This window comes from Streptomyces sp. NRRL S-920 (genome assembly GCF_000717945.1).
Taxonomy (GTDB): domain Bacteria; phylum Actinomycetota; class Actinomycetes; order Streptomycetales; family Streptomycetaceae; genus Streptomyces; species Streptomyces alboniger.
The window spans coordinates 1-57,671 of record NZ_JODF01000023.1 but is presented as its reverse complement, the minus strand read 5'-3'; the positions used below and the strand labels follow the sequence as shown (position 1 = coordinate 57,671).

37 protein-coding genes and 1 pseudogene (1 of these 38 running past the window's edge) are annotated in these 57,671 nt (G+C 72.2%); 24 read left to right on the top strand and 14 right to left on the bottom strand.

Features of this window, described 5'->3' with window-relative positions; all coding sequences use genetic code 11:
* The 8 genes from IG54_RS0118610 to IG54_RS42045 form a co-directional block, all read right to left on the bottom strand.
* Positions 1 to 570, bottom strand: partial view of a thioesterase II family protein gene (locus IG54_RS0118610; protein WP_030785061.1) — the 5' portion only. It extends 120 nt beyond the left edge of the window; the window shows 570 of its 690 coding nt (coding positions 1–570); the start codon lies at positions 568 to 570; the stop codon falls past the left edge of the window.
* On the bottom strand, positions 567 to 1,865 hold the full coding sequence (locus tag IG54_RS0118605) for a condensation domain-containing protein (RefSeq protein ID WP_030785058.1): 1,299 nt from the start codon (positions 1,863 to 1,865) through the stop codon (positions 567 to 569). Before IG54_RS0118605 ends, IG54_RS0118610 begins: the two co-directional genes overlap by 4 nt.
* On the bottom strand, positions 1,858 to 3,153 hold the full coding sequence (locus IG54_RS0118600) for an MFS transporter (protein WP_051819645.1): 1,296 nt from the start codon (positions 3,151 to 3,153) through the stop codon (positions 1,858 to 1,860). The genes IG54_RS0118605 and IG54_RS0118600 overlap by 8 nt, the downstream gene beginning before the upstream one ends.
* Positions 3,150 to 4,961 carry a condensation domain-containing protein gene (locus IG54_RS0118595; protein ID WP_030785053.1) on the bottom strand — a complete coding sequence of 604 codons (1,812 nt, stop codon included), beginning with the start codon at positions 4,959 to 4,961 and terminating at the stop codon, positions 3,150 to 3,152. Before IG54_RS0118595 ends, IG54_RS0118600 begins: the two co-directional genes overlap by 4 nt.
* On the bottom strand, positions 4,958 to 6,079 hold the full coding sequence (locus IG54_RS0118590) for a MupA/Atu3671 family FMN-dependent luciferase-like monooxygenase (RefSeq protein WP_051819642.1): 1,122 nt from the start codon (positions 6,077 to 6,079) through the stop codon (positions 4,958 to 4,960). The genes IG54_RS0118595 and IG54_RS0118590 overlap by 4 nt, the downstream gene beginning before the upstream one ends.
* A complete protein-coding gene (locus tag IG54_RS0118585) occupies positions 6,076 to 9,117 on the bottom strand; it encodes a type I polyketide synthase (protein WP_051819640.1) in 3,042 nt (1,013 codons plus the stop codon). Before IG54_RS0118585 ends, IG54_RS0118590 begins: the two co-directional genes overlap by 4 nt.
* 87 nt (positions 9,118 to 9,204) lie before the next feature.
* Entirely contained in the window at positions 9,205 to 12,279 is a 3,075-nt protein-coding gene (locus IG54_RS39270) for a non-ribosomal peptide synthetase (protein WP_051819638.1), read from the bottom strand.
* A 3-nt stretch (positions 12,280 to 12,282) separates the two neighbouring features.
* Entirely contained in the window at positions 12,283 to 12,660 is a 378-nt protein-coding gene (locus tag IG54_RS42045) for a hypothetical protein (RefSeq protein WP_158708884.1), read from the bottom strand.
* A 224-nt stretch (positions 12,661 to 12,884) separates the two neighbouring features.
* On the opposite strand from IG54_RS42045, the gene IG54_RS0118570 reads away from it, so the two are divergent.
* From IG54_RS0118570 to IG54_RS0118555, 4 genes are read left to right on the top strand one after another with little or no spacing between them, the layout of a single operon-like run.
* Positions 12,885 to 16,067, top strand: coding sequence for a non-ribosomal peptide synthetase (locus IG54_RS0118570; RefSeq protein WP_030785038.1), 3,183 nt, complete (start codon positions 12,885 to 12,887; stop codon positions 16,065 to 16,067).
* A gap of 20 nt (positions 16,068 to 16,087) precedes the next feature.
* Positions 16,088 to 23,128, top strand: coding sequence for an amino acid adenylation domain-containing protein (locus IG54_RS0118565; RefSeq protein ID WP_051819637.1), 7,041 nt, complete (start codon positions 16,088 to 16,090; stop codon positions 23,126 to 23,128).
* A gap of 42 nt (positions 23,129 to 23,170) precedes the next feature.
* Complete coding sequence (locus IG54_RS0118560; RefSeq protein WP_030785032.1) at positions 23,171 to 23,380, top strand: MbtH family protein; 210 nt, start codon at positions 23,171 to 23,173, stop codon at positions 23,378 to 23,380.
* Positions 23,370 to 24,602: a cytochrome P450 gene (locus IG54_RS0118555; protein ID WP_037897389.1), complete on the top strand. Its 1,233-nt coding sequence runs from the start codon at positions 23,370 to 23,372 to the stop codon at positions 24,600 to 24,602. Before IG54_RS0118560 ends, IG54_RS0118555 begins: the two co-directional genes overlap by 11 nt.
* A gap of 53 nt (positions 24,603 to 24,655) precedes the next feature.
* On the opposite strand, the gene IG54_RS38045 is transcribed toward IG54_RS0118555, so the two are convergent.
* Entirely contained in the window at positions 24,656 to 27,088 is a 2,433-nt protein-coding gene (locus tag IG54_RS38045) for a non-ribosomal peptide synthetase (protein ID WP_051819635.1), read from the bottom strand.
* 250 nt (positions 27,089 to 27,338) lie between these two features.
* On the opposite strand from IG54_RS38045, the gene IG54_RS0118545 reads away from it, so the two are divergent.
* The 4 genes from IG54_RS0118545 to IG54_RS0118530 all read left to right on the top strand — a co-directional run bounded on the left by IG54_RS0118545 (position 27,339) and on the right by IG54_RS0118530 (position 33,448).
* Positions 27,339 to 28,538 carry a MalY/PatB family protein gene (locus tag IG54_RS0118545; RefSeq protein ID WP_030785024.1) on the top strand — a complete coding sequence of 400 codons (1,200 nt, stop codon included), beginning with the start codon at positions 27,339 to 27,341 and terminating at the stop codon, positions 28,536 to 28,538.
* A gap of 223 nt (positions 28,539 to 28,761) precedes the next feature.
* Entirely contained in the window at positions 28,762 to 30,666 is a 1,905-nt protein-coding gene (locus IG54_RS0118540) for a B12-binding domain-containing radical SAM protein (RefSeq protein WP_199809558.1), read from the top strand.
* A gap of 84 nt (positions 30,667 to 30,750) precedes the next feature.
* Positions 30,751 to 32,136 carry a serine/threonine-protein kinase gene (locus tag IG54_RS38040; RefSeq protein WP_234336240.1) on the top strand — a complete coding sequence of 462 codons (1,386 nt, stop codon included), beginning with the start codon at positions 30,751 to 30,753 and terminating at the stop codon, positions 32,134 to 32,136.
* 121 nt (positions 32,137 to 32,257) lie between these two features.
* Complete coding sequence (locus IG54_RS0118530; RefSeq protein WP_030785017.1) at positions 32,258 to 33,448, top strand: cytochrome P450 family protein; 1,191 nt, start codon at positions 32,258 to 32,260, stop codon at positions 33,446 to 33,448.
* Positions 33,449 to 33,486: 38 nt separating this feature from the next.
* Here IG54_RS0118530 and IG54_RS0118525 read toward each other — a convergent pair whose 3' ends face one another.
* Positions 33,487 to 34,224, bottom strand: a complete 738-nt coding sequence (locus tag IG54_RS0118525) for a TetR/AcrR family transcriptional regulator (RefSeq protein WP_078594246.1) — start codon at positions 34,222 to 34,224, stop codon at positions 33,487 to 33,489.
* 87 nt (positions 34,225 to 34,311) lie between these two features.
* Here IG54_RS0118525 and IG54_RS0118520 point away from each other — a divergent pair, with 87 nt between their 5' ends.
* Complete coding sequence (locus IG54_RS0118520) at positions 34,312 to 35,988, top strand: MFS transporter (RefSeq protein ID WP_051819633.1); 1,677 nt, start codon at positions 34,312 to 34,314, stop codon at positions 35,986 to 35,988.
* Between the two features lie 96 nt (positions 35,989 to 36,084).
* Here the strand turns inward: IG54_RS0118520 and IG54_RS0118515 are convergent, their stop codons facing one another.
* From IG54_RS0118515 to IG54_RS0118505, 3 genes are all read right to left on the bottom strand, one after another.
* Positions 36,085 to 36,315: an acyl carrier protein gene (locus tag IG54_RS0118515; protein WP_030785007.1), complete on the bottom strand. Its 231-nt coding sequence runs from the start codon at positions 36,313 to 36,315 to the stop codon at positions 36,085 to 36,087.
* A 66-nt stretch (positions 36,316 to 36,381) separates the two neighbouring features.
* Complete coding sequence (locus tag IG54_RS0118510; protein ID WP_030785004.1) at positions 36,382 to 37,416, bottom strand: beta-ketoacyl-ACP synthase III; 1,035 nt, start codon at positions 37,414 to 37,416, stop codon at positions 36,382 to 36,384.
* 11 nt (positions 37,417 to 37,427) lie between these two features.
* Complete coding sequence (locus IG54_RS0118505; protein WP_030785002.1) at positions 37,428 to 38,747, bottom strand: beta-ketoacyl synthase N-terminal-like domain-containing protein; 1,320 nt, start codon at positions 38,745 to 38,747, stop codon at positions 37,428 to 37,430.
* Between the two features lie 211 nt (positions 38,748 to 38,958).
* On the opposite strand from IG54_RS0118505, the gene IG54_RS0118500 reads away from it, so the two are divergent.
* The 14 genes from IG54_RS0118500 (at position 38,959) to IG54_RS0118435 (ending at position 55,886) form a co-directional block, all read left to right on the top strand.
* Positions 38,959 to 40,293 carry a beta-ketoacyl-[acyl-carrier-protein] synthase family protein gene (locus IG54_RS0118500; protein ID WP_030784999.1) on the top strand — a complete coding sequence of 445 codons (1,335 nt, stop codon included), beginning with the start codon at positions 38,959 to 38,961 and terminating at the stop codon, positions 40,291 to 40,293.
* 41 nt (positions 40,294 to 40,334) lie between these two features.
* Positions 40,335 to 42,149, top strand: coding sequence for a CoA-transferase (locus IG54_RS0118495; protein ID WP_051819654.1), 1,815 nt, complete (start codon positions 40,335 to 40,337; stop codon positions 42,147 to 42,149).
* 37 nt (positions 42,150 to 42,186) lie between these two features.
* Positions 42,187 to 43,146, top strand: a complete 960-nt coding sequence (locus IG54_RS0118490) for a ketoacyl-ACP synthase III (protein WP_030784993.1) — start codon at positions 42,187 to 42,189, stop codon at positions 43,144 to 43,146.
* A gap of 68 nt (positions 43,147 to 43,214) precedes the next feature.
* Complete coding sequence (locus IG54_RS0118485) at positions 43,215 to 44,249, top strand: 3-oxoacyl-ACP synthase III family protein (RefSeq protein ID WP_030784990.1); 1,035 nt, start codon at positions 43,215 to 43,217, stop codon at positions 44,247 to 44,249.
* 53 nt (positions 44,250 to 44,302) lie between these two features.
* Positions 44,303 to 45,097: an SDR family NAD(P)-dependent oxidoreductase gene (locus IG54_RS0118480; RefSeq protein WP_037897386.1), complete on the top strand. Its 795-nt coding sequence runs from the start codon at positions 44,303 to 44,305 to the stop codon at positions 45,095 to 45,097.
* A gap of 121 nt (positions 45,098 to 45,218) precedes the next feature.
* A complete protein-coding gene (locus tag IG54_RS0118475) occupies positions 45,219 to 46,193 on the top strand; it encodes a ketoacyl-ACP synthase III (RefSeq protein ID WP_030784984.1) in 975 nt (324 codons plus the stop codon).
* 16 nt (positions 46,194 to 46,209) lie between these two features.
* Entirely contained in the window at positions 46,210 to 47,505 is a 1,296-nt protein-coding gene (locus IG54_RS0118470) for a beta-ketoacyl synthase N-terminal-like domain-containing protein (RefSeq protein WP_030784981.1), read from the top strand.
* Positions 47,498 to 49,069 (top strand): SDR family NAD(P)-dependent oxidoreductase, encoded by a 1,572-nt coding sequence (locus IG54_RS0118465; RefSeq protein WP_051819631.1) that lies wholly within the window; start codon positions 47,498 to 47,500, stop codon positions 49,067 to 49,069. The genes IG54_RS0118470 and IG54_RS0118465 overlap by 8 nt, the downstream gene beginning before the upstream one ends.
* The gene (locus IG54_RS0118460; RefSeq protein ID WP_051819630.1) at positions 49,066 to 49,893 is read left to right on the top strand and encodes an SDR family oxidoreductase; all 828 of its coding nucleotides are present in this window, start codon (positions 49,066 to 49,068) and stop codon (positions 49,891 to 49,893) included. The genes IG54_RS0118465 and IG54_RS0118460 overlap by 4 nt, the downstream gene beginning before the upstream one ends.
* 44 nt (positions 49,894 to 49,937) lie before the next feature.
* Positions 49,938 to 51,617, top strand: coding sequence for an AMP-binding protein (locus tag IG54_RS0118455; RefSeq protein WP_234336237.1), 1,680 nt, complete (start codon positions 49,938 to 49,940; stop codon positions 51,615 to 51,617).
* Positions 51,601 to 52,584: an amidohydrolase family protein gene (locus IG54_RS0118450; RefSeq protein WP_051819625.1), complete on the top strand. Its 984-nt coding sequence runs from the start codon at positions 51,601 to 51,603 to the stop codon at positions 52,582 to 52,584. Before IG54_RS0118455 ends, IG54_RS0118450 begins: the two co-directional genes overlap by 17 nt.
* Before the next feature lie 60 nt (positions 52,585 to 52,644).
* A complete protein-coding gene (locus tag IG54_RS0118445; RefSeq protein WP_030784969.1) occupies positions 52,645 to 53,991 on the top strand; it encodes an aspartate aminotransferase family protein in 1,347 nt (448 codons plus the stop codon).
* Between the two features lie 61 nt (positions 53,992 to 54,052).
* Positions 54,053 to 54,862 carry a class I SAM-dependent DNA methyltransferase gene (locus IG54_RS0118440; protein WP_063756233.1) on the top strand — a complete coding sequence of 270 codons (810 nt, stop codon included), beginning with the start codon at positions 54,053 to 54,055 and terminating at the stop codon, positions 54,860 to 54,862.
* A gap of 217 nt (positions 54,863 to 55,079) precedes the next feature.
* Positions 55,080 to 55,886: a crotonase/enoyl-CoA hydratase family protein gene (locus IG54_RS0118435; protein ID WP_051819623.1), complete on the top strand. Its 807-nt coding sequence runs from the start codon at positions 55,080 to 55,082 to the stop codon at positions 55,884 to 55,886.
* 24 nt (positions 55,887 to 55,910) lie between these two features.
* Here IG54_RS0118435 and IG54_RS38035 read toward each other — a convergent pair whose 3' ends face one another.
* On the bottom strand, positions 55,911 to 56,558 hold the full coding sequence (locus IG54_RS38035) for a response regulator transcription factor (protein WP_051819621.1): 648 nt from the start codon (positions 56,556 to 56,558) through the stop codon (positions 55,911 to 55,913).
* Positions 56,559 to 57,269: 711 nt separating this feature from the next.
* Between IG54_RS38035 and IG54_RS0118425 the strand changes: the two are divergent.
* Positions 57,270 to 57,671, top strand: a pseudogene (locus tag IG54_RS0118425) (alpha/beta hydrolase); the annotation flags it as partial.

Below are 57,671 nucleotides of genomic sequence, written 5' to 3'. Positions count from 1 at the left end.
CTCGTCCTCGGGCACCAGGTGGTCCTGGTCGCCGCGGATCGCGGTGATCGGGACGGGCAGCGGATCGCGGGCGGGCGGCGTGTAGTCGGCCAGCAGGTTCACATCCGCCCTCATGATCGGCAGCAGGATGTCCCGCAGCCGGGGGTCGGCGTACTCCGGCATGTCCCTGCCCGCGATGGCCCTGACCCGCGCGACGACCTCCTCGTCGTCGCCGTCGAGCCGTTCGGCCTGCCGGTAGGAGGGGCTGGCGGAGCCGCTGACCACCAGGTGCCGGGGCAGCGGGCCACCGGTGTCGACCAGGTGCCGGACGGCCTCGTAGGCGAGCAGCGCGCCGAAGCTGTGCCCGAAGACGATGTACGGCTGTCCGTCCGCAGCGGCGTCCCGGATGCGCCGTGCGGTTCCGTCGGCGGCCTCGGAGAAGTCCCGGTAGAACGGCTTGCCGAACTCCCGCTCCCGGCCGGGGACCTGGATGGGTACGGCGCGCAGCGCAGCGGACTCCTGTAGCTGCCAGGGCCGGTAGATGCCCGCGCCCGCCCCCGCGTAGGGCAGGCACATCACTGAGGTGGTCATACGGCGTTCTCCCGGCCGGGCGATCGGGTTGCGGCGTCGGCGCACAGCAGGCCGAGCTGGTCGTCGAAGGCACGCAGCAGGGCGGCCGACCGGCCCTGCCAGGGGCTGCTGAGCGGGGCCTGGGCGACGCAGTGCAGGGTGCCGGCGGGCAGCTCGGTCACCTGGAGCTGGATCTCCGCGTGCCCGCCTACGGGCGGGACGGGGAGGGCGCGGATCCGCACCTGGCCCGCGGTGTGTTCCGCCCGCTCCCAGTTCTCGAAGGCGAACAGTGCCTGGTAGACGGGCATCCGCCGGCCGGGTGTCGTCCGGGCGGCGCGGATGATCTCGTCGCACGGCAGCGCGGAACCGATGACGCTCTCGCGCAGGGCCCCCCAGACCCGTTCGACGACCTGGGGCCCGGACAGTTCGGGCATGCGCACGGGCAGTGTGTTCGTCAGATAGCCGATCTCGTCGCTCTGGCCGGGCGTACGTGCGGCCACCGGCGTACCGACGCAGAAGTCGGCGCCGCCGGTGAGTTCGGCCAGGGCCCGGCCGAGGGCCGCCAGCAGCACCGCGTACGGCGAGCAACCGCTGAGGCGGGCCCGGGTACGCACCGCCTGCCGGGTGCTGGTCGGCAATGTGCGGCCGTCCTCCGCCAGCTCGGCCTGGGCCAGCTCCCGCTGGCTGGGGCCGGGGCCGTCGGCCGATCCCGGGAGGGGCAGGTCGACCGCCCCGTCGAGCATCGTCCGCCAGTGGGTGGCGAGTTCGGCGCGCTGGGCGGGGGCCAGGGTGGCGGGCTCCGCCCGTTCGCGGACGGGCAGCACGGGGTCCTCGCCCGTGGCGGCCAGGTCGTAGGCGCGCGCCAGGTCGGCGGCGAAGATCTCCTGGGACATCCCGTCGAAGGCGATGTGATGCACCGCCAGGTAGACCGTGGCTCCCGTGTCGTCGGGTGCCACGGCGGCCCGGAACAACCGTCCCGTACCGAGGTCCAGGGAGTCGTCCGCCAGCAGGGCGGCGGTCGCGGCGTGGCTGTCGGTTCCCGCGGGGAGGTGCAGCGGGGGCGGGACGTCCCGGGGAGGGAGCACCTTGCGCACCAATTCCCCCCGCTCGACGACGAAGGCGGTGCGCAGCGCCTCGTGGCGGGCGGCGACCGCGCTCAGCGCCGCCCCGAGCGCACCGTATGCGACCGGGCCGTCGGCGCGGATCTGGGCGAGTGCCCTGTTGGCGCGGGTGGCCGGTGCGATCTGCTCGCCGACCCAGAACTGCCGTTCCAGCGCGGATGCCCGCTGTACCCGGACCGGTGCGTCGTCACTCACGGACTGCCTCCTTGTCGGCGGCCGGGGACTCCTCGGCCGGGGCCTGCGGGGTGTCCATGTCGCGCAGCGCGCGGCTGCGCAGCGAGACGAGCACCAGGACGATGTACGAGGCGCCGAAGCAGAGGAGAGTTCCGCGCAGCCCGATGCCGTGGATCGACCAGCCGGCCACGAGGATGCCGATCGGAGCGGCGCTCATCCCGACGGCGGAGGTGAGGGCGAAGACGCGGCCGAAGAGCGCCGCTGGGACCTTCTCCATCATCACCGTGGACAGCGCCGGGTTGAGCGGGCCGGCCGCGAGGCCGAGCAAGAAGGAGATCACGATGCTCAGCACCGCGCCCGGCATGCCCGTGAGGGTCAGGCGCAGGGCGCCGATGACGAGGAAGCAGCCCAGCAGGGTCCAGCGGTGGCTGGTGAGCCAGCGGGCGCTGAGGGGGCTGTAGCCGAACGTGCCGGCGACGGCGCCGCAGCCGGAGGCGGCCACCAGCCAGCCCAGGTACTGGCCGCTGCCGAGCACCTGGTCCGAGTAGACCGGCAGGATGACCGGGGTGAAGGCGTCGTCGAGGAAGTTCGTGACGAAGACGAACGCCGTCATGGCGCCGACCACGGGTATCCCGCGGACCACCTTCGCGCCCTCCGCGAGCTGCCGGAAGAATCCCTCCCGCTGCTGAGCGGCGGAGGCGGGACCGGCGCTGTGGGGCACGCCGACCGCGACCAGGAGAGCAGAGACAAGGAAGGACGCGGAGTCGACGTACATGCCGGTCACCGGTCCGGACACGGCGATCAGCAGACCGGCCAGCGGGGCGCCGACCAGCAGGCCGAGCCGGGGAGCGCCCTGCATCCAGGAGTTGGCGGTCGCCAGCCGGATCCCGCCCCGCTCGGCGAGCGGCTTGATCAGGCTCTGGCGTGCGGCGCCCGTCGGCGTGGAGCCCAGGCTGCGGCCGAAGAGCAGTCCCATCAGGACGGGCAGCGGCAGTCCCACCGTGTCGTCGAGCAGCGGGACGAGTCCGATGGAGACGCCCGCGACGACATCGCTCAGCACGCTCATTCGTTTGCCGCCGACGCGGTCGATCCAGACCCCGCCGACGGCTCCCGCGAAGATCAGCGGAAGGGTGTTGGCGAAGCCGGCCAGTCCGGTGGACACGGAGCTGCCGGTGGTGTGGAGGACGTACAGCGGGATGGTGATGACCGTGATGGCGTTGCCGAACGACGAGAGGTAGTGCGCCAGCAGCAGTACGAACAGCGGCCGACGCTGTGGCACCGCTCGTGCGGGTTCCGCGGCAGTGGTCATGGGGTGTCCTCCTGGCGGGTGGGGGGCGGGACGTCACGGACCGGGGCGCCGCTCGCGTCGGCGAAGAGGCGCTCCAGGTAGGCCTCCGAGACCCCGACCAGACCAGGTACCGCGGTGTCCGGTGGGGTGCCCTGCCGCAGCGGGTTGCCGCGCGTCAGGAGCTGTGCGGTCAGTTCGGCGAGGGTGGTGCCGGGCGCGATGTCCCGGGGGCCGGCGTCGAAGCCCGCCGCGCGCAGCAGCCGGGCCAGCCGGGCGCAGAGCAGCGGGGTGCCTCCGCTCGCGGCGAAGGCGTCGTCCGGTCCGGCGCTGTCCCGGTCCAGTGCCTCGCGCCAGGCGGCGGCGACGGTGTCACGGGCCCGGGCGGCGGGGCTCTCGAGCGGGGTGTCCGGGGCGGTGGCGAACAGTTCGACCAGTTGCAGCAGCCGCCGGGCCAGCCGGTCGACGGTCTCCGCCTCGAACAGGGCGGTGCGGTACTCGAAGCGGCCGTAGACCAGGTCGCCGAGGTGCCACCAGGCGACGGTGACGTCCATCGAGGAGATGCCCTCGGGCACGGCGTTGGCGTAGACGGTGGCGCCGGGCACCTCGTAGGAGACCGTCTCGGCCAGGTCCAGGTGGACCAGCATGGTGCGCAGCAGCGGGTAGCCGTGTGCGGTCCGCTCGGGGGCGGCGGCTCGGACGATCTCGCCGAACGGCGTCTCGTGGTGGGCCGCGACGGCCGCGCCCGCCGCCTGGGTGGCGGCCAGGAAGTCGTTCGGGGTGGGGTTCTTCGGCAGCCGGATCCGCAGCGGCACATTGGTGAGCAGGAAGCCGACCAGATCCTGCACCGCGGCCTGGCCGCGGGTCACGCTGGGCACCCCGATCAGGATGTCCCGCTCGCCGCTCTCCTCGTACAGCAGGGCGGCGTACGCGGCCGCCATGGCGTTGGCGACGGTGCTGCGGGCGGCCTTGGCGCGGCTGATGAACGCGGCGGCGGTGCCCTTGTCCAGTACGAAGTTGTGCTGGCGGCCGAGCCGGTCCTCGGTCTCGACCGGGTGGTCGTACGGCAGCAGGGGCACGTCCGGAGCGTCCGCGAGGTAGTCGCGCCAGAACGCGCGGTGGCGTTCGCCGTACTCGGTCTCGAAGTAGGCGCGCTGCCAGTGCGCGTAGTCGCCGAACTGCACGGGAAGGTCCGGCAGTTCGGGCTCCCGGCCCTCCAGGTGGGCCTGGTAGGCCTCCAGCAGCTCGCGGTTGAGCCGCACGTACGACCACTGGTCGGTGAAGGAGTGCGGCATGGTCTGGACGACCTGGTGGTCGCCGCCGCCGAGGTCGGCCACGCCGATGCGCAGCACCGGGTCCCGGGAGAGGTCGAAGGGGCGCCGTACCTGTTGCCGTACGAACTCCCTGCGGCGCAGCTCCTTCTCCTCGGCCGGGCCTCGCGACAGGTCGGCGAAGGTGAGGTCCGCGCCGCGGTCCGGGTGCAGGCGCAGCCGTGGCTGCGCGCCGTCCACCTCGACGCTGCTGCGCAGCAGTTCGTGGCGGCGCACCACGGTGGCCACGGCCTCGTCGAACGCGTCGCGGTGGAACTCCCCGACGAAGCGCAGTCCGAAGCCGAGGGTGTAGGTGACGGTGCCGGGGTAGAGCTGGTCGAGGATCCACAGGCGTTCCTGGTCCATGCCCAGGGGTGCGGTGTCGCGCGGTCCGGTCCGCGGCACGAGGGGCGGCGGCCCCTGGCGCTTGCGGGACAACCGTGCTGCCAGAGCGGCCCGTTGCTGCGGGCTGAGGCCCGCGAGCCGGGCCGTGAGGGCGGCTTTGTCGGCGGCTGCGGTCATCGGTCACTCTCCGCGGGGACACAGGCGAACAGGGCGGGCAGCGCGGCCAGCACGTCGGCGGTGGGCAGGCCGAAGTCGACGAGGAAGCCGACCTCGTCGGCGCCCGCCTCCCGCAGCTGCCCGAGGACGGCGGCCGCCTTGGCGGCCGGTCCCAGCAGGGAGGGACCGGCGAGGTAGTTGAGGTAGGCGCTCTCCAGGAGCAGCGTCTCGTCCTCGCCGGGCGCGGTGGTCTGGCTCCGGTACGCCCTGAGATAGCCGTGCATGGCGGGGCGCAGGAAGTCCTCCAGGTCGGTGCGTTCGCTGACGTAGGCGTGCACCATGACCACCACGTCGCCCTCCCCCGGGTGGCCGGCGCGGCGCCACTCCTCGCGGTAGTGGGCGATGTTCTCCCGCAGCTGCGGCATCGTCTGGCCGAGCAGCGCGGTCATCACGCCGATCCCGGCGCGGGCGGCCGAGGCGAAGGTGGCGGAATTGCCCGCCGAGGTGAGCCAGACGGGCATGTCGCGTCGTACGGGCGTGGGGCCGGTGCGGACGGCGGCGGTGCCGCCCGCGGTGGTGGGGTGGCTCACCTTCTCGCCCCGCCAGTGGGAACGCACCTGGTCGATGATCTCCATCGTGGTCTCGCGCCGCTGTGCGTAGTCGGTGCGGGCGAGGACGAAGTCGTCGGGATGCCAGCCGCTGGCGAAGGAGATGCCGGCCCGGCCGCCGCTGAGGTTGTCCACGACGGACCAGTCCTCGGCGATGCGCGCCGGGTGGTGCAGGGGGGCGGCGACGCTGCCGGCGCGGATCTGCACCTGTTCGGTCTGCACGGCGACGGCCGCGGCGAGGACGGCCGGGTTGGGCGAGTGCCCGCCGAAGTCCACGAAGTGGCGCTCGGGCAGCCAGACGGCGTGCAGTCCGGCGGCGTCGGCCTGGCGTGCCGCGTCGAGGACGAAGCGGTAGTACTCCGGTGCGGGGACGGCGTCGGCGCTCGCGAAGAAGTAGAGGCTCTGCCGCTCGGGGGGTCCTGCGGCCGCGGCCCCGGCGGGCTCGCGGGCCGTGCGGGGCTGGAGCCTGCGCCCGAGGAGCTTGCGCTGTTCGGGGGTGAGGGCGGCCAGGCGGCGGGACAGGTCGGTCACGGCACTTCCTCGATCTCGTTCAGCAGCCGTAGGAGTTCCTCGTCGTCGCGTTCGCCGGCGAGTTCCTCGGCGCGGTGGATGAACGCGGCCAGGTCGGAGTGCTCGTACAGGTCCCCGAGCACCAGGGCGAGGAGCAGCGTGTCGTTGATGACGCTGATGAGCTGGGCGGCCTGAAGCGAGCTGCCGCCGAGGGTGAAGAAGTTGTCCTCGGGGGCGAGGGGCGCGCCGCCGAAGGCGTCCTGCCAGATCTCGGTGATCACGGTGGCGATCTCGCTCGCCTCGGGGGCCGGCTGCGCGGCGGGGACGGCCGGCGTGTCGTCGGGGGCGGGAGGGCCGGTCTCCTGGGAGCCGGGCGGGGTGCCGCCCGCGTGGTCGGACGGGGTGTCGGGCGCGTCGATCCAGTGGCGGGTGTCCGCGAAGGGGTACCGCGGCAGGGGGGCGGGCCGGTCCGGCCGGGGCGGCGCGAGGTCGACGGCGCAGCCGGCAGCCCACAGCTGGGCCAGGGCGGTGTGGCGGGCGAGTGTCACGTCCTGGCCGGAGCCGCCGAGCAGGTCGATGATCCGGGGCGGCCGTGCCGTGCCCAGGTCACGGGCGGCGCGGCGGACCGGGTTGGTCAGCGAGCGGCTGCCGCCCACCCCGACGACGGCGTCGCAGGGCCCGGTGAGCAGGGTGCGGACCCCGTCGGCGAGCCGTACCGTCGCGCGGAGCTGGGCCGCCCAGTAGCCGGGGTCGGTGGCCTGGTCGGGCGTCAGTTCCGCACCGGAGACGTTGGAGATCACCTTGGTGCGCGGTGCGGACAGCGGCAGCGCGCGCAGGAACTCCTCGAAACGGGCGGCGGCCTGTTCCATCGAGCGCGTGTGGAAGGCGTGGGAGGTGGCGAGCCGGGTGGTGGCGAGCCCGCGCTCGGCGCATCGCCGTTCGATTTCGGCGACCGTGTCGGGATCGCCGCCGAGGACGACGGCGTCGGGGCCGTTGACACCGCACAGGTCGGCGGGGAGCCCGGCGGTGATCGCTCGTGCGGCCGCCTCGTCGAGCGGCACGGCGAGCATCGCTCCGGACGGGGCCTCGCCCATCAGCGCCCCGCGCCGGACCACGGCCGCCGCGGCGTCCTCGATGTCGAACACCCCGGCGTACGCGGCGGCGGTCAGCTCGCCGATGCTGTGTCCGAGGAGGGTGTCGGGTCGTATGCCCCGGCGCTCCAGCCACCACAGGTGGGCCAGGCCGAGGGTGAACAGCAGCGGCTGTACGACCGCGGTGTCCAGCAGCCGGGGGTCGTCGCCGTCCCAGGTGTGGAAGTCCCGCAGGTCGGGTCCGCCCGCGCGCAGCACGGCGTCCTGCAAGCGGCCCAGGTCGGCCGCGAACGCCGGATCCCGGTCGGTGGGTGCGTCGGCCGCCGACAGCCGCACGCCCTGCCCGGGGAGCAGGACGGCGACGGCGGGCTCGGGCCGGGCGGGCGGCACGTCCGCGCCCTCGGCCACCTCCCGCAGGCCGTTGCGCAGTGCCGCGTGTGCCTGTTCACGCTCCCGGGGCAGGGCGATCGCCGCCCGGTGTGCCAGGTGGCGCCGCCCGTGCCAGAGGGTGCCGAGGACGTCGCCGAGGCCGGTGTCCGCTCCGGGGCCGTCCAGCCAAGTGGCGAGGTCCCGGGCGCGGTCGCGCAGGGCCTGGGGCGTGGCGGCCGTCAACACTGCCACCCGCGGCTCGTCGGAGGCTTGTGGCCCAACGGCCGCGCCGAAGTCCTCGGCGGCGGGGTCCTCGGCGACGGGTCCGTCGGTATCGGGGGCGAGGATCACGTGCGCGTTGGTGCCGCCGAGCCCGAAGGAGCTGACCGCGGCGCGGCGCGGCACCGTCGCGCTCCACGGCCGGGCCTGGCGGGGGATGAAGAACCTGGCCGCGCCCAACTCGGCGTCGGGGCCGTCGCCCGGCTGGGCGGGGACCGGCGGCACGGTGTCCTGCTGGAGGGCCAGCACCGTCTTGATCAGCCCCACCACTCCGGCGGCGGTGTCCGTGTGGCCGACGTTCGGCTTGACCGCGCCGATCGCACAGCCCGGCGTCGCGGCGCCGTACACCTCGGCGAGTGCGGCCAGTTCGACCTGGTCGCCCAGGACGGTGCCGGTGCCGTGCGCCTCCACGTAGCCGATGTCCTCGGCGGCGAGTCCGGCGACCTCCAGGGCCTCGCGGATCACCTCGGCCTGCCCGCGCGGGCTCGGCGCGGACATGGCCATCCGGTCGGCGCCGTCGTTGTTGACGGCACTGCCCACGATGTGCGCCCGCGCCATCCGGCCCCGCTGCGGCAGATCGGCGGATCGCCGCAGCACCACCACGCCGGCCCCGCCGGACGGCACGGTTCCGCCGCTGCCCCGGGTGAAGGCGCGGCAGCGGCCGTCCGGTGCGTAGATGCCGCCCTCGGACCACCGGTACTCGGGCCGCTCGACGGGGAAGACGGTCACGCCACCCGCGACGGCGATGTCGCACTCGTACGTCAGCAGGCTGCGCACGGCCTGGTGGACGGCGACCAGGGAGGTGGAGCACGCCGTCTGCACCGTCATGCTGGGGCCGGTCAGGCCGAGCCGGTACGACAGGGCCGTGGCGAGGTAGTCGCGGGAGTTGCCGAACAGGATCTGCTCGGTGCCCTGGGTGCGCACCACGCGGTCGTCGCGCCGTACGTGGTGGTGCAGGTAGTCGTCGGGGCCGCAGCCGACGAAGACACCGACCCGGCCGTCGTCCCGCTCGGTGTCGAGCCCGGCGTCCTCCAGGGCCTCCCACACCAGTTCGGTGAGCACGCGGTGCTGGGGGTCGGTGGTCGCCGCCTGGGCGTGTGTCATGCCGAACAGTTCGGCGTCGAAGCGCTCGTAGCGGTCGATCTGGCCCGCGACCAGCGGCCCGTCGACCGGGTCCGCGCGGTCCTCGCGGGCGGCGGGCAGGCTGACCCGGCCCGCGACGATGTTCGCCCAGAAGGTGCCGGGGTCCGACGCCCCGGGGACCCGCAGCGCCAGTCCGACGACGGCCACGGCGTTGTCCGGACGGTCCGACTCAGTCATGCCGATGCTCCTTCAGGTGCGGTCGACCAGGGCAGGGACGAATCACCGGTCGGGAACGGTCTGTTCCCCCGGGCCGGACTCGTCGGGTCATGACCGCGCCGTGCCCTGGTCGAGCGCGGCGGCCAGCCGCCTGGGGGTGGAGTTGCGGAAGACGTCCCGCAGGCGGACGTCGGGGAAGTCGGCCTCGCGCAGGGCGCTGATGAGCAGGACCGCCTGCACCGATGTGCCGCCGAGGTCGAAGAAGTTGTCGTCGGCGCCGACGGGCACACCGAGGACCTCCTGCCAGGTCGCGGCCATGGCCGCCCAGGGGCCGTCGGCTTCCGCCGGGCGCGCGTCCCGGCCGGCGGGGGGCGCGGGCGGCGCGGGTTCGGGCAGCCGGGCGGTGTCCAGCTTGCCGTTCGGGGTCAGGGGCAGTTCGGGCACCGGGGTGAGGGTGGCGGGCATCGCATGGCCGGGCAGCCGGTCGGCGAGCTGGTGGCGGATGTCGTCGAGCGCGTCCGGATGGTCGGTGACGACATACGCGTCCACGCGTGCGGTGTCCGGTCCACCGGGGGTGCGCACCACGCAGGCGGCGGCCCGCACGCGCGGGTCCTCCAGCAGGGAGTGCCGGATCTCGCCGGGCTCGATGCGGTGTCCGCGGATCTTGACCTGCTCGTCGAGCCGGCCCAGGTACTCCAGCCGGCCGTCGGGCAGGAAGCGGCCCAGGTCGCCGCTGCGGTAGAGGCGCCGACCGGGCAGGACCGGCAGGCCGTCCAGGAACCGCTCGGCGTTCAGCTCCGGCCGGTCCAGGTAGCCCTGGGTGACGCCGGCCCCGCCGACGTAGATCTCGCCGGGCACGCCCGGGGGGACCGGGCGGCCGCGACCGTCCAGGAGGTGGATGTCCCAGCCGGGGAGGGGCCGTCCGATGGAGCGGCTGCCGCGCCGCGCCTCGGCGCGGTCGACGGTGTGCCAGGTGCAGAAGACGGTGGTCTCCGTGATCCCGTACATGTTGACGGCGCGGCAGACGTCCTCGGGGTAGCGGTCCATCCAGGGCAGCAGGATGCCGCGGTCCAGGGCCTCGCCGCCGAAGATGAGCAGCCGTACCGCGAGGCCGCCGTCCTGGAAGGCGCGGGTGTTCACGAGTTGGGCGAACGCGGACGGCGTCTGGTTGAGGACGGTCACGCGCTCGGCGCGCAGCAGGGCGTGGAACGCCTCGGCGTCGCGTGAGACGTCGTAGGGGACGACGACGAGCCGACCGCCGCTCAGCAGGCAGCCCCAGATCTCCCAGACGGAGAAGTCGAAGGCCAGGGAGTGGAAGTACGACCAGACGTCGTGAGGTCCGGGTGCGTACTCCTGCTGTGTGGCGACGAGCAGCGCGACCACGTTGCGGTGGCTGACGAGGACGCCCTTGGGTCGGCCGGTGGACCCCGAGGTGTGGATCACGTAGGCCGTGGCGTCGGGGAGCACGGAGGGCAGCGGCCGGTCCGGGTCCTCGGGCTCGGCGTCCACCGGGACCACGCGCAGCCCCTGCGTCGCGGACAGCAGTCCTTCCTTGGTGATGACGGTGCGCAGGCCGGTGTCCTCGACGACGAAGGCGAGCCGCTGCGGCGGATAGTCCGGGTCGAGGGGCACATAGGCCGCTCCGGCACGCAGTACGGCGAGGACGGCCGCGACTTGGCCGGTGCCGCGGTCCAGGCAGACGCCGACCCGGTCGCCGGGCCGTACCCCGGCCTCGCCGAGCACGACGGCCAGGGCCCTGGAACGCGCGTCGAGTTCGCGGTAGGTGAGGCGGTCCTCGCCGCAGACGACGGCGATGCTGTCGGCGACGGTGGCGGCCTGTTGTTCGAACAGCTCGGTGAGGGTGCGGGCGGGTACGTCGAGCCGTGCGCCGCGCCCGGTGTCGAGCCCGGCGAGGATCTCCGGGCCGGGCAGAGTGTCCACATCGCCCAGCAGCCGTTCCGGCGTCCGCGTGAACTCGCCGAGTACGTGGAGGAGTTGCCGGAAGAAGAGGGCGGCGGCCGAGTCGTCGACCAGGGCGCGCTGGTGCCGCAGCAGCATCCGGATCCCGCCCTGCCGGTCGGGCTGCTGGTAGAGGCCGACCGTGAGCGGGAAGTGGGCCGTGCCCAGTCCCTGGTCCTGCTGCGGTACGGCGGTCAGCTCGCCGTCGGACAGGTGCGGCAGGGCGTCGATGGCGGACAGCACCACCTGTGGCGTGGCGCCCGAGGAGGGCCAGACGGCGGACAGAGGCACATCTGCCTCTCGGTACGCCCGTACTCCGCGCCGGTGCGTGGCGCGCAGGAAGTCCGACACGGTGGTCGCGTCGTCGAGGCCGACGGGTACGGGTGTGGTGGTGTTGAAGTACCCGACCGTGGTGGCGTGGGCGGCCGGGCGGCGGGAGACGGTGGTGCCGACGACCGGCCGGGAGCAGCCGGAGTTGCGGCCGATGACGAACCCCGCGGCGGCCAGTACCACCGAGTGGGCCGTGACGCCGAGGTCGGCGCTCAGCCGCCGGATGCCCTCGTGCAGCGCGGCGGGGATGAGGGCCTCCGCGACTCCGCCGGTCGGCTCGTCCTCGGGCGGGCGGCTGTCCGGCGTGGCCCAGTCGAGGGAGGGCGCGCTGTCCGCGGCGGCGAGTTCGGCACGGATCGCGGCCGCGTCGGCGGTCAGGGCGCTCTGCCGGTCGCGGGCGGTCACGGCCCAGTCGGCGAAGGCGGGACCGGACGTGGTGGGCTCGTCGGTCAGCAACTGCCGGGCGATGAGTGCCAGGGAGTACCCGTCGACGACCAAGTGGTGCGCTATGAGCAGGAGATCGGCGGTGTCCGGCCGGTACTGGAGCAGGACGGCCCGCAGCAGCGGGCCCTCGGCCAGGTCCAGCGGGATCCGCAGTTCGTCGTGCACCCGTTGGCGGGCCGCCGTGCCGTCCGGGTCGATGTCGAGCGGGACGCACAGCAGTCGCGGACGGTCGGGTGCCTCCTCCAGTAACCAGGAGGTTTTGTCCTGGACGACCCTGGAGGCGAGCACGGGGTGGGCGGCGGAGAGCCGCTCAAGCCGTCGGGTCAGGCGATCGGGGTCGATGGGGCCGGTCAGGCGGTAGACCGCGTTCACGAGATAGGTGGCGGGGTCGTCGGTGGCCTGGTCGGCGGTGTAGAGGTCGATCTGATTGGGTGCCAGTTCCCAGCCCATGGGTCAGCTCCCCGGGGTCTCGGTGGTGAGCAGACGGGCGATCGCCTTCGCCCCGTCCGCCTCGAGCACGTCGAGGTACTCGATCTCACGCCCCGTCAGTTCGTACAGACGGGTGGTCAGCAGGACCGCGCGGAATGAATCGCCGCCGTTCTCCAGAAATCCGGTGCCGGTATCGGCGTCAGGGCCCAAAATCTCGGTCCAAAGACTCTCCGCCAGGCCCGCGGCCGCACTGGCGGAGGCACCAGGTGGATGCAAATTCGATTCCACTGAATAGTCCCCCGAATTCCATTGGTCCGAATTCTTCGCCACAGCGTGCGGTGACGGAAAGTTTTCCCGGGCCGACCAGGCGCCCGTCACCGGGTCGCCGTCCCAACTGCCCATGATCTCAAGGACCTACAGGTTGAATGCTGGGGTCACGCTACAGAGCCACCCATCAATGATCAACGTGACGCGCGTCACACTCTCAATGTCCCATTACGCACGCAAATTCGCCGGTGCGCCCCGGGAACGGCCCCCTCGATCTTCTTCCTTGACACTGGAAAACGGATCTTCCTAGGGTGACTCCATTAATTCGTCACACGGATTAGAGGCGGGGGGCTCTCAAAATGTCTGACGGCATCGAATTACTGAATGCGAGCGGTCCGGCCAGTGCCGAACAGACGCGTTTCTTCCTGCTCGACCAACAGGGCGGCCGGGCGACCCTTCTGCACCACATCCGCGTCGACGGACCGGTCGACCCCGACCGCTTGACGGCGGCCGTCCGGTCGGTCGTCGCCGCGCAGCCGGCGCTGCGGACGTCCCTGCACCCCACTGCCGACGGCCTGTTGCGGCGCCTGCACACCGCCGCGGAGGTCGACATCGCGACCGAACGGTCCTCGGACGGCACGGCGCTCAGGGCGCGCATCGCCGAGACCGGCGCCCCGTTCACCCACGGGCAGGGACCGCTGTGCCGCATCCGTGTCGTCGTCACCGGGGATGGCGCCCACTGCCTGGTGGGGGTCCATCACGCGGTGTTCGACGAGGAGTCGGCCGCCGTCCTGCTGCGGCTGCTCGCCGACGCCTACGCCGGTACACCGCCGCGGACGGCCGACGACCGCAGACCGGCACCGGCCGCCGACCGCGTGGCGGCGCTGGAGGCCTTCTGGTCCCGGGAACTCGACAACTGCCCCGCGCACACCGCGCTGCCCCGGATCGCGTCCGCCGAACCGCCCGGCCATGCCACGGTGAGCCTGCCCGTCCCCGCGGAGCTGAACGCGGCCCTGCATGGGCGCGCCCGAGCGACGGGGGCGACCGTGTTCGCCCAACTCCTGGCCGCCGTAGGGGTGGTGGCCGGATGGTACAGCGGCAGCGACGACGTCGTGCTCGCCACCGTCGCCACCACCCGCACCAAGGCCGACCAGGACGTCATCGGCTGTCTCCAGAACACCCTGCCGGTCCGCCTCCGGCTGGCCGGGGCCGACACCGCGTCCGTGTCCGACCTCGCCGCCGACGCCCTCTTCGACGCCCTGGACCACGCCGAGCTGCCGGTGGAGGACATCCTGCGGGTGAGCCGGGCCGAGCGCACCCCGGGCCGCAAGCCGCTGACCGGCATCATCTGCACCCAGGCGTCCGCGCCCGCCCAGGTCGCCGCGAACGGCCTGGTCTGGCGGCTCACCCCGCCCTCCGTGACGGCGGGCGAGTACCCGCTCGCGGTGACCCTGCACCGGGCCCCCGACGGCGGCGCCGGTCTGAGCGTCGAGTACGACCGCTCCCACCTGCCCACGAGCGCCGTCGAATCGTTCGCCGAGCACCTGCTGCGCGCCCTCGGTGCCCTCACCACCGAACCGGCCGTCCCGCTCACCCGGCTGCGGCTGACCGGCGAGGCCCACCCGGGGGCCAACACCGGTGCTGGGGCGAGCGACTCCGCAGCCGTGACGGGGGCCGGCGCGCAACCGCACCCGAAGACGCCCCTGGCCGTACCCGACCACGTCGCCGAGCACGCCCGGCGCTCCCCCGGGGCGACCGCGTTGGTGTACGGCGGCGCACAGGTCGGCTACGCCGAACTGGACCGCCGGGTCGGGAAACTGGCCGCCGCCCTGATCGAGGCGGGGGTACGTCCCGGCGACCGGGTGGCCGTGCGGCTGGCGCGCACCCCCGATCTGCTGGTGGCACTGCTCGCGGTCTGGCGGGCGGGCGCCGCCTATGTGCCGCTCGACCCCGACTACCCCGCCGGCCGACTCCGGCTGATGCTCGAGGACGCCCAGCCGTCCGCGCTCATCGGCACCCCGGTGCCCGGCGCCGACCTCGGGGCGGCGGGGACGGTGGTCCTCGCACCGGACGCGGCGGCCCCCGTGCCCGAGCGATGGCCGCGGATCCGTCCCGAGGACCCCGCCTACGTCATCTACACCTCAGGGTCGACCGGCAGGCCCAAGGGCGTGATCGTCCGCCACGAGAACCTGTCCGCGCTCTTCGCCGCCTTCGACCGGGAGTTGTCCGGCCCGCCCGCGGTCACCGTCGCGGCCACCAGCGTCTCCTTCGACATCAGCGCGCTGGAGCTGTACTGGCCGCTCACCGCGGGCCGCGCCGTCCTGCTGACCGGGCACCGCGAGGTCACCGGGCAGGACATACCCACGGGTGCCCTCTACCAGTGCACCCCCACGGTGGCGCGGATCCTCGCCGACGACCCGAGCGGGCGCCGCCTGCTGGGCCGGCTCGGCACCCTGCTGGTAGGCGGTGAACAACTCCCGCGCGACCTGGCCGACCGGCTGGACTCACTGGTCCCGGGCGAGGTGCTCAACTGCTACGGCCCGACCGAGACGACGGTGTGGTCGACCGTCTGGCGGGTACGGCCGCACGTACCCGTGCACATCGGCCACCCGCTGGGGGGCGAGCAGTGCCTGGTGGTCGATCCCCACGACCGGCCGCTGCCGCCCGGCCTGCCGGGCCGCCTGCTGATCCTCGGGGCGGGGGTCGGCTCCGGCTACTGGCGGCGGCCCGACCTCACCGCCGAACGGTTCCGGGAGTACGACGGCCGCCCCGGGTACGACACCGGCGATCTCGCGGTCCTCGACCCCGAGCACGGCCTGCGGTTCCTCGGCCGTGCCGACGGACAGGTGAAGATCCTCGGGCAGCGGATCGAACTCGCCGAGATCGAGAGCGTACTGCGGGCCCATCCAGCCGTCCGCGACGCCCTCGTCACCGTCGCCTCCGACGGCGCCACGGTCACCGCGTGTCTCGTTCCCGCGAGCGGCGGCCCGGACCCGGGCGTGCCCGTACCGGTGCCACCCGAGCAGGCGGAGGAGATACGGCGGCACGCGGCCGCCTCCCTGGTGCCGGCGATGGTGCCCGCCGTGTGGCTGCTCGTCGGGGAACTGCCCCAGCTGCCCAACGGCAAGCTGGACCGGGCCGCCGCGGGCGGCTGGGTGGCGCGGGTGATGTCGTCCCGGCCCGGCCCGCCGGACGCGGAGCCCGCCGGGCGGGCCCTCGACGCCGTCCGCCTGGCCTGGGAACGCGTCCTCGGTGCTCCGGTCGCCGACCTGGACACCACCTTCTTCGACCTCGGCGGCACCTCCGCCGGACTCCTGCGGGTGCTCGTTCTGCTGGCGGACCGGTATCCGGAGCTGACCGCCGCCGAACTCTTCCGTCGCACCACCGTCCGCGGCCTGGCCCGGTGGCTCGACGCCCCGCCGAGAGGCGCGGACACCCCAGGCACCCGCCCCGCCCAGGCGCCCGCCCGGGGAGCCTCCCGGGCCAAGGCGCTCGGCCAATGGCGCCGACGGACCGAACGATCCCAGCAGCGACACCCGTGACGACGAAGGGTCGATGATCAGTGAGCACCCATCAGGCGGGCCATGCGCAGGCACCGACGGCCGCCCTGCCGCGCACCGCCGTCGCGGCCACACCGCACCAGCAGCAGCTCTACGTCGCCCATGAGCTGACACCGGATCACACAGCTCACGAGCTGCGGTTGGCCGTCACCTTCGAGGGCACCACCGACACCACGCGGCTGCGGTCCGCCGTGGCCGCGTGCGTCCGGCGCCACGACGCGCTGCGTACCCGCTTCACCTTCGAGGGCACCACGCTGGTGCAGTCGGTGCACAGCGAGCCGCCGTCGTCGTGGGACCAGCCGGACGCCGCCTTCGACCCGGAGCAAGGACCGCTGCTGCGGGCCGCCGTGGAACCGAACGGCCGCACCGGTCTCAGGCTGACGCTGTCCCTGCACCGTATGGTCGCCGACGAACGCTCTCTCGACCTCCTCCTCGACGACCTCCTGGCCGCGTGGCAGGCCCAGGAAGGACCGGAGGCCACCCACCTGCCCGCCTCGCCCGCACCGCAGTTCACCGAGTACGCCGCGACCGCCGCCAGCGGCTCCCCCGCCGCGGCCCCGGACGCCGATGACCTCGCACCACCGCGGCTTCCCGGTGTCCTTCCCGGCCGGGCCGCCACCCATCGGCTGCGCCTTCCGGCGGAGGCCCTCACGGGTCTGCGCGACCTGTGCGCGGCGGCCGGCGCCGACCTGGACGACGGGCTGACCGCCCTCCTGGCCCTGCTGGTCGCCCGGTACGCGGACACCGACGACATCCTTCTCGCCACGGCCCGCGACGAGCGCGGGACCGCGTACGCCTCCGCCGTCGGCCCGTTCACCACTGACCTGACCAGCCACGCGGACCTGACCGGGGACCCGGACTTCCGCACCGTACTCGGACGGCTCCGGCACCTGGCCCCTCGCGGCGCCGGGGCCGACTGGCCGGACGAACAGCCGCCGCTCCCCGTCGCCTTCGCGTCGCGCGCTCGGCACACCGGCGTGCGGGAGCTGCCGGACGGGGTCGTCGTCACCCGCCAGGACACTCCCCCGCCGCACCCCCACGCGCTGCGGCTGACCGTCACGCCGGACGGGCAGGCACGCTTCGACGCCGCCTGGCCCGACTGGCTGACCGAGCAGTTCGCCCGGCACTACGCCCAGCTCCTCACCGAGGTCGTACGGAGCCCGGGCGCCCCGGTGCACACCCTCGCGGTGCCCGCCGCCGGGCAAACGGCCCCCGCCGCGCCGGAGGTGGACGAGGAGACCGTCCTCGACCGGTTCGCCCGTCATGCCGCCGACCGGCCCGACGCCGTCGCGGTCCGCCACGGCCGGGAACAGCTGACCTACGCCGAGTTGGACCGGCGCTCCAACCGGCTCGCCCGGCACCTGCGGCAACTCGGCGTGGGCCCCGAGGTCCTGGTCGGCCTGAGCGCCGAACGGTCCCCGGAGCTGGTCGTGGCGATCCTGGGCATCCAGAAGGCCGGCGGCGCCTACGTCCCGCTGGACCCGGCGTACCCGGACGCCCGGCTGTCCTTCATCGTGCGGGACACCGCGCTGACGCACGTACTGGTCGACGGGCGGCCGGGCGACTGGCTGGACGGCTTCACCGGCAGCGTGGTCTCGCTCCAGAGCGACGCGGCCGCCATCGCCGCGCACCCGGCCGAGGCACCGGACCACCGGGTCCACCCGAACGACCTGGCGTACGTCATCCACACCTCGGGTTCCACGGGAGAGCCCAAGGGCACTCTCATCCCGCACCGCAACGTCGCCCGGCTGTTCACCTCGACCGCGCACTGGTTCGGGTTCGGCCCCGATGACGTCTGGACACTGTTCCACTCCTACGCCTTCGACTTCTCGGTGTGGGAGCTGTGGGGTGCGCTGGCCCACGGCGGCCGGCTCGTCGTCGTCCCGTACGAGATCAGCCGGGACCCCGGTGCGCTCCTGCGGCTCCTGGCCGCCGAAGGTGTCACCGTCCTCAACCAGACCCCGTCGGCGTTCGCCGTGCTGATGCGCGAGGAGGAGCGCGCGGACGTCGCCGTACCCGCCCTCAGGTACGTGGTGTTCGGCGGCGAGGCGCTGGAGCCGCGCACGCTGGGCCCGTGGTTCGCACGGCATCCCGACGGACCGCGCCTGGTGAACATGTACGGCATCACCGAGACGACCGTCCATGTCACCTACCGGCCCATCTCGCCGCGGGACGCCGAGGAGGGCACCGGCAGCGGCAGCGTCATCGGAGTCGCCATCCCGGACCTCGTACTGGACGTCCTCGACCACCGGGGCCGCCCCGTGCCCGACGGGGTCACCGGCGAGCTGTACGTACGAGGTGCCGGACTCGCCCGTGGCTACCTCGGCCGCCCGGAGCTGACCGCGGCCCGCTTCGTCACGCTGCCCGGCGGGCGGGCCTATCGCACCGGCGACCTGGTTCGGCGGCTGCCCGGCGGGGAGCTGGAGTACTGCGGCCGGGCCGACGACCAGATGAAGATCCGGGGCTTCCGGATCGAGCCGGGAGAGGTGGAGGCGGCGCTCGTCGGGCATCCGGACGTCCGGGAGGCCCTGGTGTCGGCCGTCGACGACGGTGGGGGCGGCGGCCCGCGGCTCGTGGCCCACGTCGTCTCCGAGCGGGCGGGCCTGGGCGCGGCAGAGCTGCGGGACCACCTCCTCGACGCGCTGCCTCCCCATATGGTTCCGGCTGCCTTCGTAGTGCTCGACAGCTTCCCGCTCACCGTCAACGGCAAGGTCGACAGGCGCCGCCTGCCCGCCCCGTCCCGGGCGGCCGACGCGCCGGTGACCGCCTCGGCCAACCGGGCGGAGGAAATCCTCGTCCAGGTCTGGAGCGAGGTGCTCGGCCATGAGCGGGTGGGCACCGACGAGAACTACTTCCTGCTGGGCGGCGACTCGATCCGCACCATCGGCCTGCTCAGCCGGGCCCGGGAGAGAGGGCTGGACTTCCGGCTCCAGGACCTCCTGCGCTATCAGACGATCCGGGACCTGGCCCCGCACACCTCCCTGGTCGCCCCCGGCAGCGGCGGCACCCGGTACCGGCCGCTGTCGCTGCTGACGGCCGAGGACCGGGCCGCGCTGCCCGCCGACGTCGAGGACGCCTTCCCGCTCTCCCAGTTGCAGGCCGGCATGCTCTACCACAGCGGACTGGACGCGGCCGAGCGGATCTACCACAACGTCTGCGGGTACCACATCCGGGCCGCCTGGTCGGAGGACGCCTGGCGCACCGCCGTGGACTCGATGGTGGCCGACCACCAGATACTGCGGGTCTCCTTCCACCTGGAGGGTTTCGGTGAACCGCTCCAGCTGGTGCACCGCCGCGTCACGGCCCCCATCTCCTTCGAGGACCTGCGCCAGCTGGACGAGGCCGGCCGACGAGCCGCCCTGGACGAGCGGTTCACCGCCGAGAAGCGGACGCCGTTCTCCTGGGAGCAGGCCCCGCTGATCCGGTTCCACGTGCAGCGGCTGACCGACCACACCTTCCAGCTGTGGGTCACGGAGCACCACGCGATCCTCGACGGCTGGAGCGAGCGCTCGCTGATCACCGAACTGTTCGACCGCTATCTGCGGTGCGTCGACTCTCTGCGGTGCGTCGACGGGCCCGGGACCTCCGAGGTCGTGTTCCCCGAGCCGCCCGCGGCCCGGTTCGGCGCGTTCGTCGCGGAGGAGCGCGCCGCCGTGGCCGACGAGGAGCACCGCGCCTTCTGGGCGGAGCACCTGGCCGACTGCGAGTTCGCGGCGCTGCCCCGGCTGCGGCCCACGACGGGGCGGCCCGACATGCGCATCGTCCCCGTGGAGTTGCCGCGGCACGAGGCCACGGCACTGACCGCGTGCGCCGAACGGCTCGGGGTGCCCATGCGTACCCTTCTGCTCGCCGCCCACCTGCGCGTGGTCTCCCTGCTCACCGGAAGCCCGGACGTCGTCACCGGCGTCGTCTACAACGGCCGTACCGAGGACCGTGACGGCGACCGCGTGCTGGGCATGTTCCTCAACACCCTTCCTTTCCGTACCCGGTTGACCGGAGGCAGCTGGGACGACCTGGTGACCACCGTCCACCGCACCGACATCGCCGTACAGCCGCACCGTCGCTTCCCCATGCCGGAGATCAAGCGGGCCGCGGGCGGCCGGGAACTGTTCGAGGCGTTCTTCAACTTCACCCGCTTCCACGTCTACCGGTCGGTCCTGGACCGGGCGGCCGAGCTGGAGGTGCTCGACGAGCGGCGCGTCACCAACACCAGCATCCCGTTCGGCGCCGAGTTCTCCCAGGACCTGGCCTCGGCCGCGGTACGACTGCATCTGCGCTACGACGCCGACCGGTTCACCGACGAGCAGGTGGCCGAGATCGGCGGCTACTACCGGCGGACGCTCACCGCGCTGGCCACCGCTTCCGGGGACCGGTACGAACACACGGTGCTGCTCTCCGAGGCGGAGCTGCGCCGCCTCGACCGGTGGCACGGCGATCTCGTCCCCCGGGACGGCAACCGGCTCTTCCCGGCGCTGTTGGAGGACCGGGCGCGGGAGCGGCCGCACGCACCGGCCGTCGTCGACGGCCGCACCACGCTCGGCTACGCGGAGCTGAACTCCCGTGCCAACCGGCTGGCACGGGAACTGCTCGCCCGCGGCGCCGGCCCCGGCCGCATCGTCGCGCTCGCCCTGCCCCGCTCCGCCGAGCTGCTCGTGGCCCTGGTGGCGGTACTGAAGACCGGCGCCGCCTATCTGCCCGTCGACCCGCGGTACCCGCGGGAGCGGATCGCCCTGCTGCTGACGGACGCCCGGCCGACGCTCCTGGTGACCCATGCCGGGACGGACCGTGCCCTGCCCGCGGCCGACGTCCCGCGGCTCGTCCTGGACGACCCCGCGATCGACTGGGCCGGCCGGCCCGACGGCGATGTCACCGACGCCGAGCGTCCGCGCCCGCTGCGCCCGGCCGACCCGGCCTACATCATCTACACGTCAGGCTCCACCGGGCGGCCCAAGGGCGTGGTCGTCTCGCACGCCAACATGGCCGACCTGCTGGCCTGGCTGGGCGGCTTCCTGGGCACGGAGGGGCTCACCCAGGTCCAGGCGACCACCTCGGTCAGCTTCGACGTCTCCGTCTTCGAGATCTTCGGCCCGCTCGCAACGGGCGGCACCGTCCGCATCCACCGGGACCTGCTCGCGCTGGCGGAGGAGGAGACCCTGGCGGCCGGCCCGGTCACCGCGCCGGCCCTGGTCAGCGGGGTGCCCTCGGTCTTCGCCGATCTGATCCGGCGCCTGGACCCGGCGGTCACCGCGGGAACGGTGGTGCTGGCCGGCGAGCAGCTGAGCGCCGCGGTGGCGAACGAGATCACGGCGGCTTTCCCCGGGGCGCGCGTCGCCAACATCTACGGCCCCAGCGAGGCTCCCGTCTACGCCACCGGCTGGCTCGGCGACGGCCCCTTCGACCAGGCGCCCCCGGTGGGCCGCCCGTCCTGGAACACCCGCGCCTACGTTCTCGACCAGGGACTGTGCCCGGCCCCCGTGGCCGTGCCGGGCGAGCTGTACCTGGGCGGCCCCGGCCTCGCCACCGGCTACCTCGGCCGCCCCTCGCTCACCGCGGAGCGCTTCGTCGCCGACCCGTACGGCGAGCCGGGAGCCCGGATGTACCGCACGGGGGACCTCGTGCGCTGGCTGCCGGACGGCAACCTGGAGTTCCTCGGACGGCTGGACGACCAGGTCAAGATCAACGGCTTCCGGATCGAGCTGGGCGAGGTGGAGGCCGCCCTCGTACGCCACCCCCACGTCGCCCAGGCGGCCGTCGCGGTCCGCGAGGACCGTCCCGGTGACCGGAGGCTGGTCGGCTACGTCGTCCTCGAACCCGGAGCCGCGACCGACGGCACGGCGCTGCGCCGCCACGTCGAGGCCACACTGCCCCGGCACATGGTGCCGATGGTCGTCACGCTGCCGGCCCTGCCCCGCACCCCCAACGGCAAGCTGGACCGGCGGGCGCTGCCCGCGCCGGACCCCGGCCGCGCGGCGGGCCGCGAGGAGCGCCCGCCCGGCACCGCCCTGGAGAAGGAGCTGGCCTCGCTCTTCGGCGAGGTCCTGGGCACGGACGGGCCGGCCGGCGGGCTCGGCGCGCACGACAGCTTCTTCGACCTCGGCGGTCACTCGCTCCTCGCCTTCCGGCTGCTGGGTCTGCTGCGCTCCCGTTTCGGGGCCCGGTTCGGCATCGACACCCTGTTCCGGGTCCCGACCGTCGCCGGTCTGGCCGCCCTCCTCGACGGTCCGGCGCCGCAGGCCGACCCGGGCGGTGCGCTGGACGTACTGATCCCGCTGCGGCCGCACGGCGGCCGGGAGCCGCTGTTCTGCTTCCACCCCGGCGTCGGGCTCGGCTGGGTGTACTCGGGGCTGCTCCGCCACCTGGACGCCGACCGCCCGGTCTACGGCCTCCAGTCCCGTGGCCTGGACGACCCCGCCGCCCTGCTCCCGGACCTGGCCGCGATGGCCAGGGACCATGTGGCGCGGCTGCGCACTGTCCAACCGCACGGCCCTTACCACCTGTTGGGCTGGTCCATGGGCGGCATCCTCGCCCACGAGGCGGCCCGGCTGCTGCGCGCCGAGGGCGAGGAGGTCGCGCTGCTGGCGCTGCTCGACTCCTATCCCCGGCGGCCGGACGCCCGTCCGGTCGACTACGACCAGCCCGAGGCCCTCGCGGAGGTGCTGCACTCACTCGGGATCCTGCGCCCGGCCGGCGCGCCGCCGCTCGACCCGGCGGCGGCCCTGCGCGTCCTGACGGAGCACGGCAGCCCGCTCGGCACGCTGTCGAGCGATCAGCTGGCCTCGGTGGCCGAGGTGTTCACCAACAACGTCAACGCACAGCGGCGGCACGACTCCCGGCCCGTCGACGTGGACGTGCTGTTCTTCGAGGCGATGGAGGGCAAGGCGCCGGATCCCGAGGGGCCGGGCGACTGGGCGCCGTACACGAGCGGACGGATCGAGAGTCATCCGATCGCCTGCCGGCACGGCGACATGCTCGCCCCCGGCCCCCTGGCCGACATCGCCGCCGTGCTCGCCCGGCGCCTGGACGGCCCGGACCACACCGCGTGAGCGGCCCCGCCGACAATCTGCCCGACCTGTCTGGAGACACCTGTGAGAAGTCCCTTCGACACCCCGGCCGACACCGTGGGCAGCTTCCTCGCACTGGTCAACGACCGGCACGAGTACTCGCTGTGGCCCGCCGCGGCGGACGTGCCGGCCGGGTGGTCGGTCGCGTACGGGCCTGCAACCCGGGCGGACTGCCTGGAGCTGATCGAAGGATCCTGGACGGACGACCTCATCGGGGCCTCGCATGACCGCTGACCTCACCGGCACCCTCGGCGGGCCCACGATTCCCTTCCACATGATCGACCCGGCCGTGCATCCGGACCCGGACGCCTGCGACACCTGGCGCGAACTGCGGGAGAAGCACCCGGTCGTTCGGTGCGAGAGCGGCGACGGCGGCCCGGGGTTCTGGGTGGTCACGCGCTACCGTGACATCGCCGCGGTCTACCGGGACACCGCGCGGCTCGGTTCGCAGCAGGGCAACATGCTCGGCACCCTGCTCACCGGCGGGGACTCCGCGGGCGGCCAGATGCTGGTGGTCACCGATCCGCCCCGGCACACCGCCGTGCGCCGCATGCTGATGGGCGCGTTCTCGGCCCGGGCCATGGCCCCGGTCGTGGACAGCGTGCGGAACGCCACCCGCAGCCTGGTGGAGGCCCTGGTGGAGGCGGGCGGGGGTGACTTCGTCGCCGATGTCGCGGCGCAGATCCCGCTCATCGCGATCTGCGAGCTACTCGCCGTGCCGCCCGCGGACCGCGCCGCGATGCTGGAGATGACCATGGCCGCGCTGGGCGCGGAGGACTCGCGGGAATCCAGGGAAGAAGCCGCGCGGGCCCAGCACGAGATCCTGCTCTACTACGCCGGTCTGCTTCCCGGTCGCCGCAAGGCGCCCGGGGAGGACATCGTGAGCCTGCTCGCCACCGGGGAGGCCGACGGTGTCCGGCTCGGCGACGCCGAGGTGCTGCTGAACTGCTACAACATCATCATCGGCGGCGACGAGACGACGCGGCTGTCGTCCGCGGGCGCGGCGCTGGCACTGATGGAGCACCCGGAGCAGTGGGAGCGGCTGCGCCAGGACGAGGGGCTGCTCGATCCCGCGGTGGAGGAGGTGCTGCGCTGGACGACTCCGGTGACGCACATCGGCCGTACCGCCACGGTGGACATCGAGCTGAGGGACCGGCGGATCAGCGCCGGCGACATCGTCACGCTGTGGAACATCTCGGCGAACCGGGACGCGGAGATCTTCGAGGATCCCTACCGCTTCGACATCTCCCGCACCCCGAACCGGCACCTGACCCTCGGCCACGGCCCGCACTTCTGCCTGGGGGGACCGCTGGCCCGGGTGGAACTGCGGGTCATGCTGGAGGAGTTGCGCCGTCAGGTCGGTGAACTGGAGCCGGCCGGGCCGGTCGAGCGGATGGCCTCCAGCTTTCTGACGGGTGTCAGCCGGCTCCCGGTGCGATGTTCGGCGGGTTCGTGACGGGCCGGGGCGGGCGGCACGCCACGGTGCCGCCCGCCGGTGCGGCCGTCCGGTCAGGCGCGGTCGCCGGGCGGCTCGACGCCAGGGTCGCCCGCGGTGTTCTCCAGATGCCCGGCCAGCTCCCGCAGGGTCGGATACCGGTACAGGTCCGCGAGGGTGAAGCCCGGTATCAGCGCCATGGTGCGCATGGCCTTCATCGAGTCGCCGCCGAGCCCGAAGAAGTCGTCGTCCCTGCGCACCGACGCGACGCCCAGGACCTCCTGCCAGGCCGCGCCGAGCCGTGCCTCCCAGACGCCCTGCGGCCGGTCCTCGGCGGGCGCCGCGGGGTCCGGTCCGGCCGGTCCGGGCGCGAACGCGGCGGGAAGGGCCTTGCGGTCGATCTTGCCGTTGGGGCTGAGGGGCAGGGCGGGCAGCGTGAGCAGGACGCCGGGGACCATGTGCGACGGGAGCCGCGACGCGAGGTGCTCGCGTACGTCGTCGGCCCTGAAGTCCGCGCTCTCGTGCGGCACGGCGTAGCCGACCAGGGCCGGGGCGCCGGCGGCATCGGTCTGAGCGGTCACCACGGCCTCCTTGACCGCCGGGTGGTCGCGCAACGCCGCCTCGATCTCGGTGAGTTCGACGCGCAGGCCGTGGATCTTCACCTGGAGGTCGACCCGGCCGATCAGCTCGATCAGTCCGTCGGCGTCGAACCGGGCGAGGTCTCCTGTGCGGTAGAGGCGCTCGCTCACGGGTCCGTACGACCACGGCAGGAAGCGCTCCGCGGTCCGCTCGGGCTGGTCCAGGTATTCGCGGGCGAGTCCGGTGCCGGCCAGGTACAACTCGCCCGTGACACCGGGCGGTACGGGCCGCAGGGCGTCGTCGAGGATGTACACCCGCTGGTTGGCCATGGGGCGCCCGTAGGGGATGCTCGTCCAGGCCGGGTCGGTCGTCTCGACCTCGAAGACGGTCGAGTAGATGGACGCTTCCGTGGCGCCGCCGAGGGAGATGAAACGGCATTCGGGTGCGCGGGAGCGGGTCCGGTCCGGCAACCGCAGCGGGATCCAGTCACCGGCGAGCATCACCAGCCGCAGGTCGCGCAGGGGCAGCGCCCGGCCGGTCGGCCGCGGGTCGGCGGGCCTCGGGTGAGCGGGCTGGTCGTCGGGGGCGGGCCGCTCGGCGTGGTCGAGGTGTTCCAGGACCAGTTCCAGCAGCGCGGGCGCGGTGTTCCAGAGGGTGACCCGGTGGCGGGCCGACAGCTCGGCCCAGTGTCCGGGGTCCCTGGTGCGGCCGGGCGAGGGCAGCACCAGGGTGCCTCCGCCGATGGGTACGCCCAGGAATTCGTACACGGACATGTCGAAGCTCGGCGACGACAGGCCCAGCACGCTGTCGCCCGGTCCCACGTCGAAGCGGGTGTTGAGGTCCGCGATGTTGTTCAGCACGCCGCGGTGGCACAGGGCGATGGGCTTCGGGGTGCCGGTGGAGCCGGACGTATGCATCACGTAGCAGAGGTTGTCCGGGCCTGCGACGGGACGCGGGTCGTGGTCGGGCTCGGCGGCCAGCTCGTCGGCCGCGCGGTCGAGGACGATCAGGTGGGGTCCGCCGGGTCCCTCGGCCCGCGGGAGGCCGTCGGCGAGGTCGCTTCGGCTGATCACGGCCACACAGGACACGCCCGTGATCATGGTGGCCACGCGCGCGCTCGGGTAGCCGGGGTCGAGCGGTACGTAGGCGCCGCCCGCCTTGAGCACGCCGAGGATGGCGACCAGGAGATCGGGCGACTGGTCGAGGTACAGGCCGACACGCCGGTCCGGGCCGACGCCGAGTCCGCGCAGATGGTGGGCCAGCCGGTTGGCGGCCGCGTTGACCTGGCGGAATGTCAGCAGCTGGTCGTCCTGGGCCACGACGACGGCGTCCGGGGCGCGCGCGGCCCGAGCCTCGAACGCCTCGTGCAGACACGACCCGGGGTGCGGCAGTTCCGCCGCGGTGGCGTTCCACTCGACGAGTATCCGGTGCAGCTCGCTCTCGCCGAGGAACTCCAGCTCCGCCAGGGGCAGGTCCGGGCGGGCGAGCCCCTCGGCCAGCAGGGTGTGGAAATGGTCGAGCAGTCGCTCGGCCGTGGCGGTGTCGAAGGCCGTCTCGTCGTAGCGCAGTCCGACCGGCAGCGGCCCCTCGTCGAGGGCGGGCAGTACGAGCTGTGCCTCGTACGGAAGGTCGGCCGGCACCGGCGCTCCGAAGCTGATGCCTGTGCGGACGTGGTCCCCCGCCGGGTGCTCCTGTGCCGCGCCGGCGTCCTTCACCAGCGCGCGGAAGGTGGCCTCCCCGGTGACCGTCAGATGGACGGCGGTGTCGTCGGACCGGTCCCGGCTCAGCGCGAGTTCGACGTGGTTGCGTCCGGTGTACCGGTACAGCAGAGCGGCGAACGCGGCGACGGCCACCCGTTCCCGTGTGGTGCCGCAGGCCTTCGCCAGCGTCGCGAGGTCGCCTGGGAGCTGAACGGCATAGGAAGTCAATTCCCCGCCTTCCGTCTCAAAGTTCCGGGCGGCGTATGCGCGTATTCGGCACGCGACCGTCCCCTGACTGACACATTGCCAAATACATGGCGACAACGACTGGTTGGCGAGATTATCGATCACCTCCGGCCATCACAAGGTGACGAGCGTCACAGTATTTCTCGGAGAAGTGGGAGCACAACCTGATGCAATGTCTTTCGGGGTACCAGCTCCGCAAGGGGATTTTCCCGACCGGCCGGGAGGTCGCACCATGAACTCCACCGCTTTGGCCGCGCAGTCGGCACTGGATTCTCTCGACATCGGCGAATTGTCACGCCGGGACGGGGAGAAATGGGCGCACGCCGGGACGGACGTGCTGGCTTCCTGGGTCGCGGACATGGACTTTCCGACGGCACCCGCGATCCGCGAGGCGGTGGCGCGCCGGGCCGCGGGGGACCTCGGCTATCCGACGTGGTTCGACGAGTCGCGGGGCGGTCCGCTCGGCGAGGTGTTCGCCGAGCGGACCCGGCGCCGGTACGGACACCTCCCGGACCCCACCCACGTGCGGATGTTCACCGACATCAACCAGGCGATGCTGGCCGTCCTCCAGCTGGCCACCGCGCCCGGCGACGCGGTGCTGGTGCACACCCCGGCCTGCCCCCCGTTCGTCGAGGTCATCGAGCGGATCGGGCGCCGGCCGCTGACGGTGCCGGTCGAGGACGACGGCACGGGCTGGGGGTTCGACCCGGTCCGGATGGAGCGCGCCGTGGCGGATGCGGGACCCGGGCGGTGCCGCGCCCTGTTCCTGGTGAATCCGCACAACCCCACGGGCAGGGTGTTCAGGCGTGCGGAGCTGGAGGCGCTCGCGGAGCTGGCGCTCCGTCACGACCTGCTGGTCATCTCGGACGAGGTGCACGCGGATCTGACCCACGCCCCGCACCGGCACATCCCGTTCGCCTCACTGAGCCCGGAGGTGGCGGCCCGCACCGTCACGCTGACCTCGGGCAGCAAGGCGTTCAACCTGGCGGGCATCCGCTGCGCGGTCGCCCATGTGGGCCCGCGGGCCGTGCGCGAGGCCGTCGACGACCGGCGGGGTCTGCTCTTCGGTCAGGTGGGCGTACTCGCGGTGGAGGCGCTCAAGGCCGCCTGGACCTCGGGCGATTCCTGGCTGGAGGAGGTCATGGCCCTGCTCGACCGCAACCGCCACCGGGTGGCCGAGCGGCTCCCCGCACAGCTGTCCTACCGGATCCCGGAGGCCGGATTCTGCGCCTGGCTGGACTGCCGCCGCCTGGACGTGGGCGACGATCCCATGGCCTTCTTCCGCGACGAGGCCAAGGTACTGCTCTTCTCCGGCCCGTCCTTCGGCGCGGCAGGAAACGGATTCGTGCGCCTCAATTTCGGCACCTCTCTCAAGGTTCTCGACGAAACACTGGACCGTATGGACACCGCTGTCCGGCGCTTGCCGAAGTGACTGTCTTCTTTGTCCTGTTGACTCGCACCGGGCGCCGCCTAGTAAAGTGACAACAAAGATCACGGGGGCTTTCTTGATTACCTGCACGGTCGACAAACCATGCCAGTCGAACCGCTTTATCAGGCGCTCCGTGTCGGACCCGCACAACCGGGATCAGACGGCCAAATCAATCAGTGCCGTATAACGATCCGGAGGGCTGATGACTATTCACACTGTCGAAAGCGTGCAATCCAGTAGTGGAAATGTACGCGTACATCGGCCGGGGGACGCGGCGGACCTCGCCTCTTTCCGGCAACTGCGCCGCGTACGCCGGGAGAGACTGCTCGACGACCTGGCGCAGGGACGCACGGCACGCCGCTACTTCCCGGTGCTCTCGGTCCTGGCACCCGTCATGACCCAGGCCGAGGGAGAGATCACCTACCCCGGTGATCCGATGTGCCTCTACACGGCGCTCTCCGTGGCCGTACGCCGAGCCGTCGACGACGCGGGCCCGCTGGCGGAGGCCACGCACTACACCGACTTCGCCCCCGAGTGGACCCGGTTACCGTCCAAGGAGTACCGGCTGGCCGCCGGGGCGGACGGCTACCGGCCGTACGAGAGCGAGCCCAACACCGACCAGACGGTGTTCGACCCGCGGGTCTGGGACGACGCGGCCAGAGTGCGCTGGATCCGGCTGCTGCGCGAGGCGCGCCCCCGGGTAGTTCTGATCAGCGCGGTCTCCCCCGCACACCGGTACGCGCTGGAGATCGCCTCCCTCGTCAAGAGCGAGCTTCCGGAGGCCTTCGTCATCCTCGGCGGCCGCCACGCGGACGAGACCATCACCTGTACGCCGGACGGGCTGAGGCTCCTCCTCAAGCCCAGCAGCCCCCTGTCCGTCATCCAGGAGGGCAGGGCACCCAGGGTCGTCGACGCCGTCGTGACCGGCGAGGCCCATCACGCGGTGGACCTGCTGATGCGAGCCGTGGCCCTCGCCGTCGACCTCGACCGGCAGTGGGTGGACCGCGATCGCGTCCTCGGACTCCTCCAGGGACTGCTCGCCGAGGAGGGTCCCGGCCCGGGGCAGGCCCTGGCCGTCCTCGCCTCGGACGACGGCTTCGACGCCGTACCGCTGCGCGGTCGCACGCTCGATCTCGCCGAACTCCCCTCGCCCTACGAGGCGTTCGCGATCCGCTCGCACTTCCCGATCTTCACCGCACCCGGCACCGGCGCCATTCTGCGCACCGCCCACTTCATGGTGTCCAACGCCTGCCCGTACCGCTGCAACTTCTGTTCGGAGTCGGTGCAGGTGGCGGGCACCCTGAAGCGCTTCAAACGCGACCCGATCAGCACGGCGGTCGAGCGGGTCTGCGAGTACGTCCACTACGGCGCCGAGTCGCTCTTCTTCGACGACTCCGTGTTCTGGAGCGGACGTTACCGGGACATCGCGGAGTTCTGCGACGCACTGGCCGAGCTGCGCGCGACGGACGCCGAGCGAATACCTGCCCGCTTCCAAGCGCGCCTCTGCGATCCCGACGACCTCGAACGGCTGGGCCGGCTCCAGTGGGGCGCCCAGCTCACCGTGGACACGCTCGTGGCCCTGCACTCGCCCGAGCAGACCGCCGAGATCCTGCGGAAGATGAAGGCCGCCGGGTGCACCTATATCTACATGGGCATCGAGAGCATGTCGACGCAGGTCATGGACCACATCCACAAGAACCTGCGCCGGGACGAGACCCGCCCCTGGAAGGCGAAGGTCAGGGAAGCGGCCCGGCTGGTGAAGGAACAGGGGCTGGAACTGGGCACCTCGGTGCTCTTCGGCCTGGACGGAGAGACGCGCGCCAGCATCGACGAGACCATCCATGAGGTGGGGCGGCTGATCGACGACGGTTTGATCGACCTCGCCAGCCCCAACATCCTCACCTACCATCCCGCGACCCCGGTCACCACCCAGCACGGCATGCAGGACCGGCTCGACTACCACTCGCCCCGCATCGACAACCGGAAGCCCTATATCTACTTCGAGGAGGCCTTCCCCGGGGTGGTATCGGTTCTTCTCTCGGAGGACGACATCTGGCACATCCACAACGAGACGGGCATCCACTGGGGCACCGTCCGCAACGGATCGTCTCCGACCGCGACGGTCCCTTAATCCCGGAGTCCTCGGTGCCACCCCGGCTGCCCGCCCACCGGCGGGCGGCACGGGCCCACCGCGCCCCCCGGCTATATTCCCTACGTGGATGACGATCACGGGCAACTCCTCGCGGGCCGCTACCGGTTGAGCCGACTGCTCGGCCAAGGGGGCATGGGCGCGGTCTGGCAGGCCCACGATGAACAGTTGGGGCGGGACGTCGCTGTCAAGGAGTTGCGGCTGCCCGAGCATCTGGGCGAGGCCGAGCGGCAGAACTGGATCGCCCGGCTCGACCGCGAGGCCCGCGCCGCCGCACGGCTGAAGCATCCGGGGATCATCACCGTCCACGACCGGATATCCGGCCCCGACGGACGGCCCTGGATCGTCATGGAGTTGGTGGACGGCGGGTCCCTCGCCGACCTCATCGAGGCACAAGGCGCGCTCGCGCCCCAGCTGGCCGCCGACGTCGGGCGGCAAGTGGCGGCCGCGCTCGGTGCCGCGCACCGGATGGGGATCACTCACCGGGACATCAAGCCCGCCAACATCCTCCTCGAAGAGGACCGTGCCGTCCTGACCGACTTCGGGATCGCCGCCCTCGAAGGGGACGCCACCCTCACCGCCACCGGCATGATCATGGGCACGCCCGCGTTCATGGCTCCCGAGCAGGTCCGCGGCCTGCCCGCGACGGCCGAGTCCGACCTCTGGTCCCTGGGCGCCACGCTGTACGCCGCCGTGGAGGGCCACGCTCCGTTCGCCGGCACGGCGCCGCACGCGGTCCTGGTCGCCGTCGCGACGGAGCCGCCGATTCCCGCTGTGCGGGCGGGAGCGCTCGGCCCCGTACTCGACGGGCTGCTGCACAAGGATCCGGCCGCGCGCCTGACCATGGATCAGCTGCGGGCCCAGCTGAACGGCGCTGCGGCGCCAACTCCCGCCGTGGCCGCCCCCGCTCCGTCCGCACTGCCCACGATGCCGGCGAGGAGCCCCGCCGTCGGGCAGGTCGGGGCGGGGCCCGCCGCCGGGCGGCGGCCCGCACCGCGCCGACGGGTCTCACCGTGGGTCAAGCTGGGCGCGACGATGCTGGTGATCGCGCTGACCATAAGTGCCGGGTACCTCCTCGACCAGCGGGACGACAACAGCGCGTACGAGGCCAATCGGAGTGTGGCCGACGCCCTCACCGCCCCCAAGGGCTTCTCCCGGCCGACCACTTCCCGCGTCCCCGGAAACCTGGCACAAGTGACGTACACATGGCCCGACCCGTGTGTCCAGCACTGCGCCAAGCAGGTCTCCCTGGTCGAGGAGTGGTTGAGGCAGCAGGCGGGCGTGGCCCGGGTCAACACCTTCGAGGCCGACCGCGGCGCCTGTCTCGACGACGAGCACGGCTGCACCATCCTGGTCGAACGGGCGCGGTCGTACAAAGAGCCGACCGTTCAGGGCGCCGCACTCCAAACGGAGGGCGACCGGCTCTCGTTCCGGGTCGAAGTGGGCCGGTAGCCGCCGTCGGCTGTCCGCCGGCGTCGTCGCGGGCCCGCGGTGCCGCGAGGTCTCGGGCGTACCCACCGCACGGCAGGCCCCAGGGGCGCGGGCCCAACCCGCCCACCCCTAGAGTGAGTCCATGGATCTTGCGGACGACCTGAGCACCCGACCGTACGACGTGTACCGGGAATTGCGCACCACCTCTCCCGTGCATCGCGTCGCCGGCACCGACGGTCGACCCGCCTGGCTCGTCACCCGGTACGACGATGTACGCGCCGCTCTCGCCGACCCGCGGCTCTCGCTCGACAAAGCGCACGCGCGGGAGGGCAACTACCGCGGGCTGGCGCTGCCCCCCGCGCTGGACGCGAACCTCCTCAATATGGACCCTCCCGACCACACACGCCTGCGCCGCCTGGTCGGACGCGCCTTCACCCCCCGCCGCGTAGAGCAGCTGCGCACGCCGATCCGGGCCACCGCGGACCGGCTCCTGGACGCACTGGGCACACACGGCACGACGGACCTGGTCACCGCCTACGCGGCGCCCCTGCCGATCACCGTCATCTGTGAACTCCTGGGCATCCCGGAGAGCCGCCGTCGGGACTTCCGGTCCTGGTCGAACGTACTGGTCGCGCCCGACCCCAGCCGGCCCCAGGTCGCCAAGGAGGCCTTCGCGGGCATGCTGGGGTTCCTCGCGGAACTCCTGGTTCACAAGAGGAGCAGCCCCGCGGACGACCTGCTCTCCGACCTGATCGCGGTCCGGGACGCGGACGACGACCGGCTCACCGAGGACGAGCTGATGTCCCTGGCCTTCCTCATCCTCTTCGCCGGCTACGAGAACACCGTCCAGCTGATCGGCAACGCGGTACTGGCCCTGCTGGAGAACCCGGACCAGATGGCCCTTCTCCGGCAGGACCCCGCGCGGATCGCCGACGCGGTCGAGGAGTTCGCGCGCTTCGAAGGGCCGGCCCTGCTCGCCATCCGCCGGTTTCCCACGCAGGACCTGGAGATCGGGGGAACGGTGATCCCCGCGGGCGATACGGTGCTGCTGTCGCTGTCCGCCGCCAACCGCGACCCGAACCGGTTCCCCGATCCGGACCGGGTCGACCTCGGCCGCGATGCCACGGGCCATCTGGCGCTCGGCCACGGGATCCACTACTGCCTGGGCGCCCCGCTGGCGCGCGCGGAGACCGAGATCGCCCTCACCGCGCTCCTCGACCGGTTCGAGAACCTCGAGTTCGCCGGTGCCGACCCGCAGTGGCGTCCCTCGATGCGCGCCCGCGGACTGACCGCGCTGCCGGTGCACTACTCCCGGGCCACCCCGGCCCCCTGAGGGGCGGTCGACGGCGGCCGAGGGGGTGTGTCAGGGCCTCAGGAGTCCTCTGAACGCATCTGCACCATGCCGGACACCATGCATTCGAGGCCGTCGTGGAATCGCTGGCCCGTGCTGCTCGAAGCGCTGCGCTTGACGTAGTCGGCCAGGGACGCCGGGTGGGACTGGGTCGCCATGCCGAGGTAGGGGCCGAGGCGGCTCACCCACTCCTCCTCGCTCTCGGCGCTCTGGCGGGCCATCGCCTGCCAGGACGCCTCGGACAAGGCGGCTCCCACGGTGTAGTAGTAGATCGCCGAGAGCGCCGAGTCCAGCTGCCTCGGGGTGAAGTGGGCCTGCTCCAGGATCTCGATGATGGCGCTGGTGTGCGCCAGGGCGCGGGGCCCCACCGGAGGGTGGCCGCCCATCAGCTCGATCATCCAGGAGTGCCGCAGCAGCACCTCGAACAGATCCGTCGCGCCCGCCTTGATGTCGTCGCGCCAGTCCCCCGTGCCGGACCGGGACGGCGGGTCGGGGAAGACCGCGTCGATGGCCAGTTCCAGCAGGTCGTCCTTGGTCGACACGTGCCAGTACAACGACATCGGTGCCGAGTTCAGCGAGTCCGCGAGCTGACGCATGCGCAGATTGCGGACACCCCCCTCGTCCAGGAGACGCACCGCCGCCTGCACGATCTGTTCACGGCTCAGCGGCTGCCTCGCCGGCCGCTGCTTCACCTCGCGCAGCCAGATCGAGCCGGGTTGGCCTTTCGGTGTGTTTTCTCGTCCAGAAGTTTCATTCACAGCCCTATGCTAACGCAGTCTCGTACGACGTACGATGGCTGGTATGACGTACGAGACCAGTTGACGGAATCCCGAAGGAGGCCAGTCATGGACGGCGTGGTGCATGAGCAGCAGGGCGCGGGCCGCGGAGGAGGTGAGGGCGGTGACGAGGGCGGCATCCCCGGGGCGAAAAACCGATGGGCGGTGCTGGGCGTCCTCTCGCTGAGCCTTCTCGTCGTCGCCCTCGACCTGACAGTGCTGAACGTGGCCCTGCCCACGCTCAGTACCGAACTCCGACCCTCGTCGGTGCAGTTGCTGTGGATCGTCGACGTCTACTCGCTCGTCGTCGCCGGCCTGCTCATCAGCTGCGGCACGCTCGGTGACCGCCTGGGCCGCAAACGTTTCCTGTGCCTTGGCTTCCTCGTCTTCGGCGGCGCGTCGGCCGCGGCGGCCTGGGCGACCGGGCCCGCGATGCTGATCACGGCCCGCGCGCTGCTCGGAATCGGCGCGGCGATCATCATGCCGTCGACGCTCTCGATCATCCGGAACGTATTCACCGACCGCAAAGAGCGAACGGTGGCGCTCGCCGTGTGGGCCACCATGTCCGCGGCCGGTGCCGCGGTCGGGCCGGTGGTCGGCGGTGTCATGATCGAGCACTTCTGGTGGGGCTCGGTCTTCCTGATCAACGTACCCATCATGGTCATCGCCCTGATCGCGGCGCTGACCCTGGTGCCGGAGTCCCGGCATCCGAATCCGCCGCGCTGGGACACCGTCGGAGCCCTGCTGTCCGTCACCGGCCTGATCTCCCTCGTCTACGCGATCCAGCACGGCGGCGCGAAGGGCCTGGAGGCGCAGACGATCATCACGGGCGTGCTCGGCCTGGTGCTGCTCACGGCGCTGGTGGTGCGCGTGCTGCGCATCCGCGACCCGCTCTTCGATCCGACACTCTTCCGCGACCGCGCGTTCTCCGTGGCGGTGGCGTCCGTGGTCCTCGCCATGTTCGGCATGGGCGGGCTGATGCTGCTTCTCACGCAGCACTGGCAGTTCATCGGCGGCGCCTCGCCGATGGAGTCGGGCCTTCAGCTGCTGCCGCTGCTCCTGGCCACCATGATCGGGGCCCCGATCATGTCCGTCATCGTCCCGAGGTACGGCACGCGGTACGCCATGATGATCGGCATGGGCCTGATCGGCGCCGCGTTCTTCGTCCTGATGAACGTCGAGCCCGACACCGAGTACTGGGTCTTCGCCATCGCCCTCGCGGGCATCGGCGCCGGCGCGGGTTGCGCCATGACGGCCGCGTCGGACGCCATCATGTCGACGGCCGACGCGGATACCGCGGGTGGCGCCGCGGGCATCGAGGAGACCTCCTACGAACTGGGCAACGGCCTCAGCGTGGCGATCATGGGCAGCGTGGCCTCCGCGCTGTTCCGCAGCGAGATGGACGACCCCGTCGCGGGAGTGGACCCCAAGGCCATGGACGCCGCGCGCGAAGGCCTCGCCGACGCCGTCGGAGTGGCCGGCGCCCTGCCCGGCTCCGCCGGGGAGGAGCTGAAGCGGCGCGCCGACCAGGCGTTCGCGGACGCGTTCGGGGTCACGTCGCTGTGCACCGGCATCATCCTCGTGCTGATGGCGATCGCCGTCTTCCTGTTCATCCCGCCCTCGGCGGGGCGGATCACCCCGGCGGCCAAGGGCGGCGGTGCCGCACCCGAGGACGGCGTGGACCTGGTGAAGCAGGAATCGAGGGAGTCCGCCAACGGCCGCCCCTCCCCCGTGGACCGGCCCTGACCCCAGAAAGCAGCCGGGGCCCGCAACGGGCCCCGGCTGTCCGGTGGTCGTACCCAGGTCCGTGCGCGCCGCGCTCTTCAGGGACCTGGGCACGGCTCAGGATGCTTGCTTGCGGCGCTCGACGAGGTCGACGATCCTGTCGAGCCGCTCCAGCTCGACGACCTCGTCGTCGGTGATCTCCACGCCGAACCCCTTCTCCAGGGCGAGGGCGAACTCCACCGACGCCAGGGAGTCCAGGCCGAGGTCCTCCAGCGTGGAGTCCGGGGCGATCCGGTCCTCGGAGATCTTGAATTCGTTGGTGAGCAGGGACTTGACCGATTCGTACACCGTTTCCTCCGGGGGGCGCTGTGTCGGTGGATTGGGGCGGGGCTTGACCCGCGCCGGGCGGGAGTATCAGCCGCGGTACGTGTGCACGGCCAGGGCTGTTACGTCCGGCCATGTCAGAGATGCCGCGCCCCAGGCGAGCCCGCCGCCGAACGCCGCGAGCAGCACCCGGTCGTTCGTCCGCAGCCCGCCCGCCGCGGCCGAGTCGGCGAGCAGCAGGGGAAGGGACGCGGCCGAGGTGTTGCCGACGTGCTCGATGTTGGACAGGACGCGGTCGCGCGGGATGCCCAGTTCGTCGGCGACGGCTTCGCTGATGCGCGCGTTGGCCTGATGGGTCGCCAGCCGGTCGACGTCCTGGACCGTCCAGCCGGAGCGCTCGATGACCTCGCGCGCCGACTGCGCCATGCGCTCCTTCGCGTGCCGGTAGACCTTGCGGCCCTGCATCTGGAGGTGGTGGTCGCTCGGCTCGGGCACGGTCCGGGCGGCGCGCTGCCGGGCGCCGCCCGCGGGGATCTGGATGAGGTCGCTGTGGGTGCCGTCGCTGCCGAGCCGGATGGGGCCGATGGCTCCCGGCTCGTCGGGGTCACCGGCGCGCAGTACGACGGCACCGGCGGCGTCGCCGAAGATGACGGCCGTGTTGCGGTCCTGCGGGTCGACGATGGCGGAGAAGGTCTCGGCGCCGATGACCAGGACGTGGTCGGCGAAGCCGGCGGCGATCGCGCCGACGCCTGCCGACAGCGCGTACAGGAATCCGGCGCAGACGGCGGCGACGTCGTGCGCGGCGACGGGGCCGAGTCCGAGCGCCGCCGCGACCTCGGGGGCGGTGGCCGGGCAGAGGCGGTCCGGGGTCGCCGTGGCGAGGACGACCGCGTCCACGCTGTCGCGGCCGGCCGACTTCAGGGCCAGCCGGCCCGCCTCGACGGCCAGTTCCCGCGTGGCCATGCCCGGTGGGACGGTGTGCCGCTCGGCGATGCCGGTGCGGCTGCGGATCCAGTCGTCGGTGGTGTCGAGGCGGGCTTCCAGGTCGGCGTTGGTGACCGTGCCGGGCGGCACCCAGCCGGCGACGCCCGCCAGTACGGCCGCGTGTGTCCTGTTGTGGTCCATGTCCGCGGTCCTCACGCCTTCCCCAGCAGGATCGCGCTGCTGACCATGCCTACGGTGTAGTTGAAAGAGAGCGCGTGATCGATGCGCAGTGGCCGGGCGGTGGTGCCCGGCACGGGGTCGAAGAGGCAGGCGTCGTCCGGGTCGACGCAGCCGGCCGTCGGGAACACCAGGTCGCGCTGGATCATCAGGGACGTGGCCGCCGCTCCCAGAGCGCCGAGCGGGCCGCCGTTGTGCCCGAAGCAGGCCTCCTGCACGGTGACGGGCATCGTGGTCGCGCGGTCCCCGAAGAGGCCGCGCATGATGTTCGACTCCGTCTCGTGAAAGACGCGGTCGCCCTCGGCGCCTCCGTTGACGTAGTCGATCTGTTCGGCCTCGACGAGGCCCGCCATGGCGTCCCGGGAGGCCTGGACCATGCCGGCCCCCGCGCGGTCGATGGCGAAGGCGCTGTGCTGCGGGCTGCGCCGGGTGCGTTGCGCCAGCATCCGGGAGTAGGGGGTCGCGCCGCGCCGCTCGGCATGGGCGCGGCTCTCGACGACGAGCGTGATGGAGCCGTTGCCCATGTTGGAGCCCGGGGAGTTCTTGTCGTACGGGCGCATCTGCGCGCCCATCGCCAGCGCGGCGTCCTCCATGGCGTCGACCGTGATGCCCTCTTCGGCGCTCAGCTCGGCGTACCGGTCGAGGAGGTCGGCGTAGTGCCGCAGGAAGTCGAGGCCGAACACGTCGGCGCCGGTGACCACCGCGACCTCCACCTCGCCGGCGGCGATCATCCGGCTCGCCATGCCCAGCAGCACCGCGGAGGACGTACAGCCGTTGGAGACGGTGAAGTTGGGGCCGGTCCCGGCCACGACCGACACCTGGACGTTGGCCACGTCCATGGGGATGCCGGTGAGGGCGAGGCGGGTGCCCAGTTCGTTGATCTGGTCCTTGGTGGCTCGGGTGCGATCGGTGTTGAGGATGTCTGCGTACTGCGCCGACCAGCAGTCACCGCCGTCCCGGGCCGCGAGGATCGCCGCTTGCGACAGGGCGCCCGAGCGCCAGTCGAGTCCGGCGTCACCGCACGCCTCGGCCATGGAGATCAGGCCGAGCAACTGCACCGGGGAATAGAGTTTCAGTGCCTTTACGGGAAGTTCGGGATAACGCTCCTTCACATCCGCGATATCTGTGCGCACTTGACCGAAGAAGACGCCGTCATTCTCCACGTAGCAGGCGCCGGTGGAGACGATGTCCAGGAATTGCGCGGACGTCGCGCACAGTCCTCCGGGGCCGGGCAGGGCGAATCCCATGCCCGTGATCAGTGCGTCGCGAGCGGGATCCTGCTGCTGATGCGCCATGAGACTCCCTGTGTTGCGTGCCGCTGTCGACAGGCCGTCGACGCTAGAACGGTGCGCGTCCTGGCGTAACCGGCGTCCGGTACCCGGTTTCCACCGCCCCAGGTATCAGTGGTACTGAAATCAATAATTGGTACTTCAAGTACCTCGGAGGGATTCTCCCGGGTACCGGCGGGCCGATGTCCTGCGAATTCCTGCCGGATAGCTTTCCGGTATGGCTGCACAGGCTGAATCCGCTGCACGGAAAGACCGCGGGGACTCCGTACTCGTCACCGGTATCGGCGTCATGCTCCCCGGCGCGACCCATGTCAACGAATTCTGGCAGGACGTGCGCGACGGCAATTCACGACTCGGCCGGCTGACGCGCTGCGTACCGGGCAGGACCGGGGTACGCGTGGCCGGCGAGCTGCGCGACTTCGACCACCGGAAGTTCCTGCCGGAGCTGAGCGAGAAGTTCGCGGGCCGGTACACGCGCGACGCCCTGGTGACCATGTCGGCCGTCGAGGAGGCCCGCCGTGACGCGGGGCTCGGGCCCGGCGAGATCGACCCGCCGCGCCTGTCCCTCATCGCCTCTTCCTCACGCGGCCCCCTGGAGTGGGTCAGCCAGGCGCTGCGGGAGGACGACAGCCTCAACGGCCGAGAGGGCCAGGACCACAAGGCGGGCAGCGCGGGCCACTTCGGTGACAGCGGCGCCATGCTGCGCGGCATGCCGGGCGCCCCGGCGACGCTGTCCGCCATCTACGGCGACGTGCGCGGACTGGTCACCACGCTCAGCTCCGCCTGCGTGGGCGGGCACCACGCCATCGGCCTCGCCGCCGACCTGATTCGCGCGGGCACCGCCGACGCCGTGGTCGTAGTGGGTTACGAATTCCCCCTGACGCCCCTGGTGTTCCAGTCCTTCCAGGCGATGGGCGACCGCGTCCTGTCGACCGAGTCGGCCGATCCCCGCCGCGCGATCCGCCCCTACACCCGCGACCGCGAGGGCTTCGCCTTCGGCGAGGGCGCCGTCGCCCTGTGCCTGGAGCGGGAGAGCCATGCCCGGGCACGCGGCGCGGGCGGCTACGCCCGCTTCCTGTCCCACCGGGCACTGAACGAGGCCACCCACCCCTTCGGCATGGACATGAGCGGGCAGATCACCGCGTCCGCCGTCGCCGGGGCGCTCGAGGACGCGGGCCGCACCCCGCGGGACGTGGACTGGTTCTGCGCGCACGGCACCGCCACGCCGAAGAACGACGTGGCCGAGAGCCGGATGCTCGGCGCCCTGTACGAGGGCCGCCCGCGGTCCGCCTGGCCGCCCCTCAGCTCCGTCAAGCCGGTGTACGGCCACCTCCTGGGCGCCGCCGCCCTGGTCAACGCGGCGGCCACCGCGCTGGCCCTGCACCACCAGTGCCTGTGCTCGACCGCCAACTACGCGGACGCCGTGCCCGACCCGGAGTGCGACCACGACCACGTCGCCGAGGGCGCCCGCGCGACCCGCACCGAACTCGCGGTGTCGCTGGCCTTCGCCATCGGCAGCCAGACCTCGGTACTGGCACTCGGCGCCGCATGACCGGTGCCGAACCCGCGCGGACCGAACCCCTGAAGGAGACCATGAGCACGCACAGCGGCACCGCGCCACGCCCCGACACCGTCCCCGACGTCGACACCCTGGTGTCCCGGTACGTGACGCCGGGGATGCATCTGCACCTGGCCATGACGATGGCGCGGCCCAACGCCATGGTCTACGCGCTGGCGCGGCGGTTCGCGGGCCGCGGTGCGTTCACCGTCAGCACGTCGGCCACGCACACGGCCATGCACGCGCTGACCATGTCGGGCGCGGTCAAGCATCTGATCACCTGCTTCCTCGGTGACACCTACCCCACGCCGCGCCCCAACCCGCTCTACCGCGACCTGGCCCGCGACACCCCCTTCACCTGCGAGTTGTGGTCCCTGCTCAGCTTCACCCAGCGCCTGATGGCCGGGGCCACGGGGCTGCCGTACGCCGTGACGTCCTCGCTCATCGGCAGCGATCTGGAGCGCGGTCTCACCGGCGACGGCCGCGGGACACGCCCACTGCCGGAGGGCGAACGGCCGCCCACCGGACCGAAGTTCCTGCGCGTGCCCGGCCGGTCGGCCGAGGAGCGCCCGTTCGGTCTCGTGGAGCGGCTGCGTCCGGACCTGACCCTGGTGCACGGCGCCTGCGCGGACCGGCGCGGCAACATCGTCCTCGTGCCGCCCGCGGGCGAGGGCGCCTGGGCCGCGTACGCCGCCGAACAGGGCGTGCTCGCCTCGGTGGAGCGCATCGTGCCCGACGACTTCACCGACGGGCATCCCGAACGGATCGTCATTCCCGGCCGGCGCGTGCTCGCCCTGTGCGAGGCGCCGCTGGGCGCGCACCCGCAGTCGCTGCGCGGTCTTGCCACCGGCGACGAGCGCGGCGACGTGAGCGGGTACCGCGACGACTACGCCTTCCTCACCGAGCTGGTCGACCGGCTGGCCACCGAGGACGGCGCCAAGGAGTGGTACCGCGAGTGGGTGGAGGAGCCCGCCGGGCACGCGCAGTACGTACGCAAGCTGGGCGAGGCGCGCCGCGCCGAACTGACCCTCGCCGCGGGGCCGCTCACCCCGCGCGAGCCCACCGCTCCCCCGGTGCCGCTCCCCGCGGGAGCCATCACCGCCGAACCCGTGACGCGCCAGGAGCGGACCATCGTCCTGGGCGCCCGCGCCATCGCCGACCGGGTCACGCGCGACGGCTACGACACCCTGCTCGCGGGCATCGGCGTCTCCCACCTGGCCGCCTGGCTCGCCGCCGCGCTCCTGCGCGAACAGGGCGTGCGGGTACCGGTCTGCGCCGAGCTGGGCTTCTACGGCATGGACCCCGAGCCCGGGGACGTCTTCCTCTTCAGCCAGCTGCACGCCACGCGTTCCCAGCAGCTCGTGGGCATCCCCGAGATCCTCGGCGGCATGGTGGCGGCGAACCCGCGCTGCCTGGGCGTCCTGGCCGCCGGTGAGGTCGACGCGGACGGCAACGTCAACACCAGCCTGCTGGCCGACGGACGCTGGCTGACCGGGTCCGGCGGCGCCAACGACATCGCGACGAGCACCGACTGCCTGGTGCTGTCCACGGCTTCCCCGCGCAAGTTCGTCGAAAGGGTCGCCTACGTCACCAGTCCCGGTGCCCGCGTACGGGAAGTGGTCAGCCACTTCGGGCGGTTTCGGCGCGAGCAGGACACGCGGGGGCCCTTCCGCCTCGCCACCTGGCTGCCACTCGACGACGGCCCGGACGGCCCGGCCTCCCCCGAGGAGGCCGTGGCGGCGCTGACCCGCTGGCCGGTGAGCAGCGCGGGCTGCACGGCGGAACCACAGGTCACCGAGGCGGAGATCGCCTGGCTGCGCAGTCTCGATCCGCAAGGTTTCTACAGGTGACGCGATCCGCGGGATCCCACCAAGTGAGGAGCACGGTGTGAGCGGTGGAATCTGGGTGGGCCGCGGCCTGTCCTTCCGGGGCTTCGGCCACTACTTCCCGCGGCACAGCGAGGAGATCCCGGCCGACCTGCCCGAGGCGCCGGAGATGGAGGCGGCGGTCCTCGGCCCGGACCTCGGCGTGGAGCGGCGGCACCTGTCCGACGACACGGAGAGCGTGCCGTACATGGCCGTGGAGGCCGGCCGGCACGCGTTGCGCAACGCCGGCCTGGAGGCCGGCGATCTCGACCTGGTGGTCTTCTCCTCCTGGTCGCAGCGCCGGTACGCGCCTGAGGACGGGCCCCGGATCGCGATGCGGCTGGGCGCCGGGCGGGCCTTGGCCTTCGATGTGTGCGCCGCCTGCGTGGGCTTCGTCCACTCCGTGCAGACGGCCGCCGCGATGCTGACCAGCCACCAGTGGCGGCACGCCCTGGTGATCTGCTCCGACCAGTTCTCGCGTCGGCTCAAGCCCGGGCGGCGCGGTTCGTACGTAGGCGGCGACGGGGCGGGCGCGGCCGTCCTGGAGGTGGGGGCGCCGGACGACTCCCGGCTGCGGGACTCCGTCGTACTCAGCTACGGCGAGCACGCGGGCGTCTCCAAGGCCCGCGGCAGCGACGGCTGGACGGTGAGCCTGCCCACGATCTCCCAGGTGGCCGCCGCGACCGCGGGCGAGGCCACTGACCTGGTGCTGCGGCGCAACGGCATGACCATCGCCGATGTGGACCGGGTCGTGCCGCATCCGGGCTCGGCCCGGATCAGCGAGGAGCTGGTACGGCGTATCGGCGTCGCCCCCGAGCGGGTCCTGACGAACCTGCGGACACGCGGCCAGACCACCAGCGCCACGATCCCGAGCGCCCTGTCGGAGTTCACCGAGTCCGGCGAACTGCGCAAGGGCAACGTGATCCTGTCGCCCGCGGCCGGCGCGGGGTGGTTCTCGGGCGCCCTGCTCTACCAACTCTGACGCACCGACGCACCGACGCCCCGACGGACAGCACACGACGACGGGAAGACGAGGAAAGGACCTCCCCCATGCCCGAAACCCACTCACCGCGCGAAGGCGGAGGCCTGCCGGTCGTGCTCAGTGGTGTCGGCCACTACTTCCCCGGCGAGCCGGTCACCAACGACCACTTCGCCCGCCTGCCCGAGCTGGACGTGGACGACGCCTGGATACGCACGTACACGGGCGTGCGGACCCGGCACTGGGCCGGCCCCGAGGAGCGGTTCGCCGAGATGGGCGTCAAGGCGGCCCGGCGCGCTCTCGACGACGCGGGCCTCGACATCTCCGACGTGGACGTGATCGTCGGCACCAGCGCGACCGCCCGGCCACGCGCCAACCCCTCCTCCCTCGGCAACAACTACATGGACATCTCCCTGCCGGTGCAGCGGCAGCTGGGCGCCCGCGACGCGTTCTGCTTCGACGTGACCGCGGTGGCCTGCGCCGGGTTCCTGTACGCGAGCGTGGTGGCCCGCGGACTGCTGGCGACGACGGGGGCCCAGACCGCCCTCGTCGTGTGCGCGGAGAGCCCGCACGCCATCCTCAACTTCGGGTTCAAGAACTCCGCGCTCTTCGGCGCGGGCGCGGCGGCCGCGGTGTGGCGGCGCGGCGAGTCCTCGGGCGGCGGCGCCGACGGCCTGCCGACGCGCAGCGGCATGATCGACGTCGTCCTGCGCGCCGACGGCCGCTACTACGACGCCTTCGACATCGACGAGAACGACAAGATGGTGATGCGCGGCGGGGTGCTCTCCGAGGTCACGCCCGACATGCTCGTCGACGCCGGCGAGACGGTCCTCAAGCGCAACGGCCTGGCCCCGGAACAGATTTCCTGGTGCATTCCGCATCAGGCCAACACCAATCTCCTGTATCCGATGGCGGACCGCCTTGGAATTCCGCGTGAGCGGATGCTCCTGAATCTGCCGCACCGCGGAAACACATCGAGTGTGGGAATGCCGAGCGCGCTCTCCGAATACGTCGGTGACGGCACGGTGAAACCCGGCGAACTACTTCTGGGCGTCAGCATCGGGCGCGGCCTGAGTTGGGGCGCCATGGTTTTCCGGTACCAGTGAACCGCCGTACCGCCGCGGCGTACGCGACAACCGAGAGCGAGAGGTGAACGGCCTTGTCCGAATCCAGGAACGCGCTGGTGACCGGGGGGACCCGCGGCCTCGGCCTGGCCGTCGCCCGGCTGCTGGTGGCGCGGGGATGGCGCACCACGGTCCTCGGCCTCGACCGGGGACGCCTGGAGAAGGTGCGGGCCATGGCCGAGGCCGAGGGCCTGGACCTGCGCGCGGTGCGGGCCGATGTCACCTCGGAGGAGTCGGTGCGGGAGGTGTTCGCCGACCTGACCCGCAGCGAGCCGCTGCACCTGTGCGTGAACAACGCGGGCCGCAACCTCTCCCGTCTGCTGCTGCGCGAACCGCGGGAGGGCGGCGACGCCGAGCTGCTCACCCATCCGCTCGACGACTGGGAGCAGACGCTGCGGCTGTGTCTGACCGGGGTCTTCCTCGTCGGCCGCGAGGCCGCCGCCGGCATGGTGCGGCACGGGGTGCCCGGCGCCATCGTCAACGTCTCCTCCGGTCTCGCGGCGGGCGCCTACGGGCAGTCCGCGTACACCGCCGCGAAGGCGGGCGTGGAGGCGCTCACCCGTACCTGGTCCTATGAACTCGGCCGCTACGGGATCAGGGTGGCGGCGGTCGCGCCGGGCGTGATGGACGGTGAGGCACTGCGCGAGAAGAGCACGGCTTTTCCACGGCACGCCCGTTATATGGACGGGCTGAAGCGCTTTGTGCCGCTGGCCCGTTGGGCGACGGAGGAAGAGATCGCGGACGCGGTGTGCTTCGCCGCGGAAAACCCGTATGTCACCGGATCGGTCATTCGGGTCGATGGCGGCGGGCCGCCCGGCTGGGTTCCGTAACGACGCCACCCGATGGGTGAACTGCGGCTTTTTCGCGGGGTACTTCGAGTACCCGCGGCTTGAATCATCGAGTACTGGAGGCCAGATGCAGCCTAATGCCGACGCCACTAGTTTTTCGTCCATGACCACAGGCCAGCACGGCATCTGGGAAGATGCCGGAATACGCTTTACCGGATTCGGCCACTATTTCGGCTCCGAGGAAATACACAACCACGGCGTCGAGAACGCGACGACGAGCCACGTGGAGGACCGCGTCATCGGCGGGGTCGGCGTCCGCACCCGATACCGGGCCAACGACGACGAGACCCCCGTGTTCATGGCCGCGCAGGCCTCCCGGCAGGCGCTGGAGCAGGCCGGGGTCGACGCCGACGACATCGATGTGATGGTCGTCAGCCACTGGACGGACCGCAATTACGTGCACGAGGTGGGCGCGCTCACCGCGGCGGAGCTGGGCATGAAGGGCTCCATGGCCTTCGAGGTGTGCGGCTCCTGCGCCGGTTTCATCCAGGCGGTGCACACCGCGGCGTCGTTCCTGACCGCCCCGACCGGCTACCGCAAGGCGCTGGTGGCCACCACCGAGCGGGTCACGCGGCGGGTGCGGCCCGGCTCCAAGGGCTCGATGCTCGTCTCGGACGGCGCCGGGGCGTGTGTCCTCGAAGCCAATCCCGGCGGCTCCCCCGGGCTCATCGACTCCGTGTTCCACACCGACGGCAGCCTCGCCCACATGTCCGCGGCAGGCGGGGACAAGGGATGGGTGAAGAGCCACCCGGACCTCAACGACGTCGCCCTTGCCCACATCAGCGACACCGTCGAGGAGATCCTCGGCCGCAACAAACTGACGATCGGCGACATCGACTGGCTCATCCCCCACTCGGGGACCGAGCCGCTGGCCAAGGGCATCCAGCACAACCTGGGAGCGGACCCGGCGCGCGTCCTGACCAACCTCGCCTTCCGCGGCAACGTCTCCAGCGCCTCCATCCCCACCACCGTCTCGGAACTGCGGGAGCGCGGCGTGGTCAAACCCGGCGACCTGGTGCTCTCCCCCTCCATCGGCGGCGGCGTCTGGTGCTGGGGCAGCCTCCTGTACCGGATCTGAGCGAAGGGCCGACGCGGTGACCACGACCAAGGGCCCCCGGGACGCACTCGTCACCGGCATGGGCTTCTGTCTGCCGGGGCGTACGGCGCCGACGGCGACACCCGAGCAGTTCTGGACGGCCGTCGCGCACGGCGACTCCTTCCTCGCGCAGGACGACGGCACCTACTTCGGCAGCGTCCCCCTGGACCCGGACTCCGTCGCCGCGCGGCTGCCGGAGATCCCGCCGCGCTTCGTCGAGAAGTACTCCGACATCCATCTGTACGGGCTGCTCGCCCTCTTGGAGGCGTGCGAGGACGCCGCGCTCGACTGGCGGTCGGGCGCACTGAGCGAGGCCGCCGTCCTCGCGGGCCGCAACGCCACGGCCGACGCCATCGTCGACACGTATCTGCCGGTGCTCCTCGCCGACACCCGGAACATCAGCCCGCGCGAGGCCCGCTCGATACTGTTCCGCAACGTCCTCAACGCGGTGATGTCGGACGTCGAGACGACCCAGGCGGGCCTCGTCGGCGCCACCGGCCCGAGCTACACGCTGTCCTGCGGGTGCGCCTCGTCGTCCGTGCTGCTCGGCAACGCGGCCCGCATGATCGCGGCGGGCGAGACGGACATCGCGGTGGTCACGGGCGCCGACTACTGGCGCGAGAGCAGACTGCGGCAGTACGCGGAGCTTGAGGCGCGCTCGGTGACCGGGAGCGAACCGCAGACCGCCACCCTCATCGACGAGCCCATGCGCCCCTACGACCAGCGGGCCGCCGGCCTCAACTACGGCAACGGCGCGGCCACCTTGATCCTGGAGAGCCGCGAGCACGCGCGGCGCAGGGGCGCGCGGGCCCACGGACGGCTCCTGCGCCAGACCACCACCCGCAACGCCCAGCCCAACCTCGCCCTCGACGTGGAGGGCACGGGGGCGGTGCGCGCCGCGCGCTCCTGCATGGCCGGGATCGCATCGCCGGACGAGATCGACTACGTCAACGGCGCCGCGACCGGCGACCGCGCGTTCAACCTCATGGAAGGCAACATCATGCCCGCGATCTTCGGTGAGCGGGCGGCCCGGCTGCCCGTCACCGTCCAGGAGGCCGTGTTCGGCCACAGCGGGGCCCCGCTCGGAGTGATCGGTGTGGCGGCGACGCTCCAGATGATGGGCCACGGCCACATCGCGCCGACCGCCAACTGCGAGAAGCCCGCCGACGTGTGCACCTTCGACCCGGTGCCCGGCACCCAGGGGCGGCCCGCGCGCATCGACCTGGCCCTCAGCCTCAACTACACGATCGGCTCCGTGGCCAGCGCCATTCTCCTGGGAGGTGCCGATGACTGAGCACACGCCGCCCGGCGCCGGGCACCTGCTCGAAACGGGCTCCCTGGCGCCCGTCGGCCGCCGCGTCCTGCTGGAGTCCCCACCCGGCGCCGACCACACGCGGGCGGTCCGGGAGATCTGGGAGCGCCACGGCTTCCACGTCACGCACGAGGAGAGCGCGGACACCACCCAGCCCCCGGACGTGTACTGCGTCGTGGCCATCGGCAACGAAGCACTCGGTGCCCGGCCCTCGGCACCCTTGCGCCGCACCCGCGTCGCCGGGGTCCTGAAAGCCATGGCGCGACGGGGCGAGGGCCGTGCCGTCCTGGTCACCGACACGGGCCCGCACGTCCACGACGACGCGGAGCCCGAGGCCGCCGCGCAGCGGGCCGCCGACCACGCGTGGTGGCAGCACCTGGCCAAGCACTGCGCGAGCCGGGGCGTGCTCGCCAACACGGTGCGCGTCGGCTACACCCCGTTCCTCGGGCACGAGCTGACCGACGAGGCGGCGGGTGAACTGCTGCGCCATCTGGTCACCCGCCGCCCCGTGGCACCGGAGGAACTGGCGGCGGCACTGCGGCTGCTGGCCTCGCGCGGCTTCGGCAATGTCGCGGGCGAGACGCTGCCGCTGGACAGCGGACTCGACGCGAGCATCGTGCCCATGCCTTCGGCCCGCCCACCGCGCACGAGCGCGGCCGCGGGTGACGGCGCAGCGGTGCCCGATCCGTTCCGGCTGACCGGACGTGTGGTCCTGGTCACCGGCGCCAGCAGCGGGATCGGGGCGAGTATCGCTCGGGAGTGCGCGGTGCGCGGCGCCGATGTCGTCCTGGCCGCGCGCCGCCGCCCGGAGCTGGAGAAGCTGGCCGCCGAGGCCCGCGAACTGGGCCGCACGGCCTGGGTGTTGACCGCCGACCTGGCGGATCCGGCGCGGGCCGCCGACCTCGTGCACGAGGCGTGGGAGCGCACCGGAGGCGTCGACGCGCTCGCCTACGGCGCGGGCGCCGTCTCCTTCGACGGCTCCGGTGACAACTCCGCCAACCGTCAGCAGCTGCTGGCCCTCAACTCGCTGTCGTACGCGGGTATGTGCGACGCGCTGCTCGAGCACTGGGTGGCCGCGGGCCGGGGCGGGGCCGTGGCCGCCGTCTCCTCGCTCGCCGCGGTGAGCGCGCCGGTGGCGAACCTGGCGAGCTACGGGCTCAGCAAGGCGGCGACCGCGCAGTTCACCACCCACTTCGCGACCTCGGCGGCCCGGCACAGGGTGCGGGCCAACAGCGTGCTTCCGGGTTTCGTCCGCACCCCGATGACGGACGTCACCAACCCCGCGTTCCTGGAGGCCACCAACCGGCTCGTGCCGACCGGCCGGATGAGTGAGGCGACAGAGGTCGCGGCGCTCGTCTGCTACCTGATCAGCGACGCCGCGGCCGGGCTGACCGGCACCCGGCTGCGCGTCGACGGCGGCGGTCACTGCCTGGCCGGACTGCCCGCCCTGGCCCCATCCCAGCACACCCTTCGAGGAAGGAACCCGGCTGTGACGCCCTGCGTACCCCGCCCCCGCCCCGCCGTGCCGGAAGGGGACCACAGGTGACCGAGGACAGGCCCCTCAAGGGCAAGGTGGCGCTGGTCGCCGGCGCCTCGTCCGGCATCGGGGCGAGCATCGCCCGCGCGCTGGCGGCGGCCGGCGCCTCTGTCGCCCTCGTCGCCCGCCGCAAGGACCAACTGGCCTGCGTCGAGCGCGATGTGGCCGGGCACGAGGTGCCCGCCGTCACGCTCATCGCCGACCTGTCGGCCGACGGCGTGCCCAAGGAGACGGTGGCCGCCGCCGAGCGCGCCCTCGGCCCCATCGACATCCTGGTGAACAACGCCGCCCTGGCGCGCACCGGACCCATCCACGACACCAACCCCCGCCACTGGCGGCAGGCCTTCCACCTCAACCTGGACGTGCCCTTCCTGCTGGCCCGCACGGTGCTCCCCGGGATGCGCGAGCGCGGCCACGGCTGGATCGTCAACATCAGCTCGGAGGGCAGTCTGCTCCAGGCCGACTGGTCGGCCCCGTACTCCATCACCAAACGCGCCCTGAACGCGCTTACCGCTCAAATCGACCTGGAGAACCGGCACTTGGGTGTCCGCGCCATCGCCGTGCTGCCCGGCTGGGTGCGAACTGACCTGGCGCAGGACCCCGAGTCGCTGGGGGTGGGCGTCACGGATCTGCTGGACCCCTCGGACATCGCCGATGTCGTGCTGTGGGCCATCACCCGCCCGCCCGCTGTCAGCATCGGACCGCTGATACCGGTTCGCCCCGTCAGCAGGAACGCCCAGACCTTGGTCAACTGGGAGCAGTACCTGCGGACGCTGCGCCATTACGACGCCTCCGGCGGTCACATGGTCGACGTGCCCGGGGCCCCTGAATGACGGGCCCCACGACATCACAGGCCCCGGCGGCGCGGGATCTCGACGTGACGGCCGACGTGACGGCCGACATGGCGGCCGACCGCCTCGTCGAGATCCTGCGGCCGGGGGACGCACGGGTGCCGGACGCCGAGCACTGCGTCACGGGCGCGCTGCTCGCCGCCCGCGCCGAGGCCCACCCCGACCGCGTGTACGCCGTCTTCGAGGACGGCACCCACTGGACGTACGGGCAGGCCTACGACGACGCGCGCACCACCGCCGCCGCCCTGTACCGGCTGGGTGTGCGCCAGGGCGACACCGTGCTGTGCTGGCTGCCCAACGGCCTGGACGCGCTGCGCGTCTGGTACGGCGTCAATCTCCTCGGCGCCGTCCACGTCCCCGTCAACACCGCCTACCGGGGCGCGCTCCTGGAACACGTACTGGACAACTCCGGGGCCCGGGTCCTCGTGGTGCACGCGCTGCTCGTCGAGCGGCTCCAGCACATCGGCGACAGCCGCCTCCAGGAGGTCGTGGTCCTCGGCGGCGGACCGGACGCCCCCTGGCCGGACGCCCTGCCCGGCGCCCCGCGCGTGCACGGCCCCGCGGCGCTGCGGGGCCTGCCGGAGGACTTCGTCCCGCCCGAGCGACCGGTCGCGCCCTGGGACACCATGGCGGTGATCTACACCTCGGGCACCACCGGCCCGTCCAAGGGCGTCCTGGTCTCCTACGTCCACCACTACTCGACGGTGACCGCGCTCCTCGACGACGACATCGGCGAGGACGACCGGTATCTGCTCAACCTGCCGCTGTGCCACGGCGGCGGTACCGAAGTCGCGTACTGCATGCTCCTGTTCGGGGGCTCGATCGTCGTCACCGAGAACTTCCGCACCGGTGAGTTCTGGGACGTGGTGCGCCGCCACGGGGTGACCATGTGCACCCTGCTCGGCGCCATGGTCGACTTCCTGCTCGGCCTGGCGCCCCGGCCGGACGAGACCGAACACCCGCTGCGGGCCGCGTGCGTGATACCGCTGACGCGCCAGGCCCTGGACTTCGGCCGCCGCTTCGGCGTGGACGTCTACACCGGGTTCAACATGTCCGAGACCTCGGCGCCGCTGGTGTCACCGCTCAATCCGCAACGCACGGGCAGCTGCGGACGGCCGCGGCCGGGGGTGCAGTGCCGGGTGGTCGACGCGTACGGCATCGACGTACCCGACGGCAGCGTCGGCGAACTGGTGCTGCGCGCCGACCGGCCGTGGTCACTGTTCCACGGCTACCACGCCATGCCGGAGGCCACCGCGGCGGCATGGCGGCACGGCTGGTTCCGCACCGGGGACGCCGTGGTGCGTGAGCCCGGCGGCGACTACTTCTTCGTGGACCGCATCAAGGACGCCATCCGGCGCCGCGGCGAGAACGTGTCCTCGATGGAGGTCGAGGCCGAGTTGCTGAGCCATCCCGCCGTGGCGTTCGCCGCCGCCGTGGCGGTGCCCAGCGACTTCGCCGAGGACGAGATACTCGCCGCCCTCGTGCTGCGGCCCGGGGCCCGTTTCGAACCGGAGGAGTTCATCGGGTACTTGCGGCCGCGCATGGCGCACTTCATGGTGCCGCGCTATCTGCGCGTCCTGTCCGAGCTTCCGGTGACGGACACGGGCAAGGTCCGCAAGGAGACGCTGCGCGCCCAGGGCGTCACCCCCGACACCTGGGACCGCGCGGCGGCCGGGATCGAGGTCACCCGTGACCGCATCCGGTGAGCCGGGCGCCCCCGCGCACCGTGTCGTCGACGTCTGCGCGCTGTCCCTGGACCGCGAGTGCTGGCGGACGTACTTCCGCGGGCTCGGCGCGGTGGCGCCCGCGTACCTGCGCGCCTTCGGCCGGCACGCGACCGCGGTCTTCGGCGCCGATTACCCGCGCTTCCGTGCCCGCCTCGACGCCGGGGACCAGGACGGCGCCGTCGACCTGCTCGTGTCGGACCGGCCCGAACGCGTCGACGCCGACGCGCTGTTGAGGACCATGGACGACAACGGCGTCGTCCACCAGATCCTGATGAGCTGCGGCGGCGCCACCGCCGACGGCGACGACGTCAACAGCCGGGTCGCGGCCGTCGCCGCCAAAGCACCCGACCGGCTCCAGGCCTGGGCGGGCATCGACCTGACCGACCCGGGCCGTGCCGTCGCCGAACTGGAACGCTGCCATCTTCTCGGTATGCGCGGCTTCGCGGTGACCCCGTTCTGGCAGGGCGTCGACCCGCGCGACACCGCGTACGACCCGGTCTACCGCAGGGCGCGGGAGCTGGGCATGCCGTTGTGGCTGCACACCGGGCACCACTTCTCGCGGCACGCGGCCGAGTTGTGCCATCCCCGCAACGTCGACTGGATCGCCCTGCGCCACCCCGGTCTGCCGATCGTCGCGGGGCACGCCGCCTGGCCCTGGACCCTTGAGCTGATCTCCATCGCCCAGCGGCACCGCCACGTCTACCTCGACATCTCCTCCCACCGACCGCAGTGGATGGCCCGCCCAGGATCGGGCTGGGAGTCCCTGCTCCTGTACGGCACCACGGTGCTGCGCGACCGGGTCCTGTTCGGCTCGGCGACCTGGGTCAACGCCGATCCGGTCGCCGCGCTTGCCCGGCAGGTCGCCGCCCTGGATCTCGGCGACGAGGTCACGGACCGCTGGCTGTACGGCAACGCGGCCCGCATGCTCGGGCTCGGCCCCGGCTGACGCCGGTACGCGCGCCCCAGCACAGAACCAGCACGTATCCAGCAGAGAAAGGGACCTATCGTGATTGACCCCGCCGACTACGCCCTGTGGAACAGCGGCGTGCCGCGCCCGTACCTCAAGGCGCTGTCCCGCGACGACCTGCTCACCGAGGGCGACGGCGTGCGCGTCCGCGACTCCGGTGGACGCTGGTATCTGGACGGCCGCTCCGGACTGTGGAACGTGACGCTCGGCTATGGCAACACCCGCGTCAAGGAGGCCATCAAGCAGCAGGTGGACCGGCTGCCGTTCGCCAACAGCTACGGCTACGGACGTCCCGCGCAGGTCACCGTGGACTGCGCCGAGGCCCTCGTCCGTCATCTGCCCGAGGGCATCAACCACGTGCGGTTCGCCAGCAACGGCGCCCAGGCGGTGGAGATGGCCCTCCAGCTGTCGCGCTTCCTGCGGCTGCGGGCCGGACAGCCCGAGCGCATGGCCGTGTTCGCCATGTGGGACGGCTTCCACGGGCAGGGCCCTGGCGCCGGCATGGTGACCGGTGTCCCCTACCTGCACCACCAGACCGGGCCGATGCTCCCCGAAGTGCACCACGCTCCCGGTCCGTTCTCGGCGGGTGCGACGCCGGGCATCAGCGACATGGAACGACTGATCACCGAGTTCGGTCCCGAGCGGGTGACCGCGGTGATCGTGGAGCCCGTCGTCGGCGAGGGCGGCCACATCCTGTCCCCCGAGTACCTCGGCTCCCTGGGCCGGTTCTGCCGTCAGCACGACATCCACCTGATCTTCGACGAGGTCGTCACCGGCATGGGCCGGGTCGGCGACTTCACCCGCGCCGGCCAACTGCCCGATGTCACCCCCGACATCATCACCCTGGGCAAGGGCATCACATCGGGGTACGTGCCGATGTCGGCCGTCGCCATCCACGACCGCCTCTACGAGCAGCTGCACGAGCGCACCACGGGCGACACCGCGCTCAGCGTCGGCTCGACCAACGACGGCCACGCGGTGGCCGCGGCGGCGGCGCTCGCGGTGATCGGGGCGCTCACCGAGGACGGCGTGCTGGAGAACGTGCGCCGGCGCGAGGCCGACCTCCTCTCCGCCCTCGGCAAGCTCCAGGCCCAGCACCCGGAGCTGAGGGCCTTCCGCGCCCTGGGCCTGTTCTGCGGCCTGGAACTCGGTGAGCCCGGCGGTCCGTCGTGGTCCCCGGGCAAGGTGAACCAGCTGCGCATGACCCTGGAGAGCCGAGGCGTGCTCAGCTCCAGCCTGCGCGTCGTACCGAATCTGATGCTCATGCCGCCGCTGGTCATCACCGAGGACGACGTGGCGGAGATAGCCGAGGCGCTCGACGGCGCGCTCACCGATGTGAAGTCGGGCCGGCGCCCCGAGTCCGGGTTCGCCAAGGCCATGGGATGACTCGTCGGGGCCACAGGACGGCAAGGCGTTTTTCTCCACGTGATGGAAGGTGAGTGACGACATGTCCAATGCGCACACCGATCGCAAGACCAGCAAGCAGTGGCAGGAGGAGGCGGCGGAGGAGTGGGACCGGTACGCCGACATCTGGGACAGCTGGACCCCCGATGACAGCCGGGACGATGCCGAGGAGGCCGCGGACTTCCTCGCGGGCCTCGCCAAGGGCGGCACCGCGCTGGAACTGGGCATCGGGACGGGCCGGGTCGCCCTGCCGCTCGCGCAGCGCGGCGTGCGGGTGGCCGGTATCGACGCCTCGCCGAAGATGCTGCTGAAGCTCAAGGAGAAGCCGGGCGGGGACCGGATCGAGGTCTTCGAGGGCAACTTCGCCGATGTCGACGTCGAGGAGGACTACGACGTCATCTTCATCGCCCTCGCCACCCTGTTCGTCCTGCCCGACCAGGACGAACAGGCCCGCTGCCTGGCCAACAGCGCCAAGCGGCTCAAGCCGGGCGGGCGGCTCGTCGTCCAGAACATCGTGCCGGACATGACGTACTACCAGCGTGGGCGGCAGAACGACTACGGGATGACCGAGCCGTTCCGTATCTCCGGCCGGCTGGCCGGGCATCCGCGGCTCGCCTGGTTCGAGATGAACCACGTCGATCCGACGACGCAGATGGTCAAGCGCACGGACGTCATCATGAGCGAGAAGGGCAACCGCATCATCGCGGCGACCATGCGGTTCGTGTGGCCCTCGGAGCAGGACCTGATGGCCCGCCTGGGCGGCCTGACGCTGGAGGACCGCTGGGGCGGCTGGCGCAAGGAGCCCTTCCACTACGACAGCAGGGACGCGGTGTCCGTCTACCGCAAGCAGTGACCGTCCGGCGCCGGACGTGACCGAGGCCGGGGGCGGCGACCAGCCGCTCCCGGCCTCGGCCGCACCGAGCGTGCCCGAACCTGCCCGTACAGGCATTGGGGGTACTCGAACGGGCAGCAGGACGAGTACTTCCAGGGCGTAGGTAGCCGGTGCGCCGGTCACTACGCTGATGGTTCCGACCCCCGTCACGTGCACCGACTCAGGGTGGGCAGAAGCAATGAGCGAAGAGTTCGGGCAGGATCGTCCGGCCGAAGCGGGCAGCGGGAGCGGCACGGACGTGCTCGTCGAGCGCCGCGGCCCCGTGCTCGTGATCCGGCTGAACCGGCCGCGCGTACGCAACGCGTTGACCCGCGCCATGGCCGAACGGCTGGCCGCGGCCTTCACGGAGCTGGATGCCCGCGCGGAGCTGCGTGTCGGCGTGCTCACCGGCGCTCCGCCGGCGTTCTGCTCCGGCATGGACCTCGGGGCCTTCGCCCGCGGGGAGCGCGCGTCCCTGCCGGGGCGTGGCTTCGGCGGTCTGACGGAGCAGCCGCCGAGCAAGCCGCTGATCGCCGCCGTGGAGGGTGCGGCGGTCGGCGGTGGTTTCGAAATGGTGCTCGCCTGCGACATGGTGGTGGCGGCGGACGATGCGGTGTTCGGGCTGCCCGAGCTGCGCCGAGGGCTTGTGGCCGCGGCCGGCGGACTGCTGCGGCTGCCGCGCGCGATCGCGCCGGCCGTGGCGATGGAGATGGCATTGACCGGCGAACCGATCGATGCCCAGCGGGCCTTCGCGCTGGGCCTCGTCAACCGTGTGGTGGCCCCGGGCACGGCACTGACGGCGGCCTGCGAGCTGGCGGAGAAGATCGCCGCGCATGCGGACCACGCCGTCCTCGCGAGCAAGGGGGTCCTCGCTCGGGTGCGCGACGGGGAGTTGGCGGACGAGTACCGCTCGCACCGCGAGCTGCTGTCGGGGATCCTCGACTCCCCCGGCGCGCGGGCAGGTGCGCGGGAGTTCGTCGGGGAACGTCTGGGCGGGCCGCGATGACGTGCACGGACGGGGACCGGATGGTCAACCCCGGGCTCCGGTGGTCACCCCGGCCGGAGAGGAGTACTTACGGAACAGTTCACGTCGGCCGCTGACGCCCAATTTCCGCAGGGCGCTACTGACTTGATTCTTTATGGTCTGCGACGCGAGGGAGAGTTCGCTGGCGATTTCCTCGTTGGTATAGCGGCGCAGTACGAGGCTCAGGACCTGCTCCTCCCGGCGGGTGATGGCGGGCAGCCCGTCGGGCATGACGCTGCGCACGTCTACGTGTTCGCGTTCGTTCTTGCCGAGTATCCACATGCGTTGGCCGTTGTACGTGCGCACCACCGCGTCCACGAGTTCCGAACTGCCCACGCTCTTGTGCAGGAAGCTGTCGGCCCCCGCCGATATGGCGGTAACGACGGCCCCGGGCGAGGTGTCCGCGGTGAAGACGACGACCCGGGGCGCGTCCTCCATCGCCTTCACCCGTTGGCAGAGATCGGCACCGCTGGTCGCGCCGTCCAGTTCCAGTTCCAGTACGACGACACCCGGGCAGGACGTTGTGACGGCATTCCACGCCTCGTCACTGGTGGCGGCCTCCGCTGTCCACGCCACTCTCGTGTCGAGCAGTGACGACAGCGCGTACCTGACCACGGGGTGGCGATCGACGACGAGTACACCTAACGCTTGCATGGGGACTCCTCACACAGTGAGTGCAGCGGATGGGTAGTCAGGTCTGCAATGCTCCGAGAGGTGCCTGCGCCGCGCTCCGGACGCCGCCGCGAGGGCGGCGCGTCACGACGAGCGGTATCGGACGAGCTGGGTCAGTCGCTGCGTGGGCCCATGGCCTCCCGCACGGCCGACTCCAGGGGGCGGGCTGGTCAGGCCGGCACTCGGAGTCATTCAATGTCACGTAATCAATCGTGAGACAACACCCCGTTGGACATTCCGAAAACGGAATCAGTCGCTCCTAGACACCCCGTTGGACATTCCGCGTTCGGATCCAGTCGTTCCTCCTTGCCCCGCCCGCGGATGACAGACGACTGGCTAGAGACTGTCACGGACACACACTTTTCCGGCAGCCTCCAGTCGTACCATGTACGAGAAATCGTACGGTACTCGCGGTACCAAAGGTACTCCTGGTACCAGAGGTGGCCCAGATCGGAGAAGTGGCTTTCGCCGGTGCCGCAGCGCTGCTGTACGCCCACCACGGCCTTCGGGAAGCCTCCGCGCAAACCCGGTGGCGGAACCACGGCGGCCGCTGCTAGTTTCCCGGAGGCCGTGCGAGAGAGCGAGGAGGTGGTACCCGTGAACGTATCGACATGGGTGCTCCCCTCCGGGGTCACGGTCGGGCGATAGGTCGTCCGGGAGCGCCGTCCAGTGGCACTCCCGAAAGGCTCGACCATGCGATTCACTTCTGAACGGCGTCTCGACGACGATGTCCTGGAGCGCGAATTCACCCTCGGTGCGCTCCCCGGCATCCTGTGGACGCCCGCCTCCGCATCCGCGGCGGCGCCGCTGATCCTGCTCAGCCCCCCTCCTCTCGGGCTGCGCAAGGCGTACCCCCGACTGGTGGCCCGAGCCCGGCACTCCGCGGCGGACGGCTTCGCCACGGCCACCATCGAGCTGCCCGGAAGCGGTGACCGGCCCCGCCTGCCCGCCGCCGAGCGGGCCCTGGCCGACCTGCGCAGGGTGATGGGGGCGGGGGAGCCGGTCAGCGACGAGATCATCGACGCCCTCATCCTCCCGCTGGTCGACAAGGCGGTCCCGGAATGGCAAGCCGCCCTGGACGCCCTCCTGTCACTG

Excerpts from the sequence above, each read along its gene's own strand:
- IG54_RS0118485 (WP_030784990.1), top strand. The coding sequence starts at position 43,215 with ATGCCCGAAACCCACTCACCGCGCGAAGGCGGAGGCCTGCCGGTCGTG.
- IG54_RS0118585 (WP_051819640.1), bottom strand. The coding sequence starts at position 9,117 with ATGACTGAGTCGGACCGTCCGGACAACGCCGTGGCCGTCGTCGGACTG.
- IG54_RS0118530 (WP_030785017.1), top strand. The coding sequence starts at position 32,258 with ATGGATCTTGCGGACGACCTGAGCACCCGACCGTACGACGTGTACCGG.
- IG54_RS38035 (WP_051819621.1), bottom strand. The coding sequence starts at position 56,558 with ATGCAAGCGTTAGGTGTACTCGTCGTCGATCGCCACCCCGTGGTCAGG.
- IG54_RS0118595 (WP_030785053.1), bottom strand. The coding sequence starts at position 4,961 with ATGACCGCAGCCGCCGACAAAGCCGCCCTCACGGCCCGGCTCGCGGGC.
- IG54_RS0118570 (WP_030785038.1), top strand. The coding sequence starts at position 12,885 with ATGTCTGACGGCATCGAATTACTGAATGCGAGCGGTCCGGCCAGTGCC.
- IG54_RS39270 (WP_051819638.1), bottom strand. The coding sequence starts at position 12,279 with ATGGGCTGGGAACTGGCACCCAATCAGATCGACCTCTACACCGCCGAC.
- IG54_RS0118510 (WP_030785004.1), bottom strand. The coding sequence starts at position 37,416 with ATGGACCACAACAGGACACACGCGGCCGTACTGGCGGGCGTCGCCGGC.
- IG54_RS0118465 (WP_051819631.1), top strand. The coding sequence starts at position 47,498 with ATGACTGAGCACACGCCGCCCGGCGCCGGGCACCTGCTCGAAACGGGC.
- IG54_RS0118495 (WP_051819654.1), top strand. The coding sequence starts at position 40,335 with ATGAGCACGCACAGCGGCACCGCGCCACGCCCCGACACCGTCCCCGAC.
- IG54_RS0118520 (WP_051819633.1), top strand. The coding sequence starts at position 34,312 with ATGGACGGCGTGGTGCATGAGCAGCAGGGCGCGGGCCGCGGAGGAGGT.
- IG54_RS0118545 (WP_030785024.1), top strand. The coding sequence starts at position 27,339 with ATGAACTCCACCGCTTTGGCCGCGCAGTCGGCACTGGATTCTCTCGAC.
- IG54_RS0118555 (WP_037897389.1), top strand. The coding sequence starts at position 23,370 with ATGACCGCTGACCTCACCGGCACCCTCGGCGGGCCCACGATTCCCTTC.
- IG54_RS0118505 (WP_030785002.1), bottom strand. The coding sequence starts at position 38,747 with ATGGCGCATCAGCAGCAGGATCCCGCTCGCGACGCACTGATCACGGGC.
- IG54_RS0118500 (WP_030784999.1), top strand. The coding sequence starts at position 38,959 with ATGGCTGCACAGGCTGAATCCGCTGCACGGAAAGACCGCGGGGACTCC.
- IG54_RS0118600 (WP_051819645.1), bottom strand. The coding sequence starts at position 3,153 with ATGACCACTGCCGCGGAACCCGCACGAGCGGTGCCACAGCGTCGGCCG.
- IG54_RS42045 (WP_158708884.1), bottom strand. The coding sequence starts at position 12,660 with ATGGGCAGTTGGGACGGCGACCCGGTGACGGGCGCCTGGTCGGCCCGG.
- IG54_RS0118435 (WP_051819623.1), top strand. The coding sequence starts at position 55,080 with ATGAGCGAAGAGTTCGGGCAGGATCGTCCGGCCGAAGCGGGCAGCGGG.
- IG54_RS0118475 (WP_030784984.1), top strand. The coding sequence starts at position 45,219 with ATGACCACAGGCCAGCACGGCATCTGGGAAGATGCCGGAATACGCTTT.
- IG54_RS0118440 (WP_063756233.1), top strand. The coding sequence starts at position 54,053 with ATGTCCAATGCGCACACCGATCGCAAGACCAGCAAGCAGTGGCAGGAG.